This window comes from Sphingobium sp. GW821-FHT02B05, from assembly GCF_059421905.1.
The window spans coordinates 1-57,131 of sequence record NZ_JBWKVW010000006.1 but is presented as its reverse complement, the minus strand read 5'-3'; the positions used below and the strand labels follow the sequence as shown (position 1 = coordinate 57,131).

56 protein-coding genes (1 of these 56 running past the window's edge) are annotated in these 57,131 nt (G+C 61.7%); 12 read left to right on the top strand and 44 right to left on the bottom strand.

All coding sequences use genetic code 11. From position 1 onward, the window contains the following. The 13 genes from AC07UX_RS16455 to AC07UX_RS16395 all read right to left on the bottom strand — a co-directional run. Positions 1-184, bottom strand: partial view of a hypothetical protein gene (locus AC07UX_RS16455; protein WP_495193066.1) — the 5' end (the start) only. The gene continues 191 nt to the left of window position 1, outside the view; 184 of the gene's 375 nt are visible here — the first part of the coding sequence; it begins with the start codon at positions 182-184; its stop codon lies beyond the left edge, outside the window. Between the two features lie 112 nt (positions 185-296). After that, complete coding sequence (locus tag AC07UX_RS16450) at positions 297-674, bottom strand: hypothetical protein (RefSeq protein ID WP_495193065.1); 378 nt, start codon at positions 672-674, stop codon at positions 297-299. 104 nt (positions 675-778) lie between these two features. Further along, positions 779-1,234, bottom strand: a complete 456-nt coding sequence (locus AC07UX_RS16445) for an MgtC/SapB family protein (RefSeq protein ID WP_495193132.1) — start codon at positions 1,232-1,234, stop codon at positions 779-781. Then, positions 1,234-1,674 (bottom strand): hypothetical protein, encoded by a 441-nt coding sequence (locus AC07UX_RS16440; protein ID WP_495193064.1) that lies wholly within the window; start codon positions 1,672-1,674, stop codon positions 1,234-1,236. The genes AC07UX_RS16445 and AC07UX_RS16440 overlap by 1 nt, the downstream gene beginning before the upstream one ends. 116 nt (positions 1,675-1,790) lie before the next feature. Next, positions 1,791-2,033, bottom strand: a complete 243-nt coding sequence (locus tag AC07UX_RS16435) for a TFIIB-type zinc ribbon-containing protein (RefSeq protein WP_495193131.1) — start codon at positions 2,031-2,033, stop codon at positions 1,791-1,793. A 91-nt stretch (positions 2,034-2,124) separates the two neighbouring features. Further along, positions 2,125-2,625, bottom strand: a complete 501-nt coding sequence (locus AC07UX_RS16430; protein ID WP_495193063.1) for an SRPBCC family protein — start codon at positions 2,623-2,625, stop codon at positions 2,125-2,127. Positions 2,626-2,772: 147 nt separating this feature from the next. After that, on the bottom strand, positions 2,773-3,120 hold the full coding sequence (locus AC07UX_RS16425; RefSeq protein WP_495193062.1) for a DUF190 domain-containing protein: 348 nt from the start codon (positions 3,118-3,120) through the stop codon (positions 2,773-2,775). Next, a complete protein-coding gene (locus tag AC07UX_RS16420) occupies positions 3,120-6,374 on the bottom strand; it encodes an efflux RND transporter permease subunit (RefSeq protein ID WP_495193061.1) in 3,255 nt (1,084 codons plus the stop codon). The genes AC07UX_RS16425 and AC07UX_RS16420 overlap by 1 nt, the downstream gene beginning before the upstream one ends. Positions 6,375-6,377: 3 nt before the next feature. Then, complete coding sequence (locus AC07UX_RS16415; RefSeq protein ID WP_495193060.1) at positions 6,378-7,556, bottom strand: efflux RND transporter periplasmic adaptor subunit; 1,179 nt, start codon at positions 7,554-7,556, stop codon at positions 6,378-6,380. After that, positions 7,553-8,908 carry a TolC family protein gene (locus AC07UX_RS16410; protein WP_495193059.1) on the bottom strand — a complete coding sequence of 452 codons (1,356 nt, stop codon included), beginning with the start codon at positions 8,906-8,908 and terminating at the stop codon, positions 7,553-7,555. The genes AC07UX_RS16415 and AC07UX_RS16410 overlap by 4 nt, the downstream gene beginning before the upstream one ends. 66 nt (positions 8,909-8,974) lie before the next feature. After that, positions 8,975-9,313: a hypothetical protein gene (locus AC07UX_RS16405; protein WP_495193058.1), complete on the bottom strand. Its 339-nt coding sequence runs from the start codon at positions 9,311-9,313 to the stop codon at positions 8,975-8,977. Between the two features lie 202 nt (positions 9,314-9,515). Further along, positions 9,516-11,429: an FTR1 family protein gene (locus AC07UX_RS16400; RefSeq protein WP_495193057.1), complete on the bottom strand. Its 1,914-nt coding sequence runs from the start codon at positions 11,427-11,429 to the stop codon at positions 9,516-9,518. Between the two features lie 179 nt (positions 11,430-11,608). Next, positions 11,609-12,028, bottom strand: a complete 420-nt coding sequence (locus AC07UX_RS16395; protein WP_495193056.1) for a MerR family transcriptional regulator — start codon at positions 12,026-12,028, stop codon at positions 11,609-11,611. A gap of 67 nt (positions 12,029-12,095) precedes the next feature. On the opposite strand from AC07UX_RS16395, the gene AC07UX_RS16390 reads away from it, so the two are divergent. From AC07UX_RS16390 to AC07UX_RS16380, 3 genes are all read left to right on the top strand, one after another. Next, positions 12,096-14,618, top strand: coding sequence for a heavy metal translocating P-type ATPase (locus AC07UX_RS16390; RefSeq protein WP_495193055.1), 2,523 nt, complete (start codon positions 12,096-12,098; stop codon positions 14,616-14,618). Positions 14,619-14,683: 65 nt separating this feature from the next. Further along, positions 14,684-15,556, top strand: a complete 873-nt coding sequence (locus AC07UX_RS16385; RefSeq protein WP_495193054.1) for an undecaprenyl-diphosphate phosphatase — start codon at positions 14,684-14,686, stop codon at positions 15,554-15,556. Positions 15,557-15,883: 327 nt separating this feature from the next. After that, complete coding sequence (locus tag AC07UX_RS16380) at positions 15,884-16,993, top strand: aspartyl protease family protein (RefSeq protein WP_495193053.1); 1,110 nt, start codon at positions 15,884-15,886, stop codon at positions 16,991-16,993. Positions 16,994-17,083: 90 nt separating this feature from the next. Here AC07UX_RS16380 and AC07UX_RS16375 read toward each other — a convergent pair whose 3' ends face one another. The 18 genes from AC07UX_RS16375 to AC07UX_RS16290 all read right to left on the bottom strand — a co-directional run bounded on the left by AC07UX_RS16375 (position 17,084) and on the right by AC07UX_RS16290 (position 33,467). Next, complete coding sequence (locus AC07UX_RS16375) at positions 17,084-18,142, bottom strand: DMT family transporter (RefSeq protein WP_495193052.1); 1,059 nt, start codon at positions 18,140-18,142, stop codon at positions 17,084-17,086. 46 nt (positions 18,143-18,188) lie between these two features. Continuing rightward, positions 18,189-18,821, bottom strand: a complete 633-nt coding sequence (locus tag AC07UX_RS16370) for a YgjV family protein (protein ID WP_495193130.1) — start codon at positions 18,819-18,821, stop codon at positions 18,189-18,191. 130 nt (positions 18,822-18,951) lie between these two features. After that, entirely contained in the window at positions 18,952-19,344 is a 393-nt protein-coding gene (locus AC07UX_RS16365) for a copper-binding protein (RefSeq protein ID WP_495193051.1), read from the bottom strand. Between the two features lie 17 nt (positions 19,345-19,361). Beyond that, on the bottom strand, positions 19,362-22,499 hold the full coding sequence (locus AC07UX_RS16360; RefSeq protein WP_495193050.1) for an efflux RND transporter permease subunit: 3,138 nt from the start codon (positions 22,497-22,499) through the stop codon (positions 19,362-19,364). Continuing rightward, positions 22,496-23,986 (bottom strand): efflux RND transporter periplasmic adaptor subunit, encoded by a 1,491-nt coding sequence (locus AC07UX_RS16355; RefSeq protein ID WP_495193049.1) that lies wholly within the window; start codon positions 23,984-23,986, stop codon positions 22,496-22,498. Before AC07UX_RS16355 ends, AC07UX_RS16360 begins: the two co-directional genes overlap by 4 nt. Next, the gene (locus tag AC07UX_RS16350) at positions 23,983-25,212 is read right to left on the bottom strand and encodes a TolC family protein (protein ID WP_495193048.1); all 1,230 of its coding nucleotides are present in this window, start codon (positions 25,210-25,212) and stop codon (positions 23,983-23,985) included. The genes AC07UX_RS16355 and AC07UX_RS16350 overlap by 4 nt, the downstream gene beginning before the upstream one ends. A gap of 135 nt (positions 25,213-25,347) precedes the next feature. Next, positions 25,348-25,641, bottom strand: coding sequence for a hypothetical protein (locus AC07UX_RS16345; protein WP_149524029.1), 294 nt, complete (start codon positions 25,639-25,641; stop codon positions 25,348-25,350). Positions 25,642-25,743: 102 nt separating this feature from the next. After that, positions 25,744-26,118 carry a hypothetical protein gene (locus tag AC07UX_RS16340; protein WP_495193047.1) on the bottom strand — a complete coding sequence of 125 codons (375 nt, stop codon included), beginning with the start codon at positions 26,116-26,118 and terminating at the stop codon, positions 25,744-25,746. 46 nt (positions 26,119-26,164) lie between these two features. Next, positions 26,165-26,608, bottom strand: a complete 444-nt coding sequence (locus AC07UX_RS16335; RefSeq protein WP_495193046.1) for a DUF411 domain-containing protein — start codon at positions 26,606-26,608, stop codon at positions 26,165-26,167. Between the two features lie 43 nt (positions 26,609-26,651). Further along, complete coding sequence (locus AC07UX_RS16330) at positions 26,652-27,047, bottom strand: DUF305 domain-containing protein (protein ID WP_495193129.1); 396 nt, start codon at positions 27,045-27,047, stop codon at positions 26,652-26,654. Between the two features lie 70 nt (positions 27,048-27,117). Continuing rightward, positions 27,118-27,564 (bottom strand): DUF305 domain-containing protein, encoded by a 447-nt coding sequence (locus tag AC07UX_RS16325; protein ID WP_495193045.1) that lies wholly within the window; start codon positions 27,562-27,564, stop codon positions 27,118-27,120. A 66-nt stretch (positions 27,565-27,630) separates the two neighbouring features. Continuing rightward, positions 27,631-28,071, bottom strand: a complete 441-nt coding sequence (fliE, locus tag AC07UX_RS16320) for a flagellar hook-basal body complex protein FliE (RefSeq protein ID WP_495193128.1) — start codon at positions 28,069-28,071, stop codon at positions 27,631-27,633. 136 nt (positions 28,072-28,207) lie between these two features. Then, a complete protein-coding gene (locus AC07UX_RS16315) occupies positions 28,208-29,461 on the bottom strand; it encodes a copper resistance protein B (RefSeq protein ID WP_495193044.1) in 1,254 nt (417 codons plus the stop codon). After that, positions 29,458-31,353 (bottom strand): copper resistance system multicopper oxidase, encoded by a 1,896-nt coding sequence (locus AC07UX_RS16310; RefSeq protein WP_495193043.1) that lies wholly within the window; start codon positions 31,351-31,353, stop codon positions 29,458-29,460. The genes AC07UX_RS16315 and AC07UX_RS16310 overlap by 4 nt, the downstream gene beginning before the upstream one ends. 93 nt (positions 31,354-31,446) lie before the next feature. Next, positions 31,447-32,019: an RNA polymerase sigma factor gene (locus tag AC07UX_RS16305; RefSeq protein ID WP_149524036.1), complete on the bottom strand. Its 573-nt coding sequence runs from the start codon at positions 32,017-32,019 to the stop codon at positions 31,447-31,449. Then, positions 32,016-32,453, bottom strand: coding sequence for a periplasmic heavy metal sensor (locus AC07UX_RS16300; RefSeq protein WP_149524037.1), 438 nt, complete (start codon positions 32,451-32,453; stop codon positions 32,016-32,018). Before AC07UX_RS16300 ends, AC07UX_RS16305 begins: the two co-directional genes overlap by 4 nt. Continuing rightward, positions 32,450-32,731: a hypothetical protein gene (locus AC07UX_RS16295; protein ID WP_149524038.1), complete on the bottom strand. Its 282-nt coding sequence runs from the start codon at positions 32,729-32,731 to the stop codon at positions 32,450-32,452. The genes AC07UX_RS16300 and AC07UX_RS16295 overlap by 4 nt, the downstream gene beginning before the upstream one ends. Positions 32,732-32,870: 139 nt before the next feature. Further along, a complete protein-coding gene (locus tag AC07UX_RS16290; RefSeq protein WP_495193042.1) occupies positions 32,871-33,467 on the bottom strand; it encodes a c-type cytochrome in 597 nt (198 codons plus the stop codon). Between the two features lie 210 nt (positions 33,468-33,677). On the opposite strand from AC07UX_RS16290, the gene copC reads away from it, so the two are divergent. Continuing rightward, positions 33,678-34,070, top strand: coding sequence for a copper homeostasis periplasmic binding protein CopC (gene copC / locus AC07UX_RS16285; protein ID WP_495193041.1), 393 nt, complete (start codon positions 33,678-33,680; stop codon positions 34,068-34,070). 4 nt (positions 34,071-34,074) lie between these two features. Further along, positions 34,075-35,010 (top strand): copper homeostasis membrane protein CopD, encoded by a 936-nt coding sequence (gene copD, locus AC07UX_RS16280; RefSeq protein WP_495193040.1) that lies wholly within the window; start codon positions 34,075-34,077, stop codon positions 35,008-35,010. Positions 35,011-35,020: 10 nt separating this feature from the next. Here copD and AC07UX_RS16275 read toward each other — a convergent pair whose 3' ends face one another. Both AC07UX_RS16275 and AC07UX_RS16270 read right to left on the bottom strand, forming a co-directional pair. Next, entirely contained in the window at positions 35,021-36,304 is a 1,284-nt protein-coding gene (locus AC07UX_RS16275) for a type II restriction enzyme NmeDI-related protein (RefSeq protein ID WP_495193039.1), read from the bottom strand. 100 nt (positions 36,305-36,404) lie between these two features. Further along, entirely contained in the window at positions 36,405-36,746 is a 342-nt protein-coding gene (locus AC07UX_RS16270) for a flagellar biosynthetic protein FliQ (RefSeq protein ID WP_495193038.1), read from the bottom strand. A gap of 197 nt (positions 36,747-36,943) precedes the next feature. On the opposite strand from AC07UX_RS16270, the gene AC07UX_RS16265 reads away from it, so the two are divergent. Together AC07UX_RS16265 and AC07UX_RS16260 are read left to right on the top strand one after the other, a co-directional pair. Continuing rightward, on the top strand, positions 36,944-37,876 hold the full coding sequence (locus tag AC07UX_RS16265; protein WP_495193037.1) for an NAD(P)/FAD-dependent oxidoreductase: 933 nt from the start codon (positions 36,944-36,946) through the stop codon (positions 37,874-37,876). 113 nt (positions 37,877-37,989) lie between these two features. Beyond that, the gene (locus tag AC07UX_RS16260) at positions 37,990-40,347 is read left to right on the top strand and encodes a heavy metal translocating P-type ATPase (RefSeq protein WP_495193127.1); all 2,358 of its coding nucleotides are present in this window, start codon (positions 37,990-37,992) and stop codon (positions 40,345-40,347) included. 101 nt (positions 40,348-40,448) lie between these two features. On the opposite strand, the gene AC07UX_RS16255 is transcribed toward AC07UX_RS16260, so the two are convergent. The 7 genes from AC07UX_RS16255 to AC07UX_RS16225 all read right to left on the bottom strand — a co-directional run bounded on the left by AC07UX_RS16255 (position 40,449) and on the right by AC07UX_RS16225 (position 48,481). Beyond that, positions 40,449-41,756: an NRAMP family divalent metal transporter gene (locus AC07UX_RS16255; protein WP_495193036.1), complete on the bottom strand. Its 1,308-nt coding sequence runs from the start codon at positions 41,754-41,756 to the stop codon at positions 40,449-40,451. A gap of 152 nt (positions 41,757-41,908) precedes the next feature. Continuing rightward, positions 41,909-43,162: a magnesium transporter MgtE N-terminal domain-containing protein gene (locus AC07UX_RS16250; protein ID WP_495193035.1), complete on the bottom strand. Its 1,254-nt coding sequence runs from the start codon at positions 43,160-43,162 to the stop codon at positions 41,909-41,911. A gap of 68 nt (positions 43,163-43,230) precedes the next feature. After that, a complete protein-coding gene (locus AC07UX_RS16245) occupies positions 43,231-44,856 on the bottom strand; it encodes an NRAMP family divalent metal transporter (RefSeq protein WP_495193034.1) in 1,626 nt (541 codons plus the stop codon). A gap of 1,137 nt (positions 44,857-45,993) precedes the next feature. Next, positions 45,994-47,136 carry a hypothetical protein gene (locus AC07UX_RS16240; RefSeq protein ID WP_495193033.1) on the bottom strand — a complete coding sequence of 381 codons (1,143 nt, stop codon included), beginning with the start codon at positions 47,134-47,136 and terminating at the stop codon, positions 45,994-45,996. 292 nt (positions 47,137-47,428) lie between these two features. Continuing rightward, positions 47,429-47,836: a TFIIB-type zinc ribbon-containing protein gene (locus AC07UX_RS16235; protein WP_495193032.1), complete on the bottom strand. Its 408-nt coding sequence runs from the start codon at positions 47,834-47,836 to the stop codon at positions 47,429-47,431. A 70-nt stretch (positions 47,837-47,906) separates the two neighbouring features. After that, positions 47,907-48,242, bottom strand: a complete 336-nt coding sequence (locus AC07UX_RS16230; protein ID WP_495193031.1) for a hypothetical protein — start codon at positions 48,240-48,242, stop codon at positions 47,907-47,909. A 98-nt stretch (positions 48,243-48,340) separates the two neighbouring features. Further along, positions 48,341-48,481, bottom strand: coding sequence for a hypothetical protein (locus tag AC07UX_RS16225; protein ID WP_495193030.1), 141 nt, complete (start codon positions 48,479-48,481; stop codon positions 48,341-48,343). A 497-nt stretch (positions 48,482-48,978) separates the two neighbouring features. Here AC07UX_RS16225 and AC07UX_RS16220 point away from each other — a divergent pair, with 497 nt between their 5' ends. Continuing rightward, entirely contained in the window at positions 48,979-49,356 is a 378-nt protein-coding gene (locus AC07UX_RS16220; protein WP_495193029.1) for a hypothetical protein, read from the top strand. Positions 49,357-49,380: 24 nt separating this feature from the next. Continuing rightward, the gene (locus tag AC07UX_RS16215) at positions 49,381-50,280 is read left to right on the top strand and encodes a lipid kinase (RefSeq protein WP_495193028.1); all 900 of its coding nucleotides are present in this window, start codon (positions 49,381-49,383) and stop codon (positions 50,278-50,280) included. Positions 50,281-50,831: 551 nt separating this feature from the next. Here AC07UX_RS16215 and AC07UX_RS16210 read toward each other — a convergent pair. After that, positions 50,832-51,095 carry a helix-turn-helix domain-containing protein gene (locus tag AC07UX_RS16210; RefSeq protein ID WP_495193027.1) on the bottom strand — a complete coding sequence of 88 codons (264 nt, stop codon included), beginning with the start codon at positions 51,093-51,095 and terminating at the stop codon, positions 50,832-50,834. Between the two features lie 214 nt (positions 51,096-51,309). On the opposite strand from AC07UX_RS16210, the gene AC07UX_RS16205 reads away from it, so the two are divergent. Both AC07UX_RS16205 and AC07UX_RS16200 read left to right on the top strand, forming a co-directional pair. After that, complete coding sequence (locus tag AC07UX_RS16205) at positions 51,310-51,729, top strand: hypothetical protein (RefSeq protein WP_495193026.1); 420 nt, start codon at positions 51,310-51,312, stop codon at positions 51,727-51,729. Positions 51,730-51,758: 29 nt separating this feature from the next. After that, entirely contained in the window at positions 51,759-52,427 is a 669-nt protein-coding gene (locus AC07UX_RS16200) for a response regulator (protein ID WP_495193025.1), read from the top strand. A gap of 108 nt (positions 52,428-52,535) precedes the next feature. Here the strand turns inward: AC07UX_RS16200 and AC07UX_RS16195 are convergent, their stop codons facing one another. After that, positions 52,536-53,696, bottom strand: a complete 1,161-nt coding sequence (locus tag AC07UX_RS16195; RefSeq protein WP_495193126.1) for a site-specific integrase — start codon at positions 53,694-53,696, stop codon at positions 52,536-52,538. A gap of 241 nt (positions 53,697-53,937) precedes the next feature. Here AC07UX_RS16195 and AC07UX_RS16190 point away from each other — a divergent pair, with 241 nt between their 5' ends. After that, the gene (locus AC07UX_RS16190) at positions 53,938-54,858 is read left to right on the top strand and encodes a hypothetical protein (protein WP_495193024.1); all 921 of its coding nucleotides are present in this window, start codon (positions 53,938-53,940) and stop codon (positions 54,856-54,858) included. 7 nt (positions 54,859-54,865) lie between these two features. On the opposite strand, the gene AC07UX_RS16185 is transcribed toward AC07UX_RS16190, so the two are convergent. Together AC07UX_RS16185 and AC07UX_RS16180 are read right to left on the bottom strand one after the other, a co-directional pair. Beyond that, positions 54,866-55,882 (bottom strand): ParB/RepB/Spo0J family partition protein, encoded by a 1,017-nt coding sequence (locus tag AC07UX_RS16185; RefSeq protein ID WP_495193023.1) that lies wholly within the window; start codon positions 55,880-55,882, stop codon positions 54,866-54,868. A gap of 46 nt (positions 55,883-55,928) precedes the next feature. Continuing rightward, positions 55,929-57,131 (bottom strand): AAA family ATPase (locus AC07UX_RS16180; protein ID WP_340187288.1); only part of this gene is annotated, 1,203 nt, incomplete at its 5' end.

Below are 57,131 nucleotides of genomic sequence, written 5' to 3'. Positions count from 1 at the left end.
CGATGAGGAGCGGGCGATTATCGTCGCACCGATAAGGGTGACGTCCGGGGGTTCCACCAGCATCCCCGCTATCGCCAGCGTGAATTTGCTGTTCCGTTGGAGGAGCCTTGCGAGGCTGCTCAGAACAGCCCGACGACACCAGTAACGCCCCCATGCCAATGATCCCGATCCGGAACGGTGTCATTTGCGCCTCCGGGGGTTCGTGCCGTCGCGACAAGCGGTCAGTGCGAGCGCTATCGGCCTAAAGCCGGTGGCGGACATGAACTCGGTCATCAGGACCCTCGTTAATCTGACAATCATCCAAGCCATTGGGCAACTCCGATCACGATGGTGATCATGACTATGGAGCCAATCAGGAGCAGCTTTTCTTGGCGGGTATCCGCGACGTTGCGAATTCGGGCCGCGACTTGCCAAGCAGGGCGCAACCGGACGCGCCAAGACCCAGATGCGATCCGGTCAAGCTCCGTGTCCGAAAGATGGAAAAACGATTTCACGTCACCCCGAGATCGCCCCCCGAGACCTGTCACGCGAAAAACCGGGTCGGCCCAAGCCAGGTCGATGGCACTTGGGGTCTCTGCCATCGGCGAGATGTCGTCGCCCGCTGCCCATGACGGACGCAAAAGCGTGATAAGCTGATGAGGGTGGCGTTCGAACAGAGAAGCCCAGCGGGCCAAGCGTGAACGACGATCGTCGCTCGAAAGTGCAGACACGGGCGCGGATCGCCCTCTACCCTTCGGCAATCGCCATTTCGCGCGCGTGTCTGATGGATGATTGTGCCTCATTGCCGGTCAACCTGCTCGACCCGATCTTTGGAAGCACGCTTCAGCGGACGAGAGCAGTGCAATGTCAGGAAGGTCGTCAGGCTGAGAACCGCCGCGATGTCATAGAGACCATAGCCGACTGCGGCCCCCAACGCTCCGGTCGCCCAGAGGCTTGCAGCGGTAGCGGTCCCGGAAGCCTTCCCGCCATGCTTCAATATGGCGCCGCCGCCGATGAAGCCGACGCCTGTGATCAATCCTTCGAGCAGACGTGCTTGGGCAGGAGAGGTGCGTCCGAGAATGGCAATGCCGACAAGCACGAACCCGCAACTGGCAATGGCGACTAGCGGAAAGGTCCGGATGCCAGCACTGCGTTCGTCCTTCTCCCTGTCCCAGCCAACCGGAAGGGCTAGCGCATACGCGAGCGCAAGGCTGAAGATATGAGAAAGGGTTTCCCACAATGACGGCGGCATCATCATGCGACCGACCCTGCGGTTTGTCCGATTGCCACCTTTTGAGCTGACTCTCGATAGGCGAGCACCCTCTTGCAGGCCATGGCGCGCGCGCCGGGGCGCATTAGCGTAATCCGGTCGCCGCCTGAGATCGACACGTTGAGATTTGGACCCACATAGGTCTGCCCGCTTGCCGGCGAAGTCACTCGCACCGGGGTGGCGTTCGGTCTTGTCTTTATGTCGAGGGTCAAGCCATCGCCGAGGAAGTCGACATCGATGCGTGAACCATCAGGACAGGCGTAAAAATGCTCACCGATGAAGTCGGGCATCTTGCGATCACGGGATGCTTCGGCCGCGCGTTCGGCGGTCGATGGGGAGCAGCCGAGCAGGCTCGGCACCAGGGCAAGCCCGGTTGCGAAGATAATCCATCTCGCCCGGCCGCCCTTGGGCCGCCAAGCCGCCATCTCCCCGTCTTTCCATGATCTGTCGCCATGGGCGTTCAGGGGTGCACGCCCATGGCGCGGGCCGTTCTCACACGGACACCCGAAGGACTCGTTGTGCGGCGGCCGATCCACAGCAGTCAGTCGAATAATTCGCTTAGGAAGCCCTTGCGGCGACCCTTATGCCCCCGCTCGTAGCCGTGCTTCCCGCCATGATCGCCATGGCCGCGACCGTCCGATATTCCGAGACGACCGCCGCTCAACGGCCGCCCGCTGTCGTCCCCGGCGCTGCGCTCGATGATCTTGTCGAGCTCGCCGCGATCGAGCCAGACCCCACGACATTGCGGGCAATAATCGATCTCGATGCCCTGCCGCTCGCTCATGACGAGATCGACGCGGCACGTCGGGCATAGCAACCCTGGGGACGGGCGGTTATCTACCATGATTGATGCCTTTCTTCGGAATGTTGGCCCGTCAGTCGTTCGCAGCGCCGCGAGGAGGCGGTGGCTTGACGGGGCGCCGACTGTGCCGGGTGGACCGCCCTGGCAGTCGCGATTGCCGGCGCAGGAGGGCGAGAAAGGCCAAATCCTGTTGCCGCATGTTGCGGCGCAGCCCTTTGCGCATCAAGGGACCGATCAGGACGCCGACCATCCCTCGGCAGTCGATCGAATGATGGATTCGGACGCCGTTGGCGATGGGCTCGATCTCGTAGCGCTCGTCGAGCGTCAGGAAGCCCCGCACACCCATTTGCCATCCGATCAGCTGAGGTTTGACCAGCCTGTTGACGGTCATCTGCGTCGTCATCTTGCGATCGCCGCCGAACAGAAGGAAGGTCACGTCCATTTCGGCAGCCGGCTCCGCTACGCCGGCGATGCGATACATTGGATGCCAGCGTGCAAAGCCCTTGAGATCGGAAAGCAGGGACCAAACCCGCAGCGCGGACATATTGAACTCGAAACTTGTCTCTTCCTTCATGGCTGCCTGTCCTGTCCGGCCAAGGCGCGGCGAAACCGGAGGCCGCGCAGAGGCGGCCGCCTCCCCGATTGGGCGGGGGATTGATGGGAGCTGGCGGCGCGGCCGGGGCTTGCAAGGTGCAAGCCCCACCGCTTGCCGGGCCGATTCTCATTGGCTCGGGCTTTCCAGTGCCTGACTCGCCTTGCCTCCGATGACCTCTATGGCTTCGAGCGTGATGAGACCGATGTCAGGCACATCATCCAGACCGGCAACAAACGCACGCAACGCATCTTCGAAATCAACGATCTCGATCACCACAGCTCGGTCGCTTTCGAGCACATGCCGGCGGTGAACGTGTGACGACGCCCCGAAGCCTATCAGCGCCTCCAGCACCGTAAGACCTGCCATCTTTCGATCGCGCGCCATCGAGGCGACATATTCGAATACCTTGCGATCGCCGATATATGCCGATTCATCGGTATAAATTCGCAGCAGTTTCCGGACCGATTGTCCCATCAGGCTTCTCCTTTCGAGGGGGCGAGTTCCGCGCCATGCGGCGTGCTGGCCTCTTGCTCTTTTTTATTATCGGTCCGCCCAAGGATCACTTTCGCGAGCGCCGGCAGCACGAGGAGGGTAAGGATCGTGGCCGCAACGAGACCGCCGATCACGGTGACGGCGAGCGGCTTCTGCACCTCGGCGCCGGTGCCGTGAGCGAGCGCCATCGGCACGAAGCCGATTGCGGGCACGAACCCGGTCATGATGACCGCACGCATCTTCTCAGCCATGCCGTGTCGGATTGCCTCTACCACCGGCAGTCCGGCTTCGCTTCGCTCACGGATCGCGGACATCACCACGAGCCCGTTGAGGACCGCCACGCCGGCCAGGCAGATGAACCCGACCGCCGCCGATACCGAGAAATTGATGCCCGTCAGCAGCAAGGTAAATACGCCGCCCGCCAACCCCAGCGGTACCGCCAGAAACACAGATGCTGCCCTGCCGAACCCGCCGAGCGCCATGTACAGCAAGCCGAAGATTACCAGGAAGCACAGCGGCACCACGATCGACAGCCGCTTGGACGCCGCGGCAAGGTTCTCGAACTGACCGCCCCACTCGAGGTAGTAACCGGCAGGCAGTTTGACCTGGGCGATCTTCGCCTGCGCCTCCTCGACGAACGAGCCGGCGTCGCGTCCGCCGAGGTTCACCTGGACGACCACACGGCGCTTGCCGTTCTCGCGACTGATCTGGTTCAACCCTTCCGTTAGCCGGATTTGAGCGACCTGCGCGAGCGGCACCTGGGCACGCGGCCGTCCCGCGACTTCGGGCAGCAGCACCGGCAGCGACCGAATGTCGTCGAGGTTTGTACGCGTCGCCTCCGGTACGCGCACCGTGACATCGAACCGTCGATCGCCCTCATACACGAGCCCCGACTCACGGCCGCCAAGCCCTGCCGCCACCGTATCCGCAACGTCGCGGACCGTTAGACCAAGACGTGCGATCGCTGCGCGATCGAGCTTCACGTCAAGCGCCGGCGCGCCGCCCACCTGGTCGGCCTTGACGCTCGCCGCGCCCGGGATGGTCTGGAGCACTCGGACCATCTCGTTCGCGGCCAATGACATTTTGTCGAGATCGTCGCCATACAGCTTGATCGCCACATCGCCACGAACGCCCGCGATCAGTTCGTTGAACCGGAGCTGGATAGGCTGACTGACTTCGTAAAGATTGCCAAGCAGCCCGCCGGTCGCCTTCTGGATCTTGGCGATCACGTCGGCTTTGGTCGTGCCTTCGGCCCACTCCTCCTTCTCTTTCAAGATGATGAAGCCGTCCGAGACGTTCGGCGGCATCGGGTCGCTGGCAACTTCCGCCGTACCTGTCTTGGAAAACATCAAGGCGACTTCAGGGACCTTGGTGACCGCCTCCTCGACCTTTCGTTCCATCAGCAGGGATTGATCAAGGCTGACCGAGGGTACGCGCGTCGATGCGAAGGCGAGATTCTTCTCGTCAAGCTGCGGAATGAATTCCGATCCGAGCAGTCCGAACGCCGGGATCGCCGCCAGAAAGAAGGCCAGCCCGCCGAGGATGAACGGCCACGGCTTTGCGATCGCCTTGTCGAGCAGCGGCAGATAGCGTTCCTTGGACTTGCGGATCAGCCACACGTCCTTCTCGGCGACCTTGCCGCGAATCAGGATCGCGACCAGTGCGGGCACCAGCGTGATCGCCAATACGAATGCTGCAACCAGCGCGAGCATGATGGTGATCGCCATCGGCGAAAACGTCTTGCCCTCGGTTCCCGTGAAGGTGAGGAGCGGAGCAAAGGCGAGCAGGATGATCGCCTGGCCAAATACGGTCGGCTTGATCATCTCCTGCGCGGCCCGCATCGTCTCCTCCAGTCGTTCCCGGAGCGAAAGAAGTCGGCCTTCATGTTCCTGTCGGTGCGCGAGTCTGGCGAGGCAGTTTTCAATGATGATGACCGCGCCATCGACGATCAGACCGAAGTCGAGCGCGCCCAGGCTCATCAAATTGCCGGGCACGTTGAAGGCATTCATGCCCATTGCCATCATCAGGAACGAAAACGGTATGACCAGCGTCGCGATCACCGCTGCTCGCCAGTTGCCGAGCAGCAGGAACAGCGACGCCGCGACGAGGATTGCACCTTCGGTCAGGTTGCGCTGGACCGTCGCCACCGTGGCGCCGACCAGCTCTGCGCGGTTCAGCACCACCTTCACCTGGACGCCGGGTGGCAGCGTCTTTGCAACCTGATCGAGCTTCGCTGTAGCCTGTTCAGCTACGACCCGGCTGTTCTGGCCGATCAACATCAGCACCGTGCCGATGACCGCCTCCTGGCCGTTCATGCTGCCGGCGCCGGTGCGCAAATCACCGCCAACGCGAACATTCGCGATCTGGCCGATGGTGATCGGCGTGCCGCCCCGCGTCGCAGCGACGGCATTGCGGATTTCATCGACGGTCCGCACTCGGGAATCGACGCGAACCAGATAGGCTTCGCCGCCCTTGTTGTAGTAATTCGCGCCAACGGCGAGGTTCGCGTTTTCAAGGGCTTGGCCCAGTTCGCTATACGATATGCCGAAACTGGCAAGTTTCGTCGGATCCGGTTCGACCACGAAGGTCTTGGCATAGCCCCCAATCGAATCGACCCCGGCAATGCCTTTTACCGACCGAAGCTGGGGGCCAATGATCCAATCCTGGACGGTGCGCAGATAGCTTGCCTTGGCAACCGGATCGGTCAGCCGCTCGCCTTCGGGCGTCAGATAGCTACCATCTGGCTGCCAGCCGGGTTGGCCCGCGACCTTCTTCGCGCCCTTGCCGTCGGGGTTAGCATAGCCGACCGTATACATGACGATCTCGCCAAGACCGGTCGAGACCGGCCCGACCTGCGGCTGCACGCCTTGCGGCAGGTTCTGAGTGGCTTGGCGGAGGCGCTCGCCGACCTGCTGGCGTGCAAAGTAGAGGTCGGTGCTGTCGGTGAAGATCGCACTGACCTGGCTGAAGCCGTTACGCGAGATCGAACGCGTGGTTTCGAGACCGGGGATGCCGGCGAGCGCAATCTCGACGGGGTAGGTGACAAGCTTCTCGATTTCGACCGGCGAAAGACGCGGGTCGACCGTATTGATCTGGACCTGTTTGGTGGTGATGTCGGGAACAGCGTCGATTGGCAGCTTGGTAAGCTGCCAGATGCCGAGACCGCCGATAACGAGGAAAAGCGCGAGGACCGTCCAGCGCATGCGGACAGAGAGCGCCATGAGGTTGGCTATCATGGTCTATTCTTCCTCGCCCGCGCCCTTGCCGAGTTCGGCCTTGAGCAGGAATGCGTTCTTGGTTGCGACTTGACTGCCCGCTGGCAGCCCCCTGACGATTTCGACGCGGCCGTTGCTGCGCTGGCCTAGGGTGACCGTCTGCGCGCGAAAGCCCTTGAGAGTACGGACGAACACGACGTCGCGCCCTTCCAGCGATTGCACCGCGTCCTCCGCCACCACGATCGCATTGGAGGTGTCACCACGGCTCGGCAACAATCGCACCCTTACGGCGAGGCCCGGTTGCAGCGTACCCGTCACATCGAGGACCGCTGTCGCCGAGCGCGTGTCGTTGGCGAGGCCCGGAGTGACAGCACGCACCCGCGCCTCCACTGTGCGCCCGTCGGGCAATTCGATGATCGCCCGATCGCCCGGCGCAAGCCGCTGCGCATCGCTCGGACCGACCGCCGCCTCAACCTGGATCTTGGACGCATCTGCGACACGCATCAGCTCGGTCTCGGGCTGGACGAAAGCGCCCAGGCTGACATTCTCTGAGGTGACGCGGCCCGAAATCGGACTCGATACCGCAACGCCTCGGCCATCTGCCGTTACTCTGGCGGCACCTGCCGCCACGCTTGCCCGGCGTGATTCCGCTGCTGCCGACGCAGCTCCCGCTTCCGCCTGCTCCAGGTCCACCCGCGCCGACACCTTCTGGCGATACAGATATTGCTCACGCGCAAGTGCCTTCTGTGCGAGCGCGTACTTTGCGGCAGCGACCGTGCGATCGGCCGCGAACTGAGCGGCGTCCCGGCTCTCGACGATAGCCAGTGTCTCGCCAGCACGTACGGGATCACCGAGACGCTTTAATAGCCGGGTCACGGCGCCGCCGGCACGCGCGGTCACGATCGCCTCGCCTTGCGGCGACGCGCCTACGGTTGCTTGCGCGACGATCTCCGCGCCAAGGCCGCCAGGTCGGATGGTCTCGGTCGCAATACCCGCTTGTTCGATCGCCTGCGCGGCCATCGTCACGGTATCGGGAGCCTTCTTTTCAGGTGCAGCAGCAGTGGCATTGTTGCTTGCGGCCGCTTCGGTCGACTTGTCGGCGCCGCAACTCGAAAGAGCGAAACTGCCCAGCCCAGCCATAAGGGCAATTGCAGCAACGCCCGCCAACGGGCGCCGCTTCTGATTATCGTCCTGATCGATCATCGATTGTCTCCGGAAATCATGGGGGCCGGCGTCGTGAGCCGGTCGAGCCGCGCCTGCGCGTCGTGATACGCAGCGAGCGCATCGACGTAGGTCTGGCGGGTTTGTGAAAGGGTGCGCTCGGCATCGAGAAGTGCGATCTGGTCGAACTTGCCCTGGCTCCAACCGATCCGCGCGATGCGGGCAGCTTCCTGTGCCGCGGCAAGGCCGGGACCACCCGCCGCCCGCGCGGTCGCAGCGGCATTCGCCACCTCGGTCTGCGCACTGGCGATCTGTTGGCGCGTGTCGACCACCGCGAGATTGCGCAGCGCGATCGCCTGCGTTTGTTCCGAGCGCGATTGGGCTACGAAGGCGCTACCATTGTTAAAGAATGGTATCGGGATCGAGATGCCGACCATAGCAGCGGTGTCGTTGGTTGATGCGAACCGGCGAGCGAAGGTGCTGACGGTCAGGTCAGGGACGCGCAACGACCTAGCGACGCCCACCTGCGCATCAGCAGTCCGAACATCCGCTTCCGCAGCAGCCAGCGCCAGCGTCCCTTCAACGTCGATGGGCCGAGGCGGTCCGTAGCCATCGATCTGCTCGAACCAGGCGCGATCGAGCGGCCCCGTCACTGGAGCGGCAAGCAATGTCTCAAGATTGGCACGCGCGGCTTGAGCCTGTCGCGCCGCACTGTCGGCCGCGACCTGTGCATTGATGCGCAGCACGTCTGCGCGTTGTTGTTCGATCGGCCCGACGTCGCCGGCTTTGACGCGCTCGCTTGAGACGCGGAACGCGTTGTTGGCGATTCCGGCCTGCTCGCTCAGCACCTCGGCGCGGCGCTCGGCAGCGGCGGCTTCGATATAGAGCTGCGTAATCCGCAAGCGGAGATCCGCTCTCGCGATTTCAGCCTGGACTTGCGCACGGGTGAGCCGTGCGGTCGCCAGCGCGACACGTGCCGGCCGCTTGCCACCCAGCTCTATCGGGAGGGCCACCCCAACCGTCGTCTCGGAGCTTCGCAGACCCTTGTAAACGCCGGTTCCGGCGATGTTCTCCACCTGCGCCTGAACCTCGGGGTTAGGGCGGAGGCCAGCAACCCGCCGTGCCGCAGTCGCGGCACCCACGCCGGCGTTGGCCGCCGCGACCGACGGAAGGGGACCTGGACCGTTACCTCCCGGGCCGGATCCTGCGCCGTTACCGGCGGCGGACGAAGCTGATGGCATACCGCCTGCAGCAAGAGCGTTCTCGAGGGAAAACGCATCCGATGTTTGTGACGAAGTGGTCGCCGCCGGAATGCCGGGCGGCGGTACTGTCTGCGCCCCGGCCGTACTGGCTAGAGTCGCCGCGACCATGACGGCCGCGATTGTGCGATACATAGATGATAACTCCTGGACATACCGATTTTGCCCCGCGCGCAATAGGCCAGCGGGGTCAGCGGATCGTCAGGCTTGCGGCGGCCTCAGCGCAGGGTCAGCCGTAGAAAGCGGCCGCATGGAATGGCTCGCGAAGATAGGTGCGAGCCGAAGATCACGCGTGAGTGCGGTATTGGCAACCTTGGCCGGCGCGGCGACGTGATCGCCGTGGCAACCGCCGTGATGGTGAGGATACCCTTTGTCGCCATCGGAAGGCACTTGGTCGGCGTCCCCTGGCGCATGGCCCACGGCAACTTCACCCACGCTCGTTTCATGCGATGAAACGCTTACATCCGGCCGTTCCAGCACATGCGCCGTCGCTGTCGTCCCCAAGGAGAGAACGATCATCAAGTAAGCAAGGATGTTCAACAGTCGTCGCACGAATCAACCCCTAACAGGAAAGCTGGCAACGGGATAGTGCCGCACGCCGCATAAACACGTGCCGGCGGAGTCTCCGACTGACAGCTACTACAGACCATGACCATGTACTCGCGCAAACACCAGGAGACCCCTATGCACCCTCTAGCGACTAGAGGGTCAAGGCGAATGTTCCGCGTCGCTGACAACCGCATCAGCCGCCTGCCACGGCGGCTCGGCGCCGGTTGAGGATGAACCCGCCCGCCACCGCGACGAGCATCAACAACTGGGCGCCCATCGACTGCACGGTCGGGAAGATGCCGAGCATCGAAACACGAATTCCGCCGCCAAGCGGGGCAATGTCGATGATGCCGGCTTCCTGCAGCGCGGCCACGCCCTTGCCGGCGAGTACGATGGTGAGGAGCGCCATCAGCCACGCGCTGTAGGCGAAGAACTTCGCGATCGGCAGGTCGCGGCTGTAGCGCAGCATCGCCCAGGCAATGAGGCCGAGCAGCAGGACCGCCGAGCCGGCGCCAGCCAGCATCATGCCTCCATTACCCTGGGTCCAGAGCGCCGCATAGAACAGGATCGTCTCGAACACCTCGCGATAGACGACGACGAAAGCGAGACCGAACAGGAACCAGGCCGATTGCCGTGACAGTGCGCGCGACATCTTCTCGCGGATGTAGCGCTTCCATTGATCCGCCTGCGCCTTGCCATGCATCCAGATCCCGACGGAGAGCAGGACGACGGCCGCGAACAGCGATCCGAACCCTTCGGTGAGCTCCCGGCTCGCGCCGCTGATCCCGATCGCGTAGGTCGCAACCGCCCAGGTCAGGCCGCCCGCCGCCAGCGCGCCGATCCAGCCGCCATGGACATAAGGCAGCACCTCGGGTCGCTCGGCCTTGCGCAGGAAGGCGATCATCGCAACGACGATCAGCAGCGCTTCAAGGCCCTCGCGCAGCAGGATGGTGAGAGCGCCGACGAAGGTCGATGCACTGCTCGCCGCGTCCGGAGACAGCGCAGCTTCCGCGTCATCGAACAGACCACCGAGCACCTGGACGCGGGTCGCAACCTCGTCGGCCGGGCGGCCTTGCTGGAGCGATGCGCGGAATTCGCCCATGGCGCTCTCGATATGCCCCATAAGCGTTGCGTCACGCGCGGTCAGCATGGGTTCGAGCGGCTCGAACCCGTCGAGATAGGCCGACAGCGCGAGTTCCTGCGCTGCATGGCGATTGCCCGCGCGATAGGCCGCGAGGCTCTGCGCCAGCTTGCCCCGCGCCACGTCGAGCGAGCCCGGTGCCTGCTGAACCACGGCTTCAGGGTGGCGGCGCAGATAGGCGATGATCGCATCGGCCTGCTCGGGCCCCATACTCTTGGCCAGCGTTTCCGGGGTCAGCCCGGCCAGGGCCGTCAGATCGGGAATCCGTTGGCGAACGCTGGGATCGGCTTTCCATAGCCGTTCGCCTACCTTAGCGGCCGCATCGGAAAAGGCGAAATGCCCTGCATAGAAAGCAAGCGCCCAGCGGTCGTCTGTGGGCAGCGACGAAAAGCTCTGCATCGCGGTGCCATCGATACCCTGGTCGATCACCTGATAGAGCGCGAAGGGGCTGCGTTGGCGAGCGCGGGTGACATCGGTGAACGCGATAGGCGGGGTGGCGAGCTTGGCGGCGTTCGGGCCGTGACCATCGCCGGCCGCACCGTGGCAACTCGCGCAATTCTGGGCGAAGAGCGTCGCGCCACGCGCGAAATCGGGTGCCTTGGCCGGAGCAAGCGGGACCGGATAGGCTTTAAGCAGATCGGCGGCGAGACCATGGGCAAGATCGGCAACCTGGCTCGGCGAGCCCTTGGCGGCAACGACCGCCTGAAGCCGTGTCGCACCCTCGATGAGCCTCGCGCGTTCAGGCGTTGGCGGCAACGCCGCGAGGCGCGCGGAGACCGACGCCGCGAACTCGGTCATTTCGGCATATTCGGAGGCACTCTTGATCCTGCCACCGGAGACCGCGCCACGATAGTCGACCGACATATAGTCCAGAAGCCGCCATGCGGTCTGGACATCGGCCGTTTCCGCATGGGCCATAGCGCTGGCACCCAGTGTAGAGGCCACGGCAGCAAGCACCGCCATCATGCGTAGCACCCATCGGCGGACTGAAGACGCTTGCACGCGAATCGGCAAAAGGCGGAGGCGGGTCGGGGACGTAAACATCCGCCTCCTTTAGACCCTCTAGCAGCTAGAGGGTCAAGCAGTTTTGCGACTCGTTTGCATTAACTCGTGCGTGCGGAGGGCATTATCGGACACCATCTCCCCTAACTGAATGCGGTGGAATCCGGCGCTAACGTCTCGATGATGCGGCACTCGGAAATTGTGCCCTGCCCGCACTGGACGATAACGCTGCTCAGTTCGGATCTGAGGGTATTCAGATCCCGAAGCTTTCGGTCGATCTCGGCGAGATGTTGGCGGGCGATCGTGTCGACTGCCTTGCACGAAATGTCTTTCTGGTCGGCGAGCTTGAGAAGCTCCTGGACCTGGTCGATCGAGAAACCCAGCGCGCGTGCCCGGCGGATGAAGCTGAGCCTTGCGAGATGCTGCGCGGAGTAGGCCCGATAATTGCCCTTCGTCCGCCCCGGCGGGGCAAGCAAGCCCACGCTCTCATAGTAGCGAATTGTCTCGACCTTCGTCCCTGTCGCTTTCGCGAGCTTTCCAATGCTGAGTAGCTCGACGGACATATCAGTTGACCCTCTAGTGACTTCAGACTTTATAGAGGGTGTCATGTCGAAGAGTCGAGGTGACGATATGGTCGAGCATACCGACGCGCACGCTATCGCGATGGACCGCTGGTGGCGTTTCAAGGTTGACGGGCTCGACTGCCAGAATGAGGTTCGGCTTCTCAAGGAAGTCCTCGTCCCGCTTGTCGGGGACGAACAGCTTTTGTCATTCCAGCCGAAGCGCGGTCTCCTCGATGTCGATGTCGAGTCCGGCATCGGGGTGGAGGCGCTGATCGCGGCCGTCTCGACCACCGGGATGACAGCCGAATTGCAAACCGCAGATGCGTTCGCAGAGGATAAAGCAGATGCTGGCGGTTGCAGCGGCTGCTCGGGCGAACCGATGCCTGTCGAACAGATACTTCCTGACCGTCCGAATAGCGTCATCTTCAAGATCCACGGCATGGACTGCGGCGACGAAGTCGCGGTGCTCAAGCGCGAAGTCGGGCCGGTCGTCGGGTTGGAGAAGCTGTCGTTTGATCTCATCAATGGCCGCATGTCGGTCGCGGGTGCTTCCGACGCTGTGCATCACGCCGAAATATTGAAGGCGGTCGAGCGCACCGGCATGCGCGCCGAGCTCTGGAAAGAAGGCGAGAACAGTGCCGGTGCGCAAGCCGAACAGCGTCGGCGCCGCATCCAGGCCGCGCTGACGATCGCGAGCGGCGTGTTGGTCGTGGTGGGCTTTGCGATCCATGTTCGCGCGAGCGGACTCGCCGCGGTGCTGCACGAGAATCTGGCGCGTGAGGCCCATCCTCCGCTCCTCGCCATGCTCGCCTATTCGCTGGCGATCCTCGCGGCGGTTCGGTACGTCGCCCCCAAGGCGATCCTCGCGGCGCGACGGCTCCGGCCGGACATGAACCTGCTCATGATCGTCGCGGTGGCAGGCGCCCTTGGCATTGGGCAATGGTTCGAAGCCGCGACGGTCGCGTTCTTCTTCGCCCTCGCCCTCGCCCTCGAGGCATGGAGCCTTGGACGGGCCCGCCGTGCCGTCGCGGCGCTCATGGACATCGCCCCCGACTCTGCCCGGATACGCGATGCCGCGGGTGTCGAGAAGAATGTGCCGGTCGCCGAGGTCGCGGTCGGAACGCAGGTGATCGTTCCGCCCGGCGGCAAGATTCCGCTCGATGGGCGCGTGGTTGCGGGAACCAGCGCGGTCGATCAGGCGCCGATTACAGGCGAAAGCGTACCCGTCACCGTCGAGCAAGGCGCAACGGTCTTTGCCGGGACCATTAACGGCATGGGCGCGATCGAGATCATAACGACCCGGCCAGCCTCCGACACGACGCTCGCCCGTATCGTGCGGATGGTCGGTGAAGCGCAGAGCAAGCGTGCGCCGACCGAACAGTGGGTGGAGCGCTTCGCACGGATCTACACGCCGGTCGTGATGGCGCTTGCGCTGGCGGTATTCTTAGTGCCGCCGCTTCTGCTCGGAGGTAGTTGGGCCGCCTGGTTTTACCAGGCGCTGGTGCTGCTTGTCATCGCCTGCCCTTGCGCCTTGGTCATCTCCACCCCCGTCAGCATCGTCGCGGGGCTGACCGGCGCGGCCCGGCAGGGAATTCTGATTAAGGGCGGCGTCCATCTCGAAACGCCCGCTCGCATCACCGCGATCGCCATGGACAAGACGGGCACACTCACGCTTGGACGTCCCAAGGTGATCGAACTGATCCCGCTTGGCGGCCGGGACGAACTGGAACTGCTGGCGGTTGCGGCTGCTATCGAAGCGCGAAGCGAGCACCCGATTGCGCGTGCGATCCTCGCTGCCGCAGCGGAACGCGGCGTTGACGTGGTCCCCGCAAAGGCCGTGACGGCGTTGCCGGGCAAAGGCGTCGTTGGCATGATCGATGGTCGGGAGGCCTGGGTCGGATCCCCCGGTTATCTTGAAGAGCGGCATGGGGACGCCGGCGATGATGCGCTTGCCGTCCAATTGCATCGTATAGCCGCAGCGGGACTGACCGGGATTATTGTCGGTGAGGCTGAGGCCATCATCGGCTTGATTGCAGTCGGCGACGCGATGCGTCCCGAGGCCCGACAGATCGTCGCGCAACTGCATGAACTTGGCATCGCGCAGATCGTCATGCTGACCGGAGACAGTCGCGCGCCTGCCCAGGCCATTTCGCGCGCGACCGGCGTGGATGAGGTTCACGCCGAGCTGCTTCCCGAACAAAAGGTCGAGGCGATTGAAAGGCTGGTAGCGCAACACGGCCTCGTCGCCATGGTTGGTGACGGCGTCAATGATGCGCCGGCGATGGCGCGATCGGGCCTCGGCATCGCCATGGGCGCGATTGGCAGCGATGCGGCGATCGAGACGGCGGATATCGCGCTGATGCAGGACGATCTCTCTCGCCTGCCGTGGCTCATCCGGCATTCCAGAGCGACGCTCGCCGTCATCCAGCAGAACATCGGCTTCTCGCTGGCGATAAAACTCGTTTTCGCAGGTTTGACGCTGCTTGGCATGGCGTCGCTCTGGGGCGCGATCGCGGCGGATGTCGGCGCATCCCTCCTGGTCGTGCTCAATGGTATGCGTCTTGTCGGTCGCGACCAGCGAGGTAGATGATCCGGTCGCCCAGGCAGCGAAGCAACGATCTACGCTCATCCACCACCCAATAGGACCGCACTGCTATGACCGGACAATGTGCCGCAGGCGTCGACACGGGCTTCGTGACACTGGGTTATGCCAAGGTCGCCATCTTGGGCGTGGTGCAAGGTATCACCGAACTTCTGCCGATTTCATCGACCGCTCATATGAGAGTCGTTCCGGCCCTGTTGGGATGGCGAGATCCAGGATCGGCCTTTTCGGCCGCGATGCAGCTCGCCGCGCTCGCCGCCGTGATCAGCTATTTCTGGCAGGATGTACGCCGTCTGGCGGTTGGTTCCGTGTCGGCCATCGGCCATAGACAGTTCGCCGATCCCAATCTCCGTCTAGCGATCTGGATCGCTCTCGCGACGGTCCCGATCGTGCTGGCAGGCGCCCTGTTGTCGAACAGCCTCAATACATGTAACTCGCCCTTTCGCGCCCTGCCCGTGATTGGCTGGGCCTGCATCGCGATGGCGGTGCTGATGGGGCTCAGCGAGATTCTGGCGCGCCACAGCCGCAGTGTTGAGAAGGCATCGCTGGTTGATGCGCTGCTCGTCGGGCTCGCGCAGGTCGGTGCCCTTATTCCAGGCGTCTCGCGCTCAGGATCAACGCTCACCGCCGCGCTCGCGCTCGGATTCAAGCGCGAGGAAGCAGCCCGCTTCTCGTTCCTGTTGGGCATTCCGGCCATCGCTCTGGCGGGATCGAAGGAATTATGGGAGCTGCACAAAGCCCATCTCGATCTGCATGGCTGGTCCGTTCTCGCGGTGGGCTTGGTTGTCGCGTCCGTTTCGGCATTCGCCGCGATCTGGGCGCTGATGCGCGTCCTTGAGCGGTTCTCCGCCTGGCCGTTCGTCATCTATCGGGGAATGCTCGGCGTCCTTCTGCTCGTTGCGACCGCCAACGCCTGGCTCGTTTGAACCACGCGCCCGGGCCGCCGGCTTCGCAGATGCCGCCGAAGAATCGGGCATGGCGGTCCCCTCAAAGCCGCATCGACGTTAAGCATGTTCGGCACGATGACAGACCGCTACCCCATTCGGTGAATAGCGTGGCAGAATTGCTAATCAAATAGCTTTAGAATGTATGTGCCCCTTCGAGTCGGCAGGATCCTCGGCCTGAATTGAAAGGCTAGTGAGTTGGTGTTGGGAAAGACTACGATTACTCGGCGTGATATTACTGCGGGGCTTCTTTGCTGCGGGACTTTATTGGCCGACGCGCTGTACCGGCCCGCGTACGCGGGAGCGGCGATGATAATGCGCGATTGGAACGGGTTTGCTGCCCTCTCTCGTTGGCAGGCGTTCAGCCTCGTTACAGGCGACACGATAGTTCTCCCGATTAACGTGGCGGGCGTATCTGCTGAAGCTATTCTCGATAGCGGTAGCGCTGCCTCGATCCTCAGTTCGTCTTTGGTAGCCAAACTTGGAATCTCGTCGACGGAGCGGAGGACAATTCGCGGAGTGGGCGGGCGGGCAAGCGTACAGCTTGCGCGCGATGTAGAGATCGCGTTTGCGGGCGAACTGCGCCGCCCACCCTTTGTCATCATAAGCGATCTGAAAGCCGTATCGGCCGCTTTAGGCCGCGATGTCGATGTGGTGCTTGGCGCAGATATGCTTACCGGGCGCTCAATAGCCTTGGACTTTGACAATTGTCGGATTGCTGTCGCCGAGAGCGGTTCGTTTTCAGCAGGACCGGACTGGCGCCGCGTCCCGCTTTCACATGGGGCAAATCGCGAGTTACTCGTGCAGGCTTCCGTGGCCGGTCTGCCAAGTGCGCCCATGGTCTTCGATCTCGGCAGTTCGACAGCGCTGATGCTGGGCCGCGCCTATGTTGAAGAGCATCGACTCCTTGAAGGAATCAAGCGTTCGACCGCGGCGATCGGAGGGGTAGATGGTATCATGCTGGCAACCGCCTTCATGGCTGAAATAGTCCAGTTAGGCTCATTCTCCGTCGCCTCAATTCCTACACTTACACCTTCAAGCTGGCTGTCCACGAGTGCCGTGGGCAGCATCGGACTCCCGCTAATCTCTCAGTTTGACACGGTGCTGGACCTTTCGGCTGGACAGGTGTGGCTGCGACCAGCGCGGCACGGATTGCCCATCCTGGAGGACCACAGCGGCTTCGGACTAGCCCTCACCGGAAACGAACTGTCCATTGTCCATGTCGCAGAAAACAGCCCAGCTGCTGCCGCTGGCTGGACCGTCGGAGACCGTATTCGGGCGCTCAACGGTCGGAGTATCGATGGATCTTACATTTCAGGTAAGCATTGGCGGTGGCGCTTCAGGCCGGCAGGCACGCGCGTAACTTTGCGAGATCAAAAGGGCCGTGTGCGAGAACTTCTTCTCGCAGACTATTTCTAAGTCACGAATGCCCTTCCAAAGACAACTGACCGAACATCGTGGGAGCAAGTTCAATCAGCCTCTGTTTCGCCGCCGCGCCGCCTGCAGAAATTATAAATCGTGCCTATGCCGGTGGTGCAAATCGGGAAAGTGGGCATGGCGATGCGTCATTCGCTCATGCCGATGCCAGTGACTGTGGGGTTCGTCTGAAACAACGCCCGGCAAATGCTGGTGCTGATGATGGCTATCATGAACATGGCGATGGTCATGTTCGAGAGATTCGTGCGCATGGTCGTGGCCATGCGATTCGGTCAGGTGCAGCCAGAGCCCGATCGCCATCAGGATCCCGGCGATGATGAAGGGCATGGTGACCGTTTCGCCGAACATCGCGACTGCGAGTGATGCACCGATGAACGGTGCCGTCGAGAAATAGGCTCCCGACCGAGCCGTGCCGAGGTGCCGAAGCGCGAGAACGAACATCACGAGGCTGACGCCGTACCCAAGAAAGCCGATCAGCGCGGCACCTGCAACCATAGGAATCGCTAGTAAGGATGCGCCAAGCGTCAGCGCCAGGACGAGATTGACGGCCCCTGCGGCCAGCCCTTTCAGCATCGCGATCTGGACGGGATCGGCGCTGCTGAGCTTTCGGGTGAGATTGTTGTCGATACCCCAGGCGAGGCAAGCGCCGGCGATAGCCAACATGCCCAGGCCACCGCCTGCGGGAGCGCCACGCCACGATAGCAACACCGCGCCGCCCAAGATCGCCGTCGCACCGATCAGCAGGCGACGATCGACATTTTCGCGGAACACCAGCCAAGCGATGGTGAGGGTCGCAAGACCTTCCAGATTGAGCAGAAGCGACGCGGTGGACGCAGGCGTCGTAGCCAGTCCCGCCATCAGCAAGACCGGTGCGATCCCGCCTCCGCACAGGATGACGAGCGCCAGCCAGGGCAGGTCGGATCGGACGAGCGATGCTTCCCCCTCGCCGCGTCCGATCGCTCTGCGCAACGCATATACGAGAGCAAGCCCGCAACCCGATCCGAGATAAAGCAGGCCGGCGAGCAGCCAAGCGTTTACACCATTACCAAGGGCGAGCTTCGCGAACGGTGTACTGGCGCCAAACAATAGTGCTGACAGGATCGCCAGTACGGCACCCGAGCTTGGCTTCACTGGCGAGCGATCATCATACGAATGCTACCTGACTCGTGAATGCTCTCTATACAGTATTTTTCACAAGCAGGTCACGGTCGATCCGCCGGGGCTTGAGGCGGATGATCCTCGACTGTCCAGATCGGACAAGAAGCGCAGCTTGTGTGGTGACCAATGTAACGGACGCTGAAGCGCCCACCGAGGCGCGCCGCTGCTTTAGCAGGAATTTCGAAAGATTCGCGATGTTGGATACTAGCGAGACTAGATCCGTACCCAGCGCGAAGAGCGCCCCAACTATCAGATTATGTGCAAGCCAGAATGGCGCACCGACAAGAAAGAGACCTTTCATCCGCGTGGTTGAAGTCTGCAACCGTGCGAGGGTGCCCAAGGAGCTACCGGTTAAGGCCAAGGCAGACGGGATGCCATGCCACGTCACAATTGAGAGAAAGGCCAAAAGAATGAGGCTCGCACCATAAAGCCTGATGACCACGTAACGGTCTCGCACAGCCGCAGAAATAATGAGTTGGGAGCACGAAATGAGACACGCCATCGCTGCCGTGGGCGATCCCAGCGCAAGAAAATAGAGCGAGAATGCCGCCGCACCGGTGCTCTGAATTTTGATCACCGTCCCGTAATCGTTGAAAAATGGCCAACTCACGACGCACAAGAGAGCGAGGCAGCCAAAGGCGGTGGCAATCATGACTGCCACCGCGCGATGTATAGGAGGTCGAGTTGTGCTTGCGTTTTGGCGCGTAATCTCAATTGTTCCATTGCCGAAGCGTGACGGAACAAGGTTAATTACACGCTAATGCGCCAAGGCGATCGCCGGCTCAGGGCTGTTTGAGGATTGCCGTCACCTCGCCCGCGCTGCCGGTTAGTGTGACGTCGAAATCGACCTTTTCGCCTACCTTTGCCGCGTCGGTGACCGCAGGTGCCGCCTTAAACGTCATGGTCATCGCCGGCCATTTGGCTTCAGGTATCGGGCCATGGTCGAGCGTGATCGTGCCTGCGGTCTTGTCGATGGCGGTGACCTTGCCGTGGCCCTTGGCCTTGATCGACGCAGTCGCCGCCGGCGCCATCGCCATATTGCCCATGTCGCCGCTCATGGCCGCGGCGGGTGCCGCCTGATTGGCCTCGGCCGCAACCGGCGTCTCCGCCTTCTTGCCACAGGCGGCGGTTAGGGCGGTGAGGCCGAGAGCAATGGTCAGTCGTATCATAGTCATGGTCTTCTCCTTGCAGATTAAACAGGTTGGTGGAGGGATTTTACTCGTCGCCGCCGAAGCAAGAGATAGGCAGCGGGCAGGACGAACATCGAGAGCAGTGGCGCGGTGAGCATGCCGCCGATCATCGGCGCGGCGATCCGGCTCATCACTTCCGAACCCGCGCCCGAGCCGAGCAGGATCGGCAACAAGCCGGCGAGGATCACTGCGACTGTCATTGCCTTGGGGCGGACGCGGAGCAGCGCGCCTTCGCGGACCGCCGCCTCGATCTGGTCGGCATCAGGATCGACGTCACGCTCTTCCAGCGCATTCTTGAGGTAGATCAACATGACCACGCCGAACTCGGCCGACACGCCGGCCAGCGCGATGAACCCGACGCCCGTCGCCACCGACTGGTTGAAGCCGAGCAGGTAAAGCGTCCAGATACCGCCGGTGAGCGCGAACGGGAGCGTACCCATGATCAGCGCGGCTTCGTCGAACCGACCGAAAATCATGAAGAGCAGTACGAAGATGATCAGCAACGTGGCCGGCACGACCAGCTTAAGCTTTTCGACAGCGCGCTGGAGATATTCGAACTGGCCGGAGTAGGCGATACTCACGCCCGGCGAGAGCTTTACCTCCTTCGCCACCGCGCGTTGCAGGTCGCCTACCACCGAAGCGAGATCGCGGCCGCGGACATCGACGTAGACCCAGGTCGATGGCCGGGCATTCTCGGTCTTGAGCATCGGCGGCCCTTCGGCGATCGAAACCTTCGCCACGGTGCCCAGCGTGATTTGCTGGCCCGAAGGCGTCAGGACCGGAAGCGTGCGCAGCCCTTCGAGGCTGTCGCGCAGCTCACGTGGATAGCGCACGCTGATGGGATAGCGCGCCAGGCCTTCGACGGTTTCGCCAATGGTCTCGCCACCGATCGCGCCCGAGACGATCGCCTGCACGTCGGCGATGTTGAGCCCGAAGCGGGCGGCGGCGGCACGATCGATATCAACATCGACATAGCGCCCGCCGGTCAATCGCTCGGCCAGTGCCGAACTGACGCCCGGCACGGTCTTGGCGACCGTCTCGATATCATGGGCGATGCGGTCGAGCTGGGCGAGGTCGGCGCCCGAGACCTTGACCCCGATCGGACTCTTGATGCCGGTCGCGAGCATGTCGATGCGGTTACGGATCGGCGGCACCCAGACATTGGCGAGGCCGGGTAGCTTCACCGTGCGGTCCAGCTCTTCAACGAGCTTGTCCGTGGTCATACCGGGCCGCCATTGGTCACGCGGCTTGAACTGGATGGTGGTCTCGAACATTTCGAGCGGCGCGGGATCGGTGGCAGTCTCGGCGCGTCCCGCCTTGCCGAACACGCTCTCAACCTCGGGTACCGTCTTGATCAGCCGGCCGGTCTGCTGGAGCAGTTGCGAGGCCTTTGCCGCTGACAGTCCCGGCAAGGCCGAGGGCATATAGAGCAGGTCGCCTTCGTCCATATTCGGCATGAACTCGCCGCCGAGTCGGGAGAGCGGCCAAGCCGTCGTTGCGAAGACCAAAACCGCAATCAGCAGCACCGCCTTGGGCTTTTTCATCGTCCAGTCGAGGGCGGGCCGGTAGATATTGGTCAGCCAGCGATTGATCGGGTTGGACTGCTCGGCGGGAATGCGGCCCCGGATGAGATACCCCATCAGGATGGGGACCAGCGTCACCGAGAGGATCGCGGCCGATGCCATCGCATAGGTCTTGGTGAACGCCAGCGGCGCGAATAGCCGGCCCTCCTGCCCCTCCAGTGTGAACACGGGAATGAACGAAAGCGTGATGATCAACAGGCTGAAGAACAGCGCTGGGCCGACCTCGGCCGCGGCATCGGTGACGACGGTCCAGCGTGTCGGATTATCGAGCAGCTGCTGCGGGTTATCATGTTCCCAGCGCTCGATCTTCTTGTGCGCGTTCTCGATCATGACCACCGCCGCATCGACCATCGCGCCGATCGCGATGGCAATGCCGCCCAGCGACATGATGTTGGCGTTTACCCCCTGGAACCGCATTACGACGAACGCCGCCAGCACGCCTATCGGCAGGGTCAGGATCGCAACCAGCGCCGAACGGACGTGCCAGAGGAACAGGCCGCAGACGATCGCGACGACGATAAACTCCTCGATCAGCTTGTGGGTAAGGTTATCGACCGCACGGTCGATGAGCTGCGATCGGTCATAGGTGGTGACGATCTCCACGCCGGGCGGCAGGCTCGCCTTCAGGGTGGCGAGCTTGTCCTTGACCGCGGCGATGGTTTCGCGCGCATTCTTGCCCGACCGCAGGATCACGACGCCGCCGGCGACCTCACCTTCGCCGTTCAACTCGGCGATTCCGCGCCGCATCTCGGGGCCAATCTGGACCGTGGCGACATCGCCTAGCCGCACGGGCACACCGCCCATTGCGGTCCGCAGAGGAATGGCCCGGAAATCGTCGAGCGTCTTCAGATAGCCCGAGGCACGGACCATATATTCGGCCTCGGCCATCTCCAGCACGGAGCCGCCCGCTTCCTGATTGGCCTGTTGGATCGCCTGCACGGCCTGCTGGTGCGTGATACCGTAAGCGGCGAGCTTCACCGGATCGAGCAGCACCTGGTACTGCTTGACCATGCCGCCGATGCTGGCGACCTCGGCAACACCGGGAACGGTTTTCAGCTCGTAGCGCAGGAACCAGTCCTGAAACGCGCGAAGCTGGGCCAGATCGTGCTGGCCGGTCTTATCGACCAGGGCATACTCATAGACCCAGCCGACACCGGTTGCATCGGGACCGAGCGCACTGCGGGCGCTCGCCGGCAGGCGGCCCTGTACCTGATTGAGATATTCGAGCACGCGGCTGCGCGCCCAATAGAGATCGGTGCCGTCCTCGAAGATCACATAGACGAAGCTGTCGCCGAAGAAGGAATAGCCGCGCACCGTCTTGGCACCCGGCACCGACAGCATGGTGGTCGTCAGCGGATAAGTGACCTGATTCTCGACGATCTGCGGCGCCTGTCCCGGATAGCTAGTGCGGATGATGACCTGCGTGTCGGAGAGGTCCGGTAGCGCGTCGATCGCGGTTGATCGCACCGCCCAGACACCCACGCCGATAAGGGCCAATACACCGATCAGGACGAAGAAGCGGTTCCTGACCGACCAGCGGATGAGATGGGCGATCACTGCCCCGCCACCTTTGCCATGCGCCGCACGGTCGGTCCGGCCGGCGGTTGATCGAACCCGAAACGGACACGATCGCCCGTCTTCAGGCCGCGCGCGACGTTCGGATCGGCAAGCTGGAATGTCATCGTCATCGCCGGCCAGCCAATCGCCGGCACCGCCCCGTGGCTCAGCGTCACCGAATTGGCGGTGAGCTGCTCGATTTTACCTACGGTCTCGTAGAGCGCGGCCGTAGCTGCGGGTTTGCCAACTGCCATCGGCACGCCGCCACCGATCGGCCGTGCCTGCACGCCGGAAAGACTAGCCTCGGAGTCGATCAGGAATTGGCCCGAGGCGATGACCTTCTCGCCTTCGGAGAGCCCAGCAAGGATCTCGGTGTCGCCCCCGGATTCTCTGCCGGTTTGCACCTCGGCCGGCCGGTAGCGGCCCTTATCTAGCGCAAGCATCACCAAGGTCCGCTTGCCGGTGCGGATCAGCGCCTCGGAGGGTACGAGCAATGCTGGCTGTGCGCTGCCGCCGAACGACACGGTTGCGAACATGCCCGGGCGCAGACGACCACCACGATTGGGTAGTTCGATCCGCACGGTGAGCGTCCGGCTGTCGGCCTGCGTCGTAGGCAGGATCGCCGAGACACGGCCCGACAATGTCTCGCCGGGGAATGCGGCAAGCGTGGCCTGCACGGTTTGTCCGGGCTTGAGCGGACCGGCGATGGCTTCTGGCACGGCAGCATTGAGCCAGACCGTGCCAAGGCCGTTGACCTCGGCAAGCGTCTGTCCTGCCGTCATCGTCATGCCGGCCCGCACATCTAACGTCTTGATGACGCCGCCGGTTGGCGTGGAAATCGTGATGACATTGTGCGGCCGACCCGTTCGCTCGACCGATGCGACCGTACCAGACGGCATGCCAAGCAGTATGAGCCGCTGGCGCGCTGCCTGTATCAAAGCCGCGCTCCCGGTGCGGCGGACCGCCAGGAACTCGGCCTGTGCGCCACCCCATTCGGGGACGAGCAGGTCGGCGAGTGGGGCACCGGCGCCAATGATGTCGCCGGGCGCCCGGGCATAGACCCTTTGAACGAACCCGCCAGCGCGCGCCTGGACGATCGCGACATCGCGCTGGTTGAAGTCGATCGTGCCGGTGGCGGTCAGGCTGCTGGTCAGTTGTCCCCGTCGTACGGCGACCGCTCGCAGCCCCAGCGTTTGGGACGCAGCGGGATCGATGCGGATGCCCGGGGCGTTGCCGCCGCCTTCATCGGCATATTTGGGGATGGTCTTCATCCCCATCGACGAAAGCGTATCCGGATTGTTGTAGTGCTCTTGCGGCACCATAGGATCGTACCAGTAAAGCGCCTTACGACCGGAATCGGCTGTTTGCGTAGGAGCGGTTTCCCTCCCACCGAGGTGGGCGATGCCATAGCCTGCGCCACCAGCGACGAGGGCGAGCGCTGCGGCGGCAAGACCCAGCCGGGCGCGCGGTGATATCTCGAGGCTCATCGATCTTCGCTCCGGTATGTGAGAGTCAATCGCGCGCCGTCAGCAGCGACCAGCGCCTCGCGGTCGAGGACAGTGAGGGTTGCGTCGGCCAGTGCGGCATAAGCCTCGGCGACATCGACAAGACTGGCGCGTCCAGCACCGTAGCTGGCGGTCTCCAGTTTCACGCGCTGCTCGGCCAGCGGCTGCAGCGTTCCTTGCGCGCGCATCCATTGTTCGTGGTGCATGACATGGTCGGCGATATCGGCATCGAGGTCGGCAGCAAGAGCGCGGCGCGCCGCTTCGCGTTCGGCCAGAACGCGCCCGGCATTGGCCTGGGCAGCGGCGATTCCGGCGTTCTGACGATTGCGGGTGAAGAACGGCAGGCTGACCGTCACGCCAGCAGAGACATAATCGCCGAAACGGTGATCGCGGCGCTGATACGCGACATTCACGCCGAAGTCAGAACGCCGACCGGCATCCGCCACCCTTACATCGGCATCGGCTTGCCCAGCCTGGGCATCGATCATCTGGATGGTGGGATGGCGATCGAGGCCAGCACGAAGCTCGGTCCCATCGACCGGAAATTCGGGAATTGGACCGGCAATCTCCGGCGCGGGATCGCCGGTCCAACGGGTAAGTGTAGCGCGGGCACGCGCGACGTTCGAGACCAGTTCGCTCCGGCGATCATGCATCGTGGCGATGGCCTGCTGACCGGCAAGCGTCTGCGCCGGCCGTACGCTGCCCGAAGCGACAGCGCCGATCGTGGTCCCTACGACGCGCTCGAGCCGGGACAGCACGTCTTCAAGAGCGGCAAGCCTGCGCTCGGCATAGGCCAGATTGATCCATGCCAACGCCGTACCTACCTCGACGGTGCGCGCCTCGACCGCCGTATCAGCCTCCGCCGCCCTGATGTCGCTATCGGCGCGCGCCTGCTGGGCATGGCGCTTGGCGAGGTTAGGAATGTCTTGAGACACGCCCACCCGCGCCATGGTAAAATTGTCCCGCTGCGGCTCGAACGCGAGCGGTCCTGAGATCGGGAAGCTGTCTAGGCCCACTGCGAGGGTGGGATCGGGCAGCGTTCCCGCGGCCCCACGCGCCGAACGCGCGGCATCAGTGCCAAGTGTCTTCGCTCGAATGGAGGGAGCATCGTGCTTAGCCTGGCGAAGCGCCGCATCGAAGGTCAGCGGACCGGCGAACGCAATCCCGGGGATCGCCGCGAGCAGCGGCGCACAAACAAACAATCGCATGGAAAACTCCTGATCGGAGGACCGGATCGGCCGCGCACACTATGACAGGCATATCAGTGGCGGCGGAATGGGGGGCATTCCGCCGCCACTGCTGGCCTAGCCGTCTATGCGACCTGAAGCGGCCAGAACTTTTGCCTAACCGACCGACGGGGCCGACGAAGGCGATGCCATGCTGTGCATCTGCTTCATGCAATCAGCAGCGTCGGCGCTGCTCATCTTCATCATGTCGCAGTCGCACGCCGCCACTTGCGTGGTATCAGGCACCCAGACGCGCCGCTGTCCCTGGAGCGGCGCACGCGGTCCATATTGCGGGACCGACTTCCACTCATAATGGCCGGACTGTTGGCTGTGGTCCGGTTGGCCGGCGAATGCGGCGACGGGTGCGGCAAGGGCTACGCCCAGCAGCGCATAGAAAACACGGTTCTTCATGACTATCATCCTTTGGCAAATCATCGGGGTAGCCGCAGGTTGGACAGGAGGTTCGATCCGCGACAGGCGCAACGACCCTTCCAGCCTTACGGCCGAGTTCGATCAGCCAAGGAGAGTCGGCGGTTCCGGTTCGGGAGCAACGTCACCGCCGCGCAGGACGGTGGTGGTCGACCAGAAGGCCAGGGTCGGATCGGCCGCGCGCACCGCAAGCGTCGGTGCGTCATTGCGAACCGCCATGGGAATGACACAGCCCATCGCGGCGATGCAGGCGAGCGTCATGCCCTTGCAGGGTTTCTGCGCGGGCTGCTGTTGCTGCGTCATCATCTTCATGCAGTCTTCGGACATGCCGGAATCGGCCGTCCCGGTCATCGCCATCGATATGGACACTACAGGCGGTGCTGACGCAAAGGCGGCTTCCTGGCCGAGCAGACCGAGCAGGGCTCCGAGCAGGAGAAAGAGGGGAAGCGCACGTTTCACAGCTGTAATCAACTACGCCAATCTTGATCCAAGAGCAACGCCATGCTCATCCGCCGTGCCGCGCGTAGATAGTTTCGCTTCCTGCACCAAAGGCGAAGACATTGAACGCCTGAACCGGCTGCCCGGGGGCTTCCATGCCTGGTGATCCGAGAGGCATGCCCGTTACGGCAAGACCACGCACACCACGAGGACGCTGCGCGAGAACGCGCTTCATGTCCGCGATCGGGACGTGTCCCTCGAAAACCATGCCGTCGACGATCGCTGTATGACACGATGACAGCCGAGCGGGCACGCCGTGCGTGCGCTGAAAGGCAGATCGCTGCTGATCATCGATTATGGCCACGCGCCGGCCGAATTGCTGGCGGACCTGGGCGGCCCATTTCTCGCAGCAACCACATCCTGGATCGCGATGGACTGTGATAGGTACAGCCGCGGCACTGGCGACCCAGACAGACGCGGCGAACGCAGCAAGAACGAGTTTCAGTGGCATATACACCTTCCGTTATCCCCCGCCCTTGGGCGGGGGAAAGTCTCTACTGCGCACGCTTGTGGTGAGCTCTTAGCCAGCCCTGCAGCTCGCCCACTTCCCGAGTCTGCTCGGTAATCGCCCTGGTCGCCATCGTTCGAACCTGCGCGTCCTTTGTGTGGCGCAAGACGATGCGTGACATCGCGATCGCGCCGCGATGATGTTCGATCATCTTGCGAACCCAGGTTTCCGTCGCGTCGCCGCCCATGGCGGACATCATCTTCTGATGCATCTCCATCTCGGCCGGCGGATACGGGTTGGCCGGCGTAGGGTTCGTCATCTGGCCCATGTCCATCTTCGAATGGTCCATGCCCTGCATTTGCGCGATCGCGGGTGTGGTCAACAATCCGACGATCATGACGGCGATTATTTTCTTCACAATTCTCTCCTCATCGCCCCGCATTGTTAATACGCGCGAGCGCGCCATTACCCTCGCAAGCCTGCGCTAATTTTCGAGAATGGGATGGCGAAACCTACTTGCGGGCGAGAATAGCCTTCATCTCATCAATCTCGCGCCGTTGGGATTCCTCGATGCCACCGCACAGCCGGACGATTTCCGGGTCCTTCAAGGTCGCCTCGCGACACATGAGGATCGCCCCCGAATGGTGCGGGATCATCGAACGGAGGAATGCCGTATCGCCGATCGTCGTTTGCGTGCGGATCAGCGCGAACGATCCAGCAAATACCGCGACCGAGCCGACGAGAAGGGCCGCATTGGCCGCCTTCGATGGGAACATATGGCCCATTGCGAGGATCATCAGCACCACCATCGGCGCGACCATCATCAGCGTCATATAGACCATATTGAGATTATTGTAGAAGCTCCCCAGGCTGTCGATCATGACGAACATCACCAAATACATGATAATGCCGCCGACCAGGGTCTGAAGCGCGAGGCTCGCATAAGCATTCTTTATCATTGGTCGTCTCCGCGGGCAGCGCCCGATAATGGAACGGTTCCCGCTTCACGAGTAGTTTCGCCCATCCTACACTGGCATGTTCATAATATCTTTATACGCAGATAACAGCTTATTTCTTATCTGTAATGTCGCTTCAAACGCGATGGACGACTTCTGGCCTATAAGCATGACTTGAGCGATGTCCGTTGTTTCACCTTTTTCAAAAGCCTCAGTCGCCGCATCTTCCTGCTCGCCGAGCTGGTTTACCTTCTGCAATGCCGTGTTGAAAGAGGAGAAAAAATCGCTGCGCGGTGCTTCCATGCTGCCGGTCGAAGCAATCGTCGACCGCCCATCAGCAGAAGCAGGCTCGCGCGCCTTGCTCAACACTGAGTTCATCGCCGCTTCAAAACCCGAGCCACCCGCATTGCGGCCAAGGCCCGGAGTGCCGGCGACATCATGCAATGCGGCATTCCGCTGCAGGATGGCTCCTCGCATTGCCATAATATTGTCTGTCGATATTCCGCTCACAGGTCGGCCTTCCTGATCGTCGATGCTCTCCAAACAAGATGGCCAGGAAGCATTAGAATATGGTTAATAAATATTAAAAGCCGCGACTATCGTCCACGAGCGCATAGCCTAACAGCGAGACAGAGCTGATTGCTCCTCAGAACCAGGTTCGCACGCCAATGACGAAACTCGTCGCCTTGACGCCTTTTCCATCGGCGCGCGCATAGTCTGCGGTCTGCCCGACCTTTCGATCGTAGGATACGCCGATATAAGGCGCAAACTCGCGTCGGATTTCATAGCGCAGGCGCAAACCCAGCTCCGCGTTGGAGAGGCCCGAACCGATCCGGGTTTCGGGCACATTCTGGGCCGCAAGGTTCAGTTCGATGCGGGGTTGAAGGATCAGACGTTGCGTGAGGCGCTGATCATAATAGCCCTCAATACGGCCCAGGACGTCGCCTTTGTTCGACAGAAACAAGGCCGCTTCCGTTTCGAACCAGTAAGGCGCGACCCCCTCGATGCCGATCGTTGCATAGGTGCGGGAGGGATTGGGCTTGAAATCATAACGGACGCCCGCCTGCACATTCCAGTAGGGATCGAGCGCGCGACTGTAGAGTGCCTGGACTTCGGCGCTGTCGACGCCTTCGCGGAAAGCCCCCTCGCCCTCGGTCTTGACGACAAGCCGATCGAGATCCTTGCCGAACCACGCTTCGCCATCCCACCGATAGCCGTCGCGACCATTCCGGACCTGATATTCGGCCAGGTTGAACAGGATCATCGAGGATGTGCTGCCGCCATGTTCGTTGTGCAACATAGCGCGGGAATCGGACATCGCGCCGTTCTGATAGATCCGGTCGGCATAATGATCGCTCGGCGGCAATGGTGCCGGCGCGTTGCCCGGTGCGAGGCTCGTGCCCCCCGCCCCATGCCCCGCCATCTGCCCGTCCATCGCCATCCCGGGCATCGACGACATGTCATGCTCCATCGGCTGACCGCTTGCTCCCTTAGACATATTCATGCTCGGCATAGCGTGGTCCATCGCACTGCCGGCAGGGTCAGGCATCGCCATGCCAGGCATACTCGACATGTCATGGCCGGCATGGGCATCGGCCGCCGGGGGCGTCTTGCTGGCCGGCATGTCCATTCCGGGCATATCGCCCATTCCCGACATGTCGTGCACAGCGGGCTTGGGTTTTGCAGTTGGTGCCCTACGCTTGGCGGGCGCGGGTCTGGCAGCCGGCCTCGCGGCCGTCGTGCGCTTGGCCTGACTTGCCGGCTTGGCCGCTGGCTTTCTCTTCGCTGCCGGCTGAGAAGCTGGCATGTTCATGCCGGGCATATTTTGCATCGATTGCGCGCCGGCCGGTGTTGCAAGAGCAAGCGGCGCCGCGCTGATCAGGAGAAGAAGCAACTTCATGCGGCTTCTCCCCGGGGCCGGACAGAGACGACGCGCATCATCCCGGCGTGCATGTGGTAGAGCATATGGCAGTGGAAGGCCCAGTCGCCGACGGCGTTGGCGGTGAGATCGAAGCTCACCTTGCCGCCCGGCGCGACGTTCACCGTGTGCTTGCGCGGCGAATACTCGCCGTGCCCTGTCACCAGCTCGAAAAAATGCCCGTGCAGATGGATCGGGTGGGACATCATCGTGTCGTTCACGAGCGTGACGCGGACTCGTTCGTTTTCGAGGAATGGTATCGGCTCGCGCTTGTCGCTGAGCTTCACCCCGTCGAACGACCACATATAGCGTTCCATATTGCCGGTCAGATGAATTTCCATCGCCCGGTCGGGTGCCCGCACATCGGGATTGCGGTCCACCGCCATGAGATCGCGGTAAACAAGAACGCGGTGCCCCGCATCTTCGAGGCCCTGCCCGGGCTCACCCGTCCGGTCCATCGGCATAGGAGAGATCGTCTGCACGCCAGGCCCCATCTTGACCTGCGGGGCTTTGCTGGCGTCGCGCATATTCATGCCGCCCATTCCGCCCATCGCCATGCCGCCCATCGCGTCGCCGGCAGGCGCACCCATTCCAGGCATGTTCGCCATCGAACCATCGGCCGGCTTGTCCATTGCCGGCATCGAGGCCCCGGATTCCATGTTCATTCCAGCCATACCGCCTGCGGCGGCCCCGCTTGCCGACATGTCATGTCCCATCGCTGAGTGGTCCATGCCTTGCATGCCACCCATATCCATGTCCCCCATGCCCATGTCTTTCATATTAGCGAGGGGACGTTTGCGTAGCGCAGGCACTTCAGCTGCCATGCCTTCGCGCGGAGCCAAGGTTGCGCGGGCCATGCCCGACCGATCGACGGATTCGCCGACCAGCGTATAGGCGCGATCATCAGTCGGTGTGACGATGACGTCGTAAGTCTCGGCCACCGCGATCTGGAACTCGTCAACCTCGACAGGCCTGACGTTGAGCCCGTCGGCCTGAACGACCGTAAGTTTGAGGCCGGGAATCCTGACATTGAATGTCGTCATCGCAGAGGCGTTGACGAAACGCAGCCGGACCCGCTCGCCGGGCCGGAAGAGCGCAGTCCAATTGTCCTGCGGGCCATGCCCGTTCACGAGATATGTATAGGTCGAACCCGTGACATCGGAAACGTCGGTCGGGTCCATACGCATATTGCCCCAGTCGAGACGTTCCTTGAGTGGTTGGTCTTTCTTGGCCAGGAGACCGGCCAGCGTTTGGCGCTGATAGTTGAAATAGCCCCCGCCGACCTGCTTGAGCTTCCGGAAAATCGCGTGGGGGTGCATCTGGCTATGGTCGGACAGCAAGACGACATGCTCGCGATCCGAGCGGATCGGGTCCTCGCCTTCCGGATCGATGACGATCGGCCCATAATGGCCCATCTGCTCCTGCAGCCCCGAATGGCTATGATACCAATATGTGCCCGCCTGAACGATCGGGAACTCGTAGACGAAGGTCGACTTTGGTTTGATGCCGGGGAAGCTGATCCCGGGCACGCCATCAAACTGGAATGGTACGAGTAAGCCATGCCAGTGGATCGAGCTGTCTTCGTCGAGATCGTTGATCACCGACAGGCGCGCCGTCTGGCCCTGGCGCAGCCGGATGAGGGGTGCCGGCACCGTGCCGTTGATGCCAATGGCATGGCTTGCCCGGCCATCGATCATCATCATCTGATGGGCGATTTTGAGCGTGATATCGTTCCCGGTGACGATCGGGAGCGGCCTCACGATCCCGGCCGAAACGGGCTGAGCCCATGCCGGCATCCAGGCCGACAATGCCAGACCACCGCCGGTCAATGCGGCACCGCGGAAAAGGTCGCGGCGGTTCAATACCGGGGGCATAGTATCTCCTTGTTCAACGTGCAGCACTCCGGGTCCGCAAAGGCGCTCGAGCGCGGTATCTCTCTCTCCTTACGCGCGAGCGGGGCGCACCCCTCATTCCTCGGCCAAGATTTCCGCAAGGCGCGACCGCGCACGGTAAAGGCGCGTCTCGACCGCCTTGCCACTTATCGAGAGCGCAGTTGCCGCTTCCGACTGATTCAGCCCTTCGACTGTGCGGAGCAACAGAACTTCCCGCAACGAGACCGGTAGCGCGCTGATTGCGGCGGCCATTCGTTTGATCTCCATTTTTGAGTCGGCACTGGCATGCGCGGAGGGTGCATCATCCGGCACTTGCTCGATCTCGGCGTCGGACGCTGCATAACCGAAGTTGAAGAGCTGCCGCACCTTCTGGCGGCGGTGCCAGTCGCGGCATTTGTTAATCGCGATCCGGGACAGCCAAGCCCTGAGCGGCCGCGCGCCATCATATTTTCGCAGATGGCTGAACGCGGAGACGAAGCAGTCCTGGGTGAGGTCTAGCGCGTCCTCGGCATTCCCCACCAGGCCGCGTACCAGTCGAAATATCGCAGCCTGGTGCCGATGCATGATCTCTGCGAAGGCCGGCTGCCGGCCCGCGAGCGTTAGCGCCGCAAGTTCACCGTCCGAGCACGCGCGAAGATCCAGACTCACCGTGCATCGTCGGTGAGCGCATGTACCACCGCCTGATCGAAGGTCTTGGCCTGATCAGGGCGCAAGATCTGGCGCATCGCGAAGATATGGCCAAGCGTTTCCTTTTGCAGCTCGCCCATCGCCTGATGCGACTGATCGACGGCCGCCGTGACACCCGGTCCGTTGCCATGTTCGGCTTCGATCGCGGCCGCGAGACGCGCGTTGTCCGCTCTCAGTTCGAGCTCCAGCGCGCGACGACGCATGGCAAAGCGCTGCTCAAGCAGTTCAACCTGAGCCTTCTGACGGTCGTCCAGGTCGAGCTTGCTGTGCAACACGTCGTGGAGTTCGACACCGGCCGCCTTGGGCTGGGGGAAGAAGTGACGCCCAAGGAACACGCCCGCAACGGCTGCGACGAAGGCGACGACAGCTACCAAAACAAGCAATTTTGCCTTCATTGAGAGCCTACCAGCAGCGTCGAGGGGGCAAGCGGATTGGATGGCCCGAACGGCGAGAGCGTGACCGATGCCTCGGCACGCGGCGTGAATCCATTGCTGGCGATACCGAGCAGCACCGCACCGAAAGCCGCGACCACGCCGAACCGGAGTTGAGAAGCGGCCGAAACCTGCGGTAATGCCGCAATGCGTTGGAACACGGCCTCCTCCAGACCTATCAGGCCCGGATGCCCCGGTTCATTGCGCAAGCGCGTCAAAAGCCCATCCAAGTCGGTTTTCATCGCAAATCCTAATCTCTATCTGTTCAGCGCCCCTGCAAGAGGGCCGCCCTCTCCGCCGTTCGCTCTACCAGCCCTTAGTGATTTCGCACCACTCGGTCGGTTTGGCTGAACGACGACCTGTCGGCAGGCAGACACATTGTTACGGCATCATCTTTTTCATGCTAGGCATATCCTTCATCATCGCGTCATGGTCTTCGGGCGCACTGGCAATTGCTGCCTGATATTGCGCGGGCGTCATCTTGGGCAGTTGCCGCACGAAAGCCACCATATCCCAGATCAATTCGTCGCTATGCGTTTTACCCCAGGCCGGCATCGCGGTCAGCTTGACCCCATGCTTTATGATCCAGAATTGCGCCTTTGCCGATCTCTGTGGCTCCCGGAAAAGCTCGGGAGCCTTGGGATAAAGGCCTTGGCTCATCTCGGACTTTTCCAGACCCGGTGCGAGATGGCAGCCGCTGCACATCTCGGTGTAAAGTCCTGCGCCGCTCTGCAGCCGTTTCACGTCCGCTAGGTTGGCTGGGACGCCCACGTTGCGAGCCCGGACGGCGATCGAACGATCACGAAGCTGCTCTATCAGCCAATAGACCGGTCTGGTGTGCGGCGAATCCGCCCCGATGTCATAGGCGCCCACATATACGACAATCCCAGCCAGTGCACCGCCGACCAGCGCCGCGACCGCGATGAACGGGCCGCTCGGAAAATGTTTCCGAAGCCATGCCTTCCTTGAATTTTCCATCGCGTCCTCCCCAGCCGAAAAGCCCTTGGTCGATTGGTGATGTCGCACCCATCCACTTGATCATACGCGCGGCGAGCTTCCACCCCTCATCCGCCGCGCAGGTCTGCGGCGCACACCAGTTGGCGCCCCGAATTCGAAGAAATCGTACCCGTCGGATGAGGGGTCACGGTGCGCGGTGCGTAAATTGCTTTGTCGGCAGTATCGCCGCCCATGGAGAAATCGATGTTTCGTAAAACAGCTTTTGCCGTCGCCATGGCGGCGTCTGTGTTCGCCGCTACCGCTGTTCAGGCGCACCCCAAACTCAACAGCGCGAACCCGGCAGCCAATGCCGTCGGCGCATCCCCAACGAGGATCCAGCTCGTCTTTTCCGAGGCGCTGGTCGCGCAGTTCTCCGGGATCGACCTGACGATGACCGAGATGCCCGGCATGAAGATGGGGCCGATGAAGATGAAGGGCGTCACGACGACCGTGGCTGCAGATGGCAAGACGCTCGTGGCCACGCTTGCCAAGCCGCTGCCGGTTGGAACCTACAAGGTCGACTATCACGTCGTCTCTACCGACACCCATCGCATTCAGGGCAGCTATACCTTCAAGGTCCAGTAAGAGCGTGCCGGACATCATAGCGATTGCGGTTAGGCTAGGGCTTTATCTCGATCTCATGCTGCTTTTCGGGTTGCCGATGTTCGGCCTATATACGTTACGCGGGACCGAGCGAGCATCCGGCTCGGTCCTGCGCTTTCGCTCGGTCTTGGGGACGATCGCGCTCGCCGGCATCGGATTATCGATCTTGGGCATGATAGCCCTGGCGGCCTCGATGGGCGGTGTGCCGGTCGATCAAGTGGACCGCGCCACTGTCGATCTTTTGATATCGGGCACAGCGATCGGCACGGTCTGGCAAGTTCGGGTGGCAGCACTCTTACTGGTCCTGTACTTTTCCATTGTCGGGTGGCGACGCCCTGCATTCGCCCTCTGGTCAGTTTCAGTGACGGCAGCGATCGCTCTCGCGACTTTGGCCTGGACTGGGCACGGCGCGGCCGATGAAGGTTTGTGGGGATGGATCCATCTTGGCGCCGACATCACTCATCTGTTGGCCGCAGGCATATGGATTGGAGCGCTTTCCGCCCTGTGCCTGCTCATTTTTCGCCCAACGGCCCGCATGGCAATCGATCATGTCCACCTGTCTCACCGGGCGTTGGATGGGTTCGCAAAGGTCGGATCGATCGTCGTGGGTCTGCTCATCCTGTCAGGCTTCATCAACAGTTGGATCTTGGTAGGGCCGTCCAACCTGGCGGCGCTTTTTACGAGCCTCTACGGTGTGTTGCTGGCAGCGAAACTGGTGCTGTTCGGCGCGATGCTGTTCTTGGCCGCCGCTAATCGCTTCTTCTTCACCCCTGCCCTGGCGGGAGCGATCGAAACTGGGGATATATCATCGGTGATCGGGTCACTTCGCCGCAGTCTCATTGTCGAGAGCGGCTGTGCGCTCACCATTCTCGCGCTTGTTGCCTGGCTGGGACTATTGGCGCCCCCTGCCTCGGGGATGTAGACATTCGGCCTTACGGCAAAGCACGCGATATGGCCTTGATTGCTTTCAGGCCCGAACCGAACCGGGAAATCGCCTCTCTGTGACGCTCGAGCTCACCATAGGGAAGATAGGCAATCTCAAGATCTGCGATCCGGCTGAACGCGGGCCGCGCGAGCTGTGCCCGCACTTCGCTCTCCCGCGCATCGGGCGCCACAAGAAACAGTCCGGCTGTGGCGTGCAGTTCGCTCCCGCTCAAGGCAAGGTCGAGCATCCGGACGATGCCCGAATAAATCGACGTCGAATGCTCTACTTCGAAGGCGGCCGTGACTCGGTCGCCGCCTCGCTCGAGCCAAAGCACATCGATAAGGCGGATGGCATCAGCGCCCGTCGATGTTGAAATTGAAGCTGGCAGGCTCTCGAGACACCCGTCCCCCAAGCGCACGCCATCGTGAAGTCGCCCCCGATCGTTGGATGCTATCCAGATATCGTAGCCCAACGCACGGCCTATATCGCGAAGCCAGGCCTGGATTTCCGAATGGGTTCGATCGCTCTCGCCCTGTTTCTGAAGGGCCTTGTTGAGCGTTTGCGCTTCGGCCCTGGCCTGTTCGAGACGTGCCGCCCAAGATCTAACCGTCTGGTCTTCCTCGTCGCGCGGCGGCGCCGGGTAACGGCCCGAGCCAATATCGAACAGGAGGCCGCCAATGGCGCCGAGATCGTTCGACAGCAGATCGCGAAACCGTTCGTTCAGGTCCAGCACACCCGAGCGCATCGCGAGAAAATGCTGCCAGCTTCCGAGCTTCACCTTGCCACCGGTCAGCTTGTTATAGCCGTTGACGATCGCCGTGTTGAACGGCGGCACGAGGGTCGGATGCAGGAAATAGACGAGATTGGCGACTGCTGGCCCAAGCCCCTTGATGTTCAGCCGATCGATCGTGTGAATACCTGCAATGATTTCTTCGGCAGTGTCGCAACAGGCGCAGTGATCGAGCAACCGACCGAACGCGCGTTGGTTCGCTGGATTTTCATAAATGTCAGGGATGCGCAATTTGGGCTTCCAGAGAAACGCATGGTCAGCGCCTTTGAATATCTGCCTCTGCTCCGCGACTGAATGAACGACCGTTTCCAGCGAAGAGCCCCGATACGCCACGCCAAACCGACCGGCTTCGATCTCTGCCACCACCTGAGCCAGACCACGCCGGATCGAACGGAAGTTTTTGATGCGCTCGTCCCAAAGAAACCAGCTTTGATAGGTCGCGTTGGGGTCTTCCTTCCATCGTTGGATCAGTTGCCGCGCCAGCAATTCAAATTCCGCCAAACCCCGTTCCCCCACTCACGTCGATCTTCTCCAACGCTAGCACTCCGCCCCGTATACGAACAGTTTTTGCGCGGCCGCCCAGGACGAAAGGCGGCCCGCGTCATCTGATGTCGTCGGGAATATGCATCAGCAGGTCACGGGTGTAGTCGATTAGAAGATCGCCAACGGTTGCCCCGTAAAGCGCAAGAAACAAGATGAACGCCAGGAGCTTGGGGACGAAGCTCACGGTCTGTTCGTTGATCGACGTCGCGGCCTGGATCATGGAGATAATGAGCCCGACCACCAACATGATTATCAGCGGAGGTCCAGCGACGAGCATCATCACCCAAAGCGCTCGGCCCATCGAAACCGAAAAAGGGCTGTAGGTCTCCATCTCTCCCCCGTCGATGATTTCGTCCCCCCCTAACGTTGCGACCTGTGGTTGTTGCGGGGCGAGCAACATGGTGCGCGATCGGTTTATACCCGTCCGTCTTCCCCACATCCGCTCGCCCCCGCGCCACGCTGCGACCCGTGGGCACCTGAGTTGTCCATCCTGCTTGGCGATGGTCTTCATCTGAATTTACGCAGCGACGCGGTTTACCCCTCGCGACCCACCGCTTTTTTTCGAAGAACGCGCAGGCTTTCGAGGGCACGGGCCCCGTGCCGCGTAATAGAAATGACAATCAACGTCAGCGAAAGGCACGCATGTACGACTGCGTCATCATCGGCGGAGGCCCTGCAGGCCTCACGGCTGCCACCTATCTCGGCCGGTTTCTGCGTTCCGCGCTGGTTATTGACGCGGGACCGGGCCGTGCAGCCCGCATCCCAACGACCCATAACCTCCTTGGATTTCCAGACGGAATATCTGGCGCGGATTTGCTTTCGCGTATGCGTCAACATGCGTCTCGCTACGGTGCCGAATTTGCCACTGGAGCCGTCGAGCGCATCGAACGCGCCGATACTGGCTTTATCGTCCATGCAGGCTCCCAGGCTATCGACGCACGAACTATATTGCTTGCCCAAGGCGTGACAAATCATCGACCGAGATTAGAGCAGGACGCGCACGATCTAGGCGTTGCACGAGGGTTGATACGTTATTGTCCGATCTGCGACGCCTACGAGATCCGCGGCAAGAGAGTCGCCATGCTGGGCTGTTCTGGCCACGGCGCGGCTGAAGCGATATTCGTTCGCCACTACAGCGATACCATCACCCTGCTCACTCAGGATGCTTCGGAGCTTTCGCAAGCTGACGAGGCAAATCTGACCCGGAACGCTATAAACGTCGAGCGAGCGCCTGTCAGCGATTTGTCGATCAATGAGGAAGATCTTCTCGTTCATTTGGCCGATGGCCGATCGCTCCTATTCGACACGCTATATGTTGCTCTTGGCACCTCTGCTCGCTCGGAACTGGCGCGGATGGCTGGCGCCGAATTGGGCCCATCAGGGTGCATCGTCGTCGATGAGCATCAGCAAACGACGATCAGCGGTATGTTCGCAGCCGGCGACATGGTCGAGGGGCTGGACCAAATCGCAGTAGCGGCAGGCCAGGCGGCCAAGGCGGCGACTGCCATTCACAATCGATTATCTGGATGATCCGGGAGACGAGGCTCGCGCACGCAAAATTTATGAGAGCCGGGGTTGACCCTGACATGATGTCAGACCCCAGATTACTTTCGTCGATAAGGAGACGAGCCGTGACCGATCCGATGCCTGAGAGCAAATCTGGTGCGCATAGCTGTTGCGCGGGCAAGCACGATGCCACCACGGGCTCGAAGACGGCCAAGGATCCGGTGTGCGGCATGATGGTCGACCCGGCTGCGACCCCCCATCATGCCTCGCATGGGGGAGAGGAATATCATTTCTGTAGTGCGGGATGCCGAACCAAGTTTGCCGCCGACCCCGAGCGCTATTTGTCCGAGGTTAGTGATAGCGCAGCGGCAGCCCAGCCCGGCGCCATCTGGACCTGCCCCATGCACCCGCAGATCCGTCAGGATCATCCCGGGCCATGCCCGATCTGTGGCATGGCCCTCGAACCGGAGGTTGTAACTGCAGACTCGGGGCCAAGCGCTGAACTGCTCGATATGTCTCGCAGGTTTTGGATCGCTTTGGCGCTTACGGTGCCCATTTTCGTACTGGAAATGGGCGGACACCTGTTCCCGGCGCTGCACAGCCTCATTTCCGAGCGCATATCGGGCTGGCTTCAGTTCGCTTTGGCAACCCCGGTCGTGATCTGGGCGGGCTGGCCATTTTTCGAGCGCGGTTGGGTTTCTCTGCAAACGCGCAATCTCAACATGTTCACGCTGATCGCAATGGGGACGGGCGTGGCTTGGGCCTATAGCGTGGTAGCAACGCTCGCGCCCGGCATATTCCCTGCAGCGTTTCGGATGATGGACGGCACGGTCGCGATCTATTTCGAAGCGGCTGCCGTGATCACCGTCCTTGTCCTCCTGGGCCAGGTGCTCGAACTTCGTGCCCGCGAGCGGACCTCAGGCGCGATCAAGGCCCTTCTCAATCTCGCGCCCAAGACCGCGCGCCGGATCGTGGCGGACGGAAATGACGAAGAAGTTGCGATCGACCTAATTGTGGTCGGCGACCGACTGCGCGTGCGCCCCGGCGAAAAAGTACCCGTAGATGCCATCGTCGAGGAGGGGCGGTCCTCCATCGATGAATCGATGGTAACAGGCGAATCCATGCCGGTGACAAAAACGGTCGCGGCCCATGTCGTCGCAGGAACCGTGAACCAGACGGGATCGCTCATCGTGCGGGCCGACAAGGTCGGCCGCGATACAATGCTGGCGCGGATCGTCCAGATGGTCGCCGAAGCGCAGCGATCGCGCGCTCCGATCCAGCGCATGGCTGACAAGGTCGCTGGCTGGTTCGTACCCGCCGTGCTCGGCATCGCTCTGGTCTCCTTCGCGATTTGGGCGATCTTGGGTCCAGAGCCGCGACTGGCACACGGTCTCGTTGCCGCGGTTGCGGTATTGATCATTGCTTGCCCCTGCGCGTTGGGGCTCGCGACCCCGATGTCGATCATGGTCGGAATCGGGCGCGGCGCTGGACTTGGCGTCCTGATCAAGAATGCCGAGGCGCTTGAGCGGATGGAGAAGGTCGATACGATCGTCGTCGATAAGACCGGCACCCTGACCGAGGGACGCCCTTCCGTGACGGCTATCGTGGCGATGGAGGGCTTTTCGGAGGATGATATTCTTCGCTTGGCTGCCGGCGTCGAACGGGCATCTGAGCATCCCTTGGCGCTTGCAATTGTCTTGGCGGCCAAGGTACGCCAGCTCGACATTCCGGAGGTTTCGGAATTCGACTCGCCCACGGGGAAAGGTGCTGCCGGCACCGTGGGCGGCAAGCGCATATTGCTGGGTGCTGGCGCTTATCTAAACGAAAATGGCATTGATGTATCGGCAGCAGCCACGCAGGCAGATGACATGCGCGCGGACGGCGCCACGGCGATTTTTGCGGCGGTCGATGGCCGCGTCGCAGGAATTCTCGCAATTGCAGATCGTATCAAGGCAACAACTGCTGAAGCGTTGGCTGCCTTGCAAAAGGAAGGCATCAGCGTCGTCATGCTGACCGGCGACAATCGAACCACAGCCCAAGCCGTGGCTCGTAAACTTGGTATCGACGCAGTTGAAGCCGAAGTTCTCCCTGATCAGAAAAGTGCAGTCGTCCTGCGCCTGCAACGCGAAGGCCGTGTCGTCGCGATGGCGGGCGATGGTGTGAACGACGCCCCAGCGCTCGCGGCGGCCGACGTCGGCATCGCGATGGGATCGGGCACTGACGTCGCGATCGAAAGCGCGGGCGTGACGCTGCTCAAGGGCGATCTCAACGGGATCTTGCGCGCACGGCGACTGAGCGAAGCGACGATGGCGAATATCCGCCAGAATCTGTTCTTCGCTTTCGTCTATAACGCCGCAGGAATCCCAATTGCGGCGGGTCTGCTCTACCCAATCTTCGGCATCCTGCTTTCGCCCGTCATCGCCGCGGCAGCCATGGCTCTGTCGTCGGCGAGCGTTGTTACCAACGCTCTGCGCCTCAACCGCGTCGCCGTGTGAATATCGACGGCGTCTTGCAGTGAATGATCCGACACAACGACGAGATCGGAGACTCATCGCGCTGTCGCTTGCGTCGCCAGTTCTTCTCGGCAGTTCGGCCCTCACCCCTGCCCAATTGTGGCGAACATACCTATGGCAGCTACCCCCATTATTGCTGTGGCGATCCATCCTACCGTTCTCAACACGGGCGGCAGGCTAAATTCACCCATAACGTCTTTGCGGGCGGCGAGGAGCATCATCATCGCCATCACCGGCACAGCCACCACGCCGTTGATGACCGCGCTCCAGAACAGAGCTTTAACCGGATCCAAGGGCGTGAAATTCAAAATTGCGCCAATTAATGTCGCAATGGCGATGACACTGTAAAAGCGCGGAGCGCGTCCAAGCTTACGCGTAAGGCCAACATGCCAGCCAAAGCCTTCTCCTACAGCGTAGGCAGCCGAACTCGCGAGCACCGGCAGCGCCAATAGACCCGTGCCGACAATCCCGAGAGCAAAGACAATAAACGCGGCCGGCCCCGCAATGGGTCGGAGCGCTTCCGCTGCTTGCGCGGAGGTCGTAATATCGGTGATACCCCGCGCATTGAGGGTCGCTGCCGTGGTGAGGATGATAAAGAGCGCTACCGCATTGGAGAGGCCCATTCCGAGGTAAGTGTCCCAGCGAATGCGGCTGAGTTCAGCGGGCGCCTGCTCAGGGGCTCGTTCAAGCGGCTTGGCGCCATCTCCTTCCTTGATCTCCTCAACCTCTTGTTCCGCTTGCCAGAAGAAAAGGTAGGGACTGATCGTCGTTCCGAGAATCGCTACAAGAACGGTAAGATACCCGGCGTTAAAGGTGAACTGAGGCACCACCAACCGCCGGGCGACAGTCGCCCAGGGCATGTCCACGATGAAGGCAACACCGACATAGGCGAACAAGCTGATCGTCAGCCACTTCAAGACCGAGACATAGCGCGCATAGCGGACAAACACCTCCAGCAGTACGGAGACGACCGCAAAGAGACCGACGTAAAGGAGATGAGGCCCGCCCACGACGAGCTTCAGCGCGGCAGCCATGGCACCAAGGTCGGCGCCGATATTGATTGTATTTGCGATCAACAGGAGTGAGACAAGCACAGCCAGCACGGGGCGCGGATAATGCTTCGCGAGGTTTCCTGCGATGCCCCGGCCCGTTACCCGGCCGATCCGGGCGCTTATCTCCTGGATTGCGCACATGAGCGGCCAGCTGAACAGCATTGTCCAGCCAAGGTTGAAACCGAACTGCGCACCTGCTTGCGAATAGGTCGCAATCCCACTCGGATCGTCGTCTGACGCCCCCGTGATGAGCCCTGGACCAAGAACCTGAAGAAGGCGGGGCCGGGTTGGTTGCTTGATGCTTTCGGTAGGCCTGCCGTCCGGCTTCGGCTTGGTCATTGGATTGCATTATCCGAAGACATGAACTGGCTTCCTTATGGGACTGCTGTGCCCGCACGCCATCATGCGCCATTCTTCTGGCACTATGCGCCCAACGACAAGGGGACTGGCCGGACCCGCCAGGCGTGTGACGTTGATGTACCACACGCGCCTCAGGAGACTGGCCGACGGCGGGACCAATCTCGCGGAATAGCTGCTTCGAGAGCATCGTCGACCGTCACAATGCCGAGCATTCTTCTCTCGGGATCCACGACCGGCAGACTAAGGAGGTTGAAGTCGGCCATGCGGGTTGTAACCATAATGATGTCATCCCCGGGGGAGGCAACCACCACATTGGTGTCGGCCGCATCACGAAGCAAAGTCTTGGAATCGGCTTGTAATGCCCGAACAAGCGCAAGAGTTCCCGCCAAGGTTCCGTCACTACGAAGACTATGGATGATAGTGAGCGCTTCCGGCTGATGCGTTTTCGCCAATCGCACCGCTTCAAGCGCATCCCCGATCGTTTTGTCTTCCGAGAGCGCGAGGAAATCGGGTCCCATGAGACCGCCTGCCGTTGCAGCATGATATCCCAGAAGCGTGAGAACCTTTGTTTTCTGCGCCTCCCCCAAGAGATCAATTACGCCTTGCCGACGTTCCTGGGCGAGGTCCATCACAGCGTCTGCCGCATCATCCGCGCGCATTCGGGAGAGCAGCCCTGCTACCTCCTCATCGCTTCGCGCATGAAGCAGCCTAGCCTGCTTATTGTCTTCAAGCTCCTCGAAAACAACCGCCTCCAGTTCCGGATCTTCATGGACATGCGCCAGCAGGATCTCCTCTTCCCGTGACGACGCGCTCTCGATGATGTCGGCGATTTGAGCCGGGTTGAGTTTTGTAACGCGGCTAGACGCCGAACGCGACCTCGAACCGCGCTGATCACCGATTAGGAGCAGGAACGAGTGCCAGTCCCGTGCGGGATGTTCGTCATGCCGCCCCAGGTGAAACCAGCGGCCCTTATGGACGTCCAGGCCGGTCACGAGCCAGCCGTCCGCCGTCGTGGCCAGTCGAACATCATACGCCTTGACCAAGGCGCTGCAAGCGACATCGATGAGCCGATGGCCGAGAATATTCTCCTTCAAGAGCAATTCGCCATCGCGCCGCTCGAAGGGCCTCAAATCCACCTTGGCGGTACGCAGGCGAATCACCTTCGAATCAATACTGATCACGTCGCTCATCGGCACGAAATACCCCGCATTGCCCAGACCGATCACCAGTCCTGACAAAAGCGGGTAGTCATTGTCGCGGAGCCGGGTGACCACATCCGAAAGCTTGCCTAGCGTCTGCCCCGCTCCATCAATGACGGCGTGCTTGAGCAGTGATGACAAGGAAAGGGCTTCATCGCCAATCAATTGTTTCGGACTGTCACTCACCTATGAGGTTCCTCGTTGCGTCTCTGACGTCGAAACGGTTCGCCGTGCCAATGTTACGCGGATGATCATCAGTGTCCAACAGCGAGTTGGTAGATGCGAAAAATAACCATGATCATCGCAACCAGCAGATAGCTGCGCAGCGCCGTGAGGCCAATTCGGCTGCCAAGGGGGAGCTTCGGGGCAGCGAGCAACGCGAGCGGAGGCATTCGCCAAGACAGACGTTGCGATCTGTCGATGGTCTTCGCCGTGGCCGCGTGCGGGCGGAAGTGCTGGTAGCCGAAGATTGCGCCGCCAGCCAAAAGTGAAATCATCGCGCCTCCCGCCAAAATGTAGAGGATCACCTCAGTGTCGAGATTGGGGTAGAGCACGCTCGCGGTGAGGACGAGCGACAGGGTCACCAGCACGGCAATGATCGCGGCCGTGAAGATGTTCATTCCGCGACTGTTGACCCACGGTCCCAGCACCTCCTCGTCGTTGCATAGGAGGAGGAGGAACACGGTCGCGGAGGGGAGCAGAACCCCTGCGAGCACCTGGACGCCGGTCGTGAGCAGGCCAAGCGGGCTTCCGGGGATCAGGACGATGACAGCCGAGCCGACCAGGATGCCGACGAAGGCGGCATAGAAACCCTTCGCGTCGGAAATCTTGCGATGCAGCGAGTGCTTCAGCCCCAGCACGTCGCCCAACGCATAGGAGGTCGACAGGCCCACCGCCGCCGCGCCGATGATCGATGCGTCGATCAGAGCAACCGCAAACAGAATGCCCGCGGTTTTCCCGACATATTTTTCCAGCCCTAACGCCACCCCGCCCGCGTCGGTGAAGTTGCCGAACTCGCTATGGCCAGCGAATGTCGCCGCCGTGAAGGCAATGATCGCGGTGGCGCCGACGATGACGATCGCGATCCCGATCCACAAGTCCACTCGCTCATAGTTCATGAAACGCGGCGTGATGCGCTTGTCGATCAGGTAGGATTGCTGAAAAAAGAGCTGCCAGGGCGCTACCGTGGTGCCTACTATCCCGATGATCAGAAGCACGACTTTTGACAGGTCCGATCCGGCTGGAATACCGGGTATCAGGAGTCCGCGACCAACTTGGCCGAGCGTCGGGTGCACCATAAACAGAAGCGGAATCAGGAGCAGGGAGCCGACCACCAAGGTCAGGCAGACCCGCTCGAAGCGCCGGAAGGAGCCGGTACTTGCAGCAGCCACCACGATCGCGGCGGCAATCAACACGCCGGCGATTTTCGGAAGCCCGAGATAATCGAGCCCCAGGCTGATGCCGATGAACTCGGTCACGATGGTAAGCGCGTTGAGGATGAACAGGTCGATCACGCTGAACGCGCCCCAGAATTTGCCGAACCGTTCGAGGATCAGGCGCGCATGGCCGACGCCCGCGACGACCCCGAGCCGCAGCACCATTTCCTGGTTGATGTAGAGCACCGGCACCAGCAGCAGCAGCACCCAAAGGAGGCTGGTGCCGTAATTCTGTCCTGCCTGTGCATAGGTGCCGAAAGCGCCGGCATCGTTGTCACCAGTCATCACGATGAGGCCGGGGCCTACAACCGCCAGCAGCGTCGTCAACCGCGCTTTCAGCCCGGTACGAGGGGCCTCGTCACCTAAACGAATCGTGCCGAACGCCCCCTCGATGTCACCGACGTGCGCCGCATCGAGCGCTGCTCCGGAGTGGCCTTCGTTCACGGTTGTGGGCATAGGCGATGATCCGGACGGATGGGAACGATGTCGATGGCGAGAGCACCAGGCGGGCATAGCCCGCTTACCACATACCGCCAGCAGCAAGTTTGCCGCTAGCGTTTGTTCGCGATGATTCAGACAATCGGTTCGCGCAGCGGTTCACAGGACCGTTACACGAACATTTCACGCTGACTCGGGCAGAAAAGCACAAACCCAAATGAGTAGATATCGGCGAAGTCGCCTCCTTACGCCGCGCTCGACCTCTCTTTCCAAGAGGAAGCGTCGTCAGATTGAAAGCAATCGCAAGCTGGCTCTCGTGCTCGCTGTTGGCGGTTTGGCAATTGCCGTCCTCCTGTTGATTTCGCATCATGGGCACCTCCGCTCCTGACATGAAGCTCAGATCGCAGCATTTCTTCATCATCTCTAATGCGCCTGCTCATCTGTTTGTGCCGATAGAGTACGTGGACCCGCAGCCGATCGAGTGATAGCCCTACCTGGCCAAGGTAAAACGGGGTCGCAGTTTATGGTAATCCGGCGACGCGCGCACTGGTGGGAACTCCTTCTGCCTGCGGGACTATGGATATGGGGAGGCAAGTTAACGCTCGCTGCGGCACGCGTGGTCATGCGAACGGGCATCGCATCCAGGCCGGCCATTTTCAGGCTGTTTCGGCTTTCGGGGCAGCTATCTCGCACCGGGTTCAATGTATGGCGTGAGCGCCGTGGCAAATGGCGTTAGGATCACCAACTTTGGACTCGCACCGGCCTCCGCTGTGCTACTGACGTGGGGTCGCCGCCATGATATGCTGTGCAAGCTGCTTCACCTGCTCCTGCCACTTCTGAGGCAAACATGTTGAATAATCATCAGTTTCCCGAGCCTCCCCGGAAACGTTCGATCCGATTATTGGGTCGGATTTGGCTGCCGTTGGCGGTTATCGCCGTGGCGCTGCTTCTTTTGACTGCCGGCCTGCTAGGTCTCAATGCGCGTATCGTATGGGCCGGGAGCAGCGTGCTTTCCGGGTTTGTCATGACTTATACACTATTTGTTCTCATTCGCTCGCGTCGCCGGTTCGATAGTTTGAACAAGAGAATCGATCGCGCGCTAGCGGATGCTTCCAAAAGAGGCCCGACGCATCCTAGACCACACTAGGTCAGAATATTCACCGCGCGCGCAGCAACAAGACCGACGGTCAGCAAGGATATCGTCGCCTCCGCCGCCATCAAAAGCTTGCTTTGAGCGCTGAGCGGCATGGTGTCGGTTGGAGAAAAAGCGGTTGCGTTTGTAAACGAGACGTAGAAATAGTCGACGAATCCCGGCGACCAAGCTGGATCATCATCCCCAGTTCCCATCATCTGTGGAAAGAGAAAGTCCGGCCTTTTATCGTCGTGCAATCCAAGCCTGGCTGGACCACCGCGATCGATATTCCAAAACCAGAGCGCGAAAACAATGATGTTGGTAAACCAGATGTTCAGGGCGTCAAGTAAGAGGGATTGACCTCCCTTCGCGCCGCCCAGGAGCTCTCTCGTCACTGAGACCAGTGCATAAAAGTTGAGGATCATAACTATTGCGGTGAGGAGAAGGGCGAAATGGCGAATAAGCTTTCGATGACGACATATCACGTGCCAATGGCCATCGCCTTCTGCATGACGCACCCGCCCTTGCGTCCACACTGTTGCGATCGACAAGGGGATTAACATTGCGAGTTCAAATGCGGGGGCAAGCCACCTCGGCCCAAAGATCAAGTTGTTATTGACGAACAGAAATTGCAAACCTGCGATCAACGCCACCGCACCCCGTGCAAGCCAGAAGTCGAAGGCATGGGTTTGAAGGGTGGCGTGGGGCGAATACACTTTATGAAATTCCTTCGGCGATGATAGAGCATATGTATCACGCTTGAATCCTATGATGCACGCTGAGGATCCGCGCCAAGCTTGATTGTGCGACGAACTGCTACACACGCCCTTGCCGTATTTTCCCGCGCCTCGATCTTGGCCGCTCGCCGTTCCAATCGAGCGCGCCGACAACCGCCACCGCTGGTACGGGCTCGCGATAGACATCATGAGTTGTTCAGCTTTATACATCGAACAAATCACGTGCGCGAAACCGTTTTCGCCGGCCATAACCATCTTCCCGGCAGCGTCTGTGCGCCCGAGCAAAGGCCGCCCATAAGCATGCCGCCGATCGCTGCTCTTCCAAGCCATCGGATTTGTTGGTCGCCGCGCCAATAAGAGCATGCTGGCGATGTGCCGCGGTGCGTGTTCCAGCCCAACGCGGGCTTTAGCGATCATTTGGTGATCGCTCCGCGTGGGTCTTACTCATCTCCATGAACCGACCGACGATATGGCCGGGCGTCATTGCCTGCGCCAAAACAATGGCAAGCGCATCCCGGACCCCGATGGCGGTAATGTTGCTCGACAATCGCCTCAGCGTCCCACGATAATCCACCAGTCTCGGACACTTCCGCCGGTTCTGCCTTCTACCGCGCGATCGAGTGCCGTAGCGGGGCGCACTTCCTCGAACGCCTCGACCACAGGGCAGTCTCCTGGACTCTATCCTCAGTTTCACCTGTGTGTGCGAAGTTCAGTGGCGGAACAGCCCGCCCAGAAAACCGCCACGCTGGCCGCCATGACCGCCACCGTGGCCACCACCATGTCCTCCTCCGTGACCACCACCGTGTCGGCTCTCACCATGATGTTCGTCTCCATATCCCCAAGGGCCGGGTTGAGCATAACCTGGGGCGGGAGCTGCGCCCTGCGGCGGATAGTTGGGGGTAGACTGCGCCGGGGGAAGCGCGGTCTCGTAAGCGGCGTTGCGCTCGATAATCTTGTCGAGCTCGCCGCGATCGAGCCAGACCCCCCTACATTGCGGGCAATAGTCGATCTCGATTCCCTGCCGGTCGGCGAGCACGAGGTCCACCCGGCACACTGGACAGAGCAAGCCCTGCGCGCTTTGCGGTGTGGGGGTGGATGCAGGCACCAAATCCGCCATAGTCATGTCCTCGTGAAAATTTCAGTCGTTATGGACCGGGATACGATTCTTCTAACGTCCAGCGACAAGTTTAGTGTCCGTAATAGTTGTAGCCGCCGCGTCGATCGAAGCGTTCGCGCTGCTCATGCCTGCGCTCGCGCCACTCCTCTCGGGCGCGATGGTTGTTGTAGCGGTAGTCGCGCCGGTCGTAGTTGCGGTAATCGGCACCGCGATAGCCATCATTATAGCCGTAACCGCCCCGGTCCTGATAACCGCCGTAGCCGCCATGGTCCGAGTTGCCGCGATAGCTCTGCTCGTACCCGCCGCCGTTCCCACCATAACCGTAACCGTGCCCGGCCTGGGCCATCGCCGCGCCGGGGGCAGCTACCGCCAGCGCGACAGCCGCAACGATCAGAAACCGTTTCATGGATCTTCTCCTCAAAGGAATGACGGATCGTCACGCCTTGAGACAATCAATGAACCTTTCGCCATGAATGGGACGGGAATGACATCAGCAGCAAATGTTCATTTAGAAATTAATGTTTCAGTGATGGCCACGATGCCCTCCAGCATGTCCGCCACTGAAATGCCCACCACCGAAGCCGTGGTGGCCGATCGACCCGAAGCCGAATCCCAAACCAACCGATCCGTAATAAGGTCGGCCATAATAGCCGCTTGGGAAATAGGACCTATACCCCCGCCCGTAGGACGCATCGGATACGGCCACGACGCACGTCGGACCAGTGCTCGCAACAGGAGCAGTCACCGAGGGAGCGTTCGTGGGGGCGCGGACTGCTTCCGGACTGATAGGCTCGGCCGCGACCGCTCCCGGCGTATTGCACGGGACACGGTAGTAGGCGTAGCGCGGGGAATTGGTCGTGGTCGCACATCCCGCCAGCAGTACGGCCGGAACGGCCCCCAGGCCGACCAACTTCAATTTCGGGAACGGCATCACGCTCTCCTAACCCAGCTTCCATCCTGGCGCGTTGAACTCGCAGGGTATACCTATTGCAGCGACAAACAAAGGGCGACGATGCGTCAGCGACCTACAGCGTGCCGGCATCAGAAAAAGCTCTCTCGTTCACGACCAATTCAAACCGATGTCCCATAAGGCTTTTGATGATGCCTCGCACACGACGCTGGGCTCCCCTTGGAGAGACGATGTGAACCGAAAGATCCTTTTAGCGCTGGCGAGCGCGACCGCCATGCTTGCCGCGTCCTCCGCGCTCGCAGGCGACAAGCAGCATGGCGCCGGCGTCAACTGGAGCGGCATGCATGGCGGCGTCAGCTGGGACGGCGGGCACGCCTATTCCGGCCAAAGCTATGGTGGCTCCAGCTCCCCCTCGCCGCCGCCCTACCGTGCGCCGTCTTACCCGCCCCCCAGCTACGCTGTCCCCGTCCAACTGCGGCCTCATGATCGGTCGAGCTTCCGCGCGGATGTCCCCCATCAAAGCTATCCGGACAGCCGGAACGCATCTGTTGTCCGACGAGATGGTGATGGCGGAACCGCCGGCAGCTCGGGCCATCACCGCGAATATTGATTCTCGCCAAATAAGGAGCGACGCGTGAGTTCGCCAAGCGTCGAACCGCCGAGGTTTCGCCCACGCCGCGCTCTTGTGTTGTACAATCCATCTGCCCGGCGGGGCGATCTCGCGCCTGAAGCCGCAACCACGCTGAAGGCGGCGGGTATCGAGGTTCGGCTGGTGAAATGTCTGGACCCGTGCCTGGCATCCGCGCAGATCGCGTGGCACGCGTCGACCGTCGATCGCATCATCGTCGCGGGAGGTGACGGCACGCTCAGCAGCGCGGCCGCCGGCGTCATCAAGACGGGGCTGCCGATGGGCATTCTGCCGCTGGGGACGGCGAACGATCTTGCGCGCACTTTGGGCATCCCGGACAATCTCGAAGCCGCTGCACAACTGATCATCGCCGGCAAGACGCGCAAGATCGATGTGGGAGAGGTGAACGGACATCTGTTCTTCAACGTGGCGAGCGTCGGCCTGAGCGCCGATCTCGCCACCTGCCTCAGCCCGGAAATCAAACGCCGCTGGGGTAAGCTGGGCTATGCTCTCGCTGCCGCCAAGGTGCTGGTGGCCGGCCAGCGTTTTCACGCCCATATCATCGGGCGTGCCGGCGATGTTCGCGTCAAGACGATGCAGATCGCGGTTGGAAACGGTCGCCACTATGGTGGCGGGTCGATCGTTCATGAGGATGCGGCCATCGATGACGGACAGCTCGACCTTTACAGCCTTGAGAGCCAAAACGTCTGGGCACTGCTCCTCAAACTGCGCGCGTTCCGTCGCGGGCAGCATGGCGCGTGGAAAGAGGTGCGGACCGCCAAACAGCCCGAATTCATAATCCACACCCGTCGCCCGCGAGCGGTCAACACCGATGGTGAACTCGTCACCGAAACTCCTGCTCATTTCCGCGTCCGGCCCGGAGCCGTCAGTGTTTTCGTTCCGTAGAAGGCACGGTCGTCAATGATGGAAGAACAGGATTTAACTGCGATCAGGCTGGCGACGCAGCCAATCCCGTGCGGTCGCAGCCTCGAAAGCATCGTTGACCATCTTGGCATAATTGCACCTTCCCGGTCTCGCCTTTTGTTCTGGACAAGAGCGGCGCGGGTGGCGCCGCGGAGCCAATCAGCGAAAAACGTTTGGCAGCGGCGCGACCCCGCCGGGCACGGCTCTACGAGGCACATATCGGTCAGATGTTGATTAGGTGCGGGCACTCAATAAAAACCCGCGTGATCAGCACGATCGTCGCGATGTCGTGACCAGACGTGCAGATCTGGCGCCAGGGCCCAGATAAAACACGCGTCGACCATGCGGACGCTCGCATCGCGCATTCCCGCGGCAAAAGCAGATCAGCTTCGACCGTTCCCGCCAGTCGATGGGGTACAGGCGGCCATGATCGGCATGACGATTCTATGTGTCAGCCGACACGAGAACGAAAGCGTAAAAACGCCGAGCGCACCGGCCTCGAGGAGCTTTTCAGGGCGGTCCGCCCGGCCCCATCATTCTAATGGATCAGTGGCACTGCCGGCACAGGTGCCAGGGTCGATGAACAACAGATAGGGGCCGATCTTCAAACCCGCCGCTATTCGTTCGATATTGTCGATCGCGACGTTGCGCTCCCCCCGCTCGATACCGCCGAAATAGGTGCGATCCATCTCGATATCATAAGCGAAGGTTTGTTGGCTCACGCCGAGAGCCTTCCGGTATCGCCGGATATTCGCTGCGACGATTGAACGTAAGGCTCCGGGATGGGTACATTTCACCCTTCATAAATCGTCTTCAGGATGGTTATAAGGCGACGGGTTTTAAGTATCATTCGTCGATTTTCGTCGATTGTTGTCAAATTTGGAATATTGCGGAAATCGGAAACATGGGCATGAGCAACCATTTTCAACGCCTCGCCGGATTATGCAGCCGGCGACGCTCGCCACTACCAATGATCGGCCGTCCCGCCTTACCGCACTGGGTGGGCCTTGCATGATCGACTCCACTTCGCTGCGACGGCGCGCCATCGCGCTCATGCGCGAAGCCATCGCACTGCTCGACGCCGCGAAGGAGGATGTCGCCGCCGTCCATCTGCAAATGGCGATCGACCTTGCTGAACGGATGGCTCCGATGAAGCCGGGTGACGCGCTGCCGGATGACGGCGGCGATGCGCCCCCCTTCCCGCCCCAGCACGCCGCCGATCCGGCGCTCGTGCGCGCGATCGGCGGCGCGCTGGCGATATTTGCCACGCTGATTGCGCGTCAGGGCGGACCCTCCGTTGATGAGACCGCCCGGCTCCTGGGCATCTATGCGCTGGCGACCAAGGAGACGTCTGCAGATGAAGGGATGATAATCGCCTGTTGGGGGGCGATGCTTCGCGATATAGCAGACGCGCAGCGCTGGGAGACATAAGGTGCCGAAGCTGGCGGCGGGACTGTCCGATGGAGAAGCAACAAGATCCTTATCTGGATCATAGGAGCGTCTTGATCGTCGAGGACGAGCCGCTTGTACGCAGCTCGGTCGCCGAAGCTCTTCGGGATGTTGGGTATCGCGTGTTCGAGGCCTGCCACGCTCAGGATGCGCTCGCGATCCTCTACGAGTCGCACAATATTCAAATCGTCACGACAGATATCGATATGCCTGGCGACACGGACGGCCTGGCGCTCGCCGCCATGATCCGCGTGCGGTGGCCAGACACGATCATTCTAATAAATTCAGGCCGGGTCCGACCCGAGACGGATGCACTGCCGGTCGGCGCCAGCTTCATCGCCAAGCCCTTTAGCGTCACCCAATTGTTGCGGCAGCTTAAAATATTACTGGAGCAGCGTGGTGTCCTTGTCATTTCCGACGAGGATATTCTTGCGACCTGGCATGAGTCCCAACTGACGCATAATCGAGCCGATCGGGCTGACAGGCTCAGCACTCTGGCCCGCGTCGCGGCCGCGGAGCAGATGGCGATCGAGCGCTTTGGCCTTGGGGCGCATGGCGCCGCCTATGACATGCGGTTCCCGGACAAGCCGTGCCGTCCCGATAGCGGCGTTGCTGGTCTCCCGGCGACAAAACCATTGCCGCCGGGAGTGGTCAGCCCTTCGGCCGATCGCGCGCCATAATACGAAGCTTGCTACTATGCACGCCGGCGCCGCACGGAAGTCGCCAGATTACCTGCCACGCGCGATGAACGGTTACCTCCCCTGCGCAGCGAACCGCATGAGAGCGGGTCACCCGATCTTTGCAATAAGGCGACCAGTCGCTCCGTGTTCAGCCGCGAGATTGCGATTATAGGCGAGCGGCATACGCGGCGATTTCCACCGCAGTGCATCCATGATGCCAGCGAGGTCCTCGCCGCTGGCGAACAGATCCTGGTTAAGCCCGATCCGCGTCGAGTGCGCGCTGATCCCTTTGAGCAATCGCGCCAGATCCTCTGCTGTCAGATCGGGCAGCGCGCCGCGATCGAAAGCCCGCTGGATGATCGACCGGAAGATCGGCCCGATTGATCCCGGATGCAGCGCCACGGCGCCGATGTCATATTCGACCCGCGCCTTCACGCCGGGTTTGGAGAGCGTCTTGCGCAGATCCCACGTCTCCCGCCCCGAGATGCTGTCGATCGGCCGACCGCGCACGGCGGCGCGGGCCTTGTAGCGCCGCACCTGCACCCGCCGGAATATAGGCCCCGCTATGATCTCGGCCGCTTCGGTCCAGGCCGCGATCGCCGCGACGGTGCGCGGGCTGAGATACGCCGTTGCCCCCTCCCCGTCCTGATCGCCCTTGTGGCGCAAGATCTGCAGCAGCCGCGCCTCGGGATCGATCGCCTCCTCGATATGCTCGACGGCCACTGCCACGAGTTCGGAGGCGCGCAATCCGGTGTCGTAGGCGGCAGACAGCAGCGCGCGATCGCGTAGCCCCGGCAGATCGTCTCCGCAGCTCTCGAGCAAAGCGCGGATATTGAGCCCGCGCGCCTTGTCGCGCTCGACGTCGCGCACCGGCCCCTTGAACCGGAGCGGCCGCGCCTGCTTCTGCGCGGCCCCCTTCTCGCGGCGCACCGCCTGCAGCCGCAGCTTGACCAGCTGGCTCTGGGTAGGGTCTTTAAGATCGAGGAGCTGGTGGAGCTTGGCGATGGACGCCTTGTAGCGGGTGAGCGAGGCGGGTTTGGCCGCCTTCCCTGCCCGAGCATCGAGATAGTCGGCCACCGTCTCGGGTGTCGCGGGCAGCGCAATGCGCCGTTTGGCGCGACACCAGTTGTCGAAGGCCTGCAGATCGGATTGGAGTGCGCGCAGCGTGTGGGGCGAACTGGCGGCCTGATAGGCGGCGATGAGATTCTCGTCGAGGGTGATGCGCGTGGCGACGTGCATCTGTGTCACGGTGAAGGCCAGAGAGGACATGTCGGCGATCTTTGTCCCGGACAGCACGCCGTCCTGACGCCCTCTGCCTTCGTGTTCCGGGCTTATGCTCATCCGCGCCTCCTGCATTTCCGAGGCCCTGCTCTAGCCACTTCGGTAGCGAATGTCCAAAACCGGTTATGTGATAACTGCAATTATCGCAGGTCCATCTTTTGTTCATACCGAAGAGGGAAACTAACTGCTGACTTTGGTTTCCCAAGGGGATGCGATAGAATCTGGATTGATGGCTTCCTCCTCCCCTTCCCATGCTTCCAGCGAGCAGGCAATGCTCCTGCTCGGCCGACTGGATGGACGACTGCAAAACAGCCCATGGGCTGATATCTGGCTGGCCCGTGCGCGGTTGCAGGGCGCAGCCCAGCTGGCCGGCCTCGCCGGCGTGCCTATCGACGTCCGGCATTTGCAGGACTGGATCTGCGGACGCACATCCCCTCCCCGCGCCTCTGAAGGGTTGAACGATCCCGTCTCTGTGGCGGCGGTGTTTCATCTCGCGATCGAGGCCTGCGTTGGCGACAACGGGCCGCTGGCGCGTGCCACGCTCAACGTCTTGCGCACTGTCCTGGATGATCGATCCGAAGCCGAAGTCTGGGCAGGCAGCGACCTGGCCTATTTCGGTCCCGCGTGGCGGCAGGCTCGCATCGAAGCACAAGCCCCCTACCCTTCTCCCTCGCTGCTCTCCGTCGCCGATCGGATGGCCGCCATGCTCAAGACGGTCGTCGTCGCCGAGCAGTCTGCGGTGGACGTGACGGCGATCGACGGTCGGACGCTCACACTCGAGCCGCGGGCGCGCGATCGCGCCTGGTTGGTGGCCAGCCATGTCCCGGCCATGCTCCATCATGCCGGACTTACCCTGGGCATCCTGCCGTCTCTCATTCTGTTGCCGAAATTCCCGCAACCTGACGTAGGTGCGTTGACTAATGTCATTACACGATCGCTGCTCGTTGCCTGCCAATCCGGCCTGAAGGATCTCGACTGGATCGAGCGCCAGGGGTCAAAGGCATTGGCAGTGTCCGCAACGCGCCGAAGCCGGGCACCACTTCTTGCCCGGCTTGCGCTCGCCTATCCTGGGCTTCGTCCGTCTGCCGTGGCGCGGCTTCTCGACGTTACTCCACAGGGGGCCCGCAAGCTGGTGGCTAAACTCGGGTAACGCAGCGCTACCGCCAATGCGTATCGAGCAGGGTCTTGATAGCAGCCTCCGCTTCGTCCCGTGATCCGCCGGCATGCGGGAGCAAGGTGATCCTAACCCCCTTGCGATCCTTGCCTTCGAACCGAAGCAACGGCTTTCCGTTCTGCGACGCCACGGTTTCGCTCGATCCTGACCTCTTGGGGGATCCTGACTTCTTGGGGGGATCAGCCGCCAGCGCCAGCGCACGGACAATATCCGGCACGGCGACCGGAGCGCCCTCCCCTCCCGATCGCGCCCTCAAGGCCGCCGCTTCGGCAAATACCCGCTGGCGACGATCATCCGGTTTCAGCAATGGCTTGATCGTTGTGACGTGCTTGATCCGCAAATCCTGTGGATTGGGAAAGGCGATCATCAATTCGGTCGGCAGACGCGCGAGGTCGAGATAGCGGCTTAACCAGCTTTCGGTGACATTGATCCGCTCGGCCATGACCTTCTGCCTGCCCTCATAATAGGCTTCCAGCGCGCGGAGATAATCACGCGCGCGCTCGAGATCGCTGAGGTCTTCTCGCGCCCTGTTCTCGATGTCCGCTATGCGGAACGCTTCCTCGTCCGACAGTTCGCGAATATCCACGAGGAAGCGGAAGTCGGGATAGTTGTGGCTGCGCAGCCAGCTGATCGACCAATGACGCCGCGCGCCGCAGATCACCTCGAAATCATAACCGGGTTCGCCCCGCACACGACGGACAATTGCGGGCATCTCCTGCCGCCCTTGCGCCTTCATGCTCTCGATAAGATCGGCGCACCGCTCTTCGTTGAGCAAGGCATATTCGCGGTTATGTCCAGCCCACATCCGACAACGCGCGGGATCAACCAATTCATGGGTGCGGCTGACGACCGTCCCCGCCGCCAGCTCCGCCAATCGGTTCTCGCGATTGGTCAGAACATTGGCGCCCAACCCAGGTCGGCGCGGTGCAGGCGCACCATCTTCGGGCGGAGCGATCCCGGCGGCCAGCTCTGCGGCGAAACTCGCATTCTTTCTGCTCATGAAGCCGTTCCTTCACCCGGAATTGCACCGGTGCAATTTTGCCGTTTCACGCCAGACCTTCCTTGCGCAAACGGCTCAAATGGCTGGGCCACATGGCCCGAATATCCAACTCGAGTTCGGCATTCACCCCATCGAGATAGGTAAGGCAGCGGTTGCGGACGGCACTGCTTGTCACCGGACCGTCAAGCTCATAGACCGTCATCAGACGGGCGGTCGCGTTGTCGATTTCTGCCGAGTCCTTGAGCGGCGTGCGCACCATCGCCTGACCAAACAGCGTCCGCATCAGATTGAGCAGTTCCTTCTGCATCGACTTATTCTCATCCACCTTGGACGCAACGAAGCGCAGGAATCTGAGGGTCGGTGCGAAACCGCGTTCGGCCAGCGTCTCGATGGTCTCATCAAGCATCGCCAGAAACGCCGCGGTCGAGGAAAAGTCCATGACGGTTGGGGGCACCGGCACGACGAGTGCGTTCGCGGCGCGTAACACCGACAATGAGATGGCGCCAAGGGCCGGGGGCGGATCGAGGACGATGACATCAAAGCGATCGGAGATGCTGGCGATACCCTCGGAAAGGCGATCGATAAGCCCGCCCTGCCCTCGCGCCATTCGGGCCGCGATCTCATATTCCGACTGGAAGAGCCGCAAGTTTGCCGGGATCAGTTCGAGGCCGTCGAAATGCGTTTTGCGCAGCGCATAATCGAGCGACGTCATCTCTTCCTCCCTGAGGAACGGGTAGAGGGTGTCCTCCTCGCTCAGGTCGAGATCAGGCACATAGCCGAACAATGTGGTCGCGGAGGCCTGACTGTCGCAGTCGATAAGGGCAACGCGGTAGCCCTGGATCGCGAGATATTGAGCAAGGTGGACTGACAAGGTCGATTTGCCGACGCCTCCCTTGAAGTTCTGGACGGCGACGACACAGCATGGATCGTCGGCCGCTCGCCAGGGTCGGGTTCCGAACAGGCCTCGCATATCGTTGAGTTGGGCGAGAGTGTACCCAACCCGGCGATTATTCTCGGTTCGCGGTGGTGGCGGAAGACGCCCATCCTTTTCCGCGTCGCGGATTGCAGCAGGCGTTCGCCCGACCAGATCAGCGGCCTTTCCGATCGGGAAGGTGGGCTCGCGGCGTTCATCCGCCCGTGCGCTGCGCGCAGAGTCGCGAAGGCGTTCCAGCACCGAGGAGGTGCGCTGGGCAAGCGTCGCCACCGAGAGAAGGTCATGGGTGTCGTCGATGTCTAGTGATGCTGCCAC

What these genes read in the sequence shown, in the direction of transcription:
- AC07UX_RS16445 (WP_495193132.1), bottom strand. Translation starts at nt 1,234, where the DNA reads ATGATGCCGCCGTCATTGTGGGAAACCCTTTCTCATATCTTCAGCCTT.
- AC07UX_RS16440 (WP_495193064.1), bottom strand. Translation starts at nt 1,674, where the DNA reads ATGGCGGCTTGGCGGCCCAAGGGCGGCCGGGCGAGATGGATTATCTTC.
- AC07UX_RS16435 (WP_495193131.1), bottom strand. Translation starts at nt 2,033, where the DNA reads ATGAGCGAGCGGCAGGGCATCGAGATCGATTATTGCCCGCAATGTCGT.
- AC07UX_RS16430 (WP_495193063.1), bottom strand. Translation starts at nt 2,625, where the DNA reads ATGAAGGAAGAGACAAGTTTCGAGTTCAATATGTCCGCGCTGCGGGTT.
- AC07UX_RS16425 (WP_495193062.1), bottom strand. Translation starts at nt 3,120, where the DNA reads ATGGGACAATCGGTCCGGAAACTGCTGCGAATTTATACCGATGAATCG.
- AC07UX_RS16420 (WP_495193061.1), bottom strand. Translation starts at nt 6,374, where the DNA reads ATGATAGCCAACCTCATGGCGCTCTCTGTCCGCATGCGCTGGACGGTC.
- AC07UX_RS16415 (WP_495193060.1), bottom strand. Translation starts at nt 7,556, where the DNA reads ATGATCGATCAGGACGATAATCAGAAGCGGCGCCCGTTGGCGGGCGTT.
- AC07UX_RS16410 (WP_495193059.1), bottom strand. Translation starts at nt 8,908, where the DNA reads ATGTATCGCACAATCGCGGCCGTCATGGTCGCGGCGACTCTAGCCAGT.
- AC07UX_RS16400 (WP_495193057.1), bottom strand. Translation starts at nt 11,429, where the DNA reads ATGATGGCGGTGCTTGCTGCCGTGGCCTCTACACTGGGTGCCAGCGCT.
- AC07UX_RS16395 (WP_495193056.1), bottom strand. Translation starts at nt 12,028, where the DNA reads ATGTCCGTCGAGCTACTCAGCATTGGAAAGCTCGCGAAAGCGACAGGG.
- AC07UX_RS16390 (WP_495193055.1), top strand. Translation starts at nt 12,096, where the DNA reads ATGGTCGAGCATACCGACGCGCACGCTATCGCGATGGACCGCTGGTGG.
- AC07UX_RS16385 (WP_495193054.1), top strand. Translation starts at nt 14,684, where the DNA reads ATGACCGGACAATGTGCCGCAGGCGTCGACACGGGCTTCGTGACACTG.
- AC07UX_RS16380 (WP_495193053.1), top strand. Translation starts at nt 15,884, where the DNA reads ATGATAATGCGCGATTGGAACGGGTTTGCTGCCCTCTCTCGTTGGCAG.
- AC07UX_RS16370 (WP_495193130.1), bottom strand. Translation starts at nt 18,821, where the DNA reads ATGATTGCCACCGCCTTTGGCTGCCTCGCTCTCTTGTGCGTCGTGAGT.
- AC07UX_RS16365 (WP_495193051.1), bottom strand. Translation starts at nt 19,344, where the DNA reads ATGACTATGATACGACTGACCATTGCTCTCGGCCTCACCGCCCTAACC.
- AC07UX_RS16355 (WP_495193049.1), bottom strand. Translation starts at nt 23,986, where the DNA reads ATGAGCCTCGAGATATCACCGCGCGCCCGGCTGGGTCTTGCCGCCGCA.
- AC07UX_RS16350 (WP_495193048.1), bottom strand. Translation starts at nt 25,212, where the DNA reads ATGCGATTGTTTGTTTGTGCGCCGCTGCTCGCGGCGATCCCCGGGATT.
- AC07UX_RS16345 (WP_149524029.1), bottom strand. Translation starts at nt 25,641, where the DNA reads ATGAAGAACCGTGTTTTCTATGCGCTGCTGGGCGTAGCCCTTGCCGCA.
- AC07UX_RS16335 (WP_495193046.1), bottom strand. Translation starts at nt 26,608, where the DNA reads ATGCCACTGAAACTCGTTCTTGCTGCGTTCGCCGCGTCTGTCTGGGTC.
- AC07UX_RS16330 (WP_495193129.1), bottom strand. Translation starts at nt 27,047, where the DNA reads ATGCGGGGCGATGAGGAGAGAATTGTGAAGAAAATAATCGCCGTCATG.
- AC07UX_RS16325 (WP_495193045.1), bottom strand. Translation starts at nt 27,564, where the DNA reads ATGATAAAGAATGCTTATGCGAGCCTCGCGCTTCAGACCCTGGTCGGC.
- AC07UX_RS16315 (WP_495193044.1), bottom strand. Translation starts at nt 29,461, where the DNA reads ATGAAGTTGCTTCTTCTCCTGATCAGCGCGGCGCCGCTTGCTCTTGCA.
- AC07UX_RS16310 (WP_495193043.1), bottom strand. Translation starts at nt 31,353, where the DNA reads ATGCCCCCGGTATTGAACCGCCGCGACCTTTTCCGCGGTGCCGCATTG.
- AC07UX_RS16300 (WP_149524037.1), bottom strand. Translation starts at nt 32,453, where the DNA reads ATGAAGGCAAAATTGCTTGTTTTGGTAGCTGTCGTCGCCTTCGTCGCA.
- AC07UX_RS16295 (WP_149524038.1), bottom strand. Translation starts at nt 32,731, where the DNA reads ATGAAAACCGACTTGGATGGGCTTTTGACGCGCTTGCGCAATGAACCG.
- AC07UX_RS16290 (WP_495193042.1), bottom strand. Translation starts at nt 33,467, where the DNA reads ATGGAAAATTCAAGGAAGGCATGGCTTCGGAAACATTTTCCGAGCGGC.
- copC (WP_495193041.1), top strand. Translation starts at nt 33,678, where the DNA reads ATGGAGAAATCGATGTTTCGTAAAACAGCTTTTGCCGTCGCCATGGCG.
- AC07UX_RS16270 (WP_495193038.1), bottom strand. Translation starts at nt 36,746, where the DNA reads ATGTTGCTCGCCCCGCAACAACCACAGGTCGCAACGTTAGGGGGGGAC.
- AC07UX_RS16260 (WP_495193127.1), top strand. Translation starts at nt 37,990, where the DNA reads ATGCCTGAGAGCAAATCTGGTGCGCATAGCTGTTGCGCGGGCAAGCAC.
- AC07UX_RS16255 (WP_495193036.1), bottom strand. Translation starts at nt 41,756, where the DNA reads ATGACCAAGCCGAAGCCGGACGGCAGGCCTACCGAAAGCATCAAGCAA.
- AC07UX_RS16240 (WP_495193033.1), bottom strand. Translation starts at nt 47,136, where the DNA reads ATGATCGCTAAAGCCCGCGTTGGGCTGGAACACGCACCGCGGCACATC.
- AC07UX_RS16235 (WP_495193032.1), bottom strand. Translation starts at nt 47,836, where the DNA reads ATGGCGGATTTGGTGCCTGCATCCACCCCCACACCGCAAAGCGCGCAG.
- AC07UX_RS16230 (WP_495193031.1), bottom strand. Translation starts at nt 48,242, where the DNA reads ATGAAACGGTTTCTGATCGTTGCGGCTGTCGCGCTGGCGGTAGCTGCC.
- AC07UX_RS16225 (WP_495193030.1), bottom strand. Translation starts at nt 48,481, where the DNA reads ATGGCCGACCTTATTACGGATCGGTTGGTTTGGGATTCGGCTTCGGGT.
- AC07UX_RS16205 (WP_495193026.1), top strand. Translation starts at nt 51,310, where the DNA reads ATGATCGACTCCACTTCGCTGCGACGGCGCGCCATCGCGCTCATGCGC.
- AC07UX_RS16200 (WP_495193025.1), top strand. Translation starts at nt 51,759, where the DNA reads ATGGAGAAGCAACAAGATCCTTATCTGGATCATAGGAGCGTCTTGATC.
- AC07UX_RS16195 (WP_495193126.1), bottom strand. Translation starts at nt 53,696, where the DNA reads ATGTCCTCTCTGGCCTTCACCGTGACACAGATGCACGTCGCCACGCGC.
- AC07UX_RS16190 (WP_495193024.1), top strand. Translation starts at nt 53,938, where the DNA reads ATGGCTTCCTCCTCCCCTTCCCATGCTTCCAGCGAGCAGGCAATGCTC.
- AC07UX_RS16185 (WP_495193023.1), bottom strand. Translation starts at nt 55,882, where the DNA reads ATGAGCAGAAAGAATGCGAGTTTCGCCGCAGAGCTGGCCGCCGGGATC.